Raw genomic sequence first — 57129 nt, 5'->3', positions numbered from 1 at the left:
TTCAGCTCTGGCAGGTCGTTTTTTCTCGCGGCGCAGAGCACGGTCTTCGCGTTGCTCGTTAATTTCTGCTCCACCTGCGCCCCTGGCGCAGGTGTTTTCTCTTTTATTCACCGCGACGGCAATAACCAATACATTTATCAATCCAGCGCAAAACGCTCTCCTGACGACATATCGCCCCTTCAAGCACAATAAAATCACCAAATCTGTCACTTTCAAGAGGTGGAACCTGCGCGTACTGTTCCATTGTTTTTTGCAGAACATTTAACCTTTCGAGGTGCTGTATGCGCTGATTTTCCAACAGATGAATACGCGTACTGACATCAAGATAGTGGGAAAAATACATACGAACCCGAAAAACATCTTTTGCCGTTTTTTCTATTGGCTCATCTTTATGTAGCCATTTCAGCAGTTCATCCCTTCCGGTATCGGTAATGCTGTATTTCTTTTTTTCCAGAATATCGCCGCTGATTTCGATGTCGTAAGTGACCAGTCCATCGTGATACATGCGCTTTAGCTCACCATAAATCTGGCTATGTTTCGCATGCCAGAACTTTGCCAGTTCATGGTTAAACGCCTTGCTGATGTCATAGCCGGTCATTGCCGTACGGTTAAGTAAGCCCAGAATGGCATAAGTTAAAACTCTCATTTCGCCTCACCTGTGATCTCTGCGCGCAGTATAGCACGCGTCACTCTCCGCATTACGCCTTCTTGCCACGTCAACAGCCATGTCAAATAAAACATGTAATCATTGACATGATTTATCACGTGGTTTAGCGTCTGATCAGAACGATTACCACGCAAGAATTGTTAATAAAACATTGATTTTGTTGCTTAATAGAAAATTTCATCGAGGATAAAAACATGGATTACTCAAAAAAAAGATGGCGGATCCTGATAGCAAGTTGCTTTATCAATCTATGCGTAGGCTCGATGTACGCCTGGAGCGTTTTTGCCACGCCGATGGCTGACTACCTCTCACAACTTCACAACGCCAATATCACCTCTGCCGATCTGGCTATCGTTTTTGTCATCTGCAACTCTGTTGGTCCCATAACGATGATCAGCGGGGGCAAAATAAACGATACATTTGGCCCCCGTATGGTGATTTTCACTGGCGGACTCATGTTTGGCGGCGGGATGATCCTCTGCGGTTTTGCCTCGCAAATCAGTCATCTGATCTGGGCATATGGAATATTAACCGGTCTGGGATTAGGAATGGTCTACGGGGCGACCATTAGCACCTCTATCAAATTTTTCCCCGATAAACGCGGTTTTGTCGGCGGTGTCACCACTGCCCTGTTTGGCATCAGTTCGGTGATCATTCCGCCGATTGCCGGGATAATTACCGCCGAGGCCGGTATTCTGTCTGCCTTTAAAATCATCGGACTGGGTTTCGCGGTTATTATCTGCGCCTGCGCTTTCGTCATCGATAAATGCCCGCATGGCTTTAGTCCGGACGGCTGGCAACCGCCGCAACACGCGCGAAACATCATGCCTTCAGGGAATAAAACCTGGCGGCAAATGATGTCCAGCTTCAATTTTTATCTTATGCTCATCATGCTGACCTGCGGCGCAGTTGCCGGACTCATGTGCATTTCTCTGGCCTCTCCGCTGGCAAAAATCATGGTCGGGATGTCCACGGCCGCCGCAACGCTGGCCGTTTCCGTTCTCGCTCTTTTCAACGTCCTGGGACGGGTCATGGCGGGCATGATTTCCGACAAGATCGGCCGCATTAATACCCTGATGCTCGCCTGTATCCTCTCTATTCCAGGCCTCAGTGCTCTCTACTACACGGGCATCGGCGACGATGCGCTGTTTTACACGGGGATTTCCATTATCGGTATCTGTTTTGGTGCCTTTATGGGCGTTTTTCCTGGCTTCACCGCCGACCAATTCGGCGCACAGCACAACAGCGTGAACTTCGGCATTATGTTCTGCGGTTTTGCTATCGCCGGTTACGTCGGACCAACCATTATGTCCTCAACGTTTGCCGCCACTCACAGTTACCACAGCGCCTTTCCCGTCGGCATCGCATTTAGCGTCACCGCGCTGGTGCTCGCCTTAATTTTTCGCCTGATAAATAAAAATATTCTGCTTAAATAACGCCGGAGAACAACCCCATGACAAAAGCGCGCGCCGCGAGACAATCGATCAACTGCGCGACTGCGCGCCGTGGGTGGCGCAGGTGGGTGATTACGTGAAGATCCCGACAATTACAACCGCAATTTATCAGGGCCATCACGCGGCAATGGATATCTGACGGTTAGTATGTCAATCGGCAGCCCGATCACGCCTGTCGGGCTGCGTACCGGGTTACTCTGTCGCCGTTTTCTGCGCCGCCTCTTTCGCCGCCAGCACGCGCTCGACGGTATCAATCACCGCCTGCGTCTGCGGATCGATTTCAATATTCACCCGATCACCCAGCTTTTTCGCGCCAAGCGTGGTGCGCTGGAGCGTTTCCGGAATTAAATGCACACAAAAGCGCGTCGGGGTCACTTCGCCGACGGTCAGACTGATCCCGTCCACGCCAATATATCCTTTATAAAGGATATATTTCATTAACGCCGGGTCCTGAACCTTAAACCAGATTTGACGGTTATTTTCCGAGGTCAGAATTTTCACCACTTCGGCGGTGGTCATGATATGACCGGACATCAGGTGACCGCCAATTTCGTCGCTGAATTTAGCCGCACGCTCAACGTTCACGCTATCGCCAGCACGGACTGCGCCCAGGTTGGTGACTCGCAGTGTCTCTTTCATCAGGTCAAAACTCACCCGTGCGCCATCGATATGCGTGACGGTCAAACAACACCCATTGTGCGCCACCGACGCCCCCGTTTCGAGCCCTGAAAGCATATGCTCAGGTAATTCCACTACGTGGGTGCGAAAATTGGGTTTCTCGTCAATGGACAGCACTTTCGCGGTCCCCTGCACAATACCGGTAAACATGTTTTGCTCCTGTATAAACTCATGACGGTATCATTACCGTTTTAGGCTATATGGAACAATAACAGGTGGTAAAACAGGTTGCCAGCGGACAACGTCTACTGGGATTTTTTCACTGGATAAATAGCCAATCCTCGCTACAATGGTCTGGAAAATCCCCCTGTTTTTCTTCTTGCTGCTATGTAGAGCGGCTTTTTTAGTCCAAAAATAACAACAATATAAAGGTGTTCACGTGCAGAAGTACTTTATTGAAGCGCGTCAGTTGTTAGCGCTGGCAATACCCGTTATCCTCGCTCAGGTTGCCCAGACCGCTATGGGATTCGTCGATACCGTAATGGCGGGCGGTTACAGCGCCACCGATATGGCAGCCGTGGCTATTGGTACCTCCATTTGGTTACCGGTGATCCTTTTCGGCCATGGTCTGCTGCTGGCGATGACCCCGATCATTGCTCAGCTTAATGGTTCAGGTCGTCGCGACCGTATCGCCCATCAGGTGCGTCAGGGTTTCTGGCTGGCTGGCTTCGTCTCAATGCTGGTGATGGTTATCCTGTGGAACGCAGGTTACATCATCAGTTCCATGCATGATATTGACCCGGCGATGGCGGAGAAAGCCGTTGGCTACCTGCGCACCCTGTTATGGGGAGCGCCCGGCTATCTCTTCTTTCAGGTCGCGCGTAACCAGTGTGAAGGTCTGGCGAAGACCAAGCCGGGCATGGTTATGGGGTTTATCGGCCTGCTGGTCAACATTCCCGTGAACTACATCTTTATCTACGGTCATTTCGGTATGCCAGAGCTGGGTGGTATTGGTTGCGGCGTGGCGACGGCTGCCGTTTACTGGGTGATGTTTTTCAGTATGATCTTCTGGGTGCGCCGCGCGCGCTCAATGCGGGATATTCGCAGCCACGAAGGTTTCGGCAAACCGGACGTAGCTGTTCTTAAGCGCCTGGTACAACTGGGCCTGCCGATTGCGCTGGCGCTGTTTTTCGAAGTGACCCTGTTTGCCGTGGTGGCGCTGCTGGTCTCTCCGCTGGGGATCATCAATGTCGCCGGACATCAGATTGCCCTTAACTTCAGTTCGCTAATGTTCGTGTTACCGCTCTCCCTGGGCGCGGCGGTGACGATTCGCGTCGGTTTCCGTCTTGGGCAGGGCTCAACGCTGGAAGCACAAACTTCGGCCAGAACCGGCCTGGGCGTTGGCGTGTGTATGGCCGTTATCACCGCCATTTTCACTATTCTGATGCGCAAGCAAATTGCGCTGCTGTATAACGACAACCCTGAGGTCGTTATGCTGGCTTCCCAGTTAATGTTGTTAGCGGCGATCTACCAGATTTCCGACTCCATTCAGGTGATTGGCAGCGGGATCCTGCGTGGTTATAAAGATACCCGCTCCATCTTCTTTATCACCTTTATCGCCTATTGGGTGCTCGGGCTGCCGAGCGGCTATCTGCTGGCGCTGACCGACGTCGTTGTCCCGCGCCTGGGGCCCGCGGGTTTCTGGTGGGGATTTATTATTGGTTTAACCTCCGCTGCCATCATGATGATGCTGCGTATGCGTTTCCTGCAGCGTCAGCCTTCCAGCATCATTTTACAGCGTGCTGCGCGTTAAGCCTGTTCGGCGCGATATTGGATGAAAAAACGGCGCGGATAGCGCGCCGTTATCCGAACCTGATGAACAAATATTCTTTTGCATCAGTAAAATATAAGCAACATGGATAAAACTTCTGCGATCGCGTCAAATCTGGAAGAAAAGTGACGTTTGCCTCTTGCCACAACCCCGCCCTGCCGTTAATATGCGTCCCCGTTGTTACCACAACATTGCGTTCATAGCTCAGTTGGTTAGAGCACCACCTTGACATGGTGGGGGTCGTTGGTTCGAGTCCAATTGAACGCACCATAATGCGTTTATAGCTCAGTTGGTTAGAGCACCACCTTGACATGGTGGGGGTCGTTGGTTCGAGTCCAATTAAACGCACCATATTGCGTCCGTAGCTCAGTTGGTTAGAGCACCACCTTGACATGGTGGGGGTCGGTGGTTCGAGTCCACTCGGACGCACCATTCAGTTGATAATTGAGTGCTGCGCTTTTATCCTCTCGTCAGTAACACCCATAAATCATCCCTGTGCCAATGATATTTTAAATCGGGTTTACGCTTTATCCCGGCTGAAAATTTCGATATTTGTTAGCAACTGAGCATTCTCAGTCTAAAGAAGCATCCTGCCAATTTCCCATTCCCCGCTCATGGTCTATACCCTAACTAATTCGTGTTGCAGGACATAACGCTTAACCGTGTTTGCGTCGGCCTCACATGAGCAGACAGGAGTCGGAGAGAGGCCCTGCCAGACCGCCTGCAACCTGAATATGATGGTTATATATCTTATGCATCTTCCCATATGCAGGAGCGATCATGATAAGTAAAAAAATTCTGATGCTGGTCGGCGACTACGCCGAAGATTATGAAACGATGGTGCCTTTTCAGGCGCTGCAGATGATTGGCCATCAGGTCGACGCGGTATGCCCCGATAAGGTCAAAGGGGACTACGTCACGACGGCGATCCATGATTTTGATGGCGCTCAGACATACAGCGAGAAACCGGGTCACCGCTTTACCCTTAACGCCGACTTTGCCAAAGTGAAAGAACAGGACTACGATGCCCTACTGATTCCCGGCGGGCGGGCGCCGGAATATTTGCGATTAAATAACGACGTAATAACACTGGTACAGGCATTTAACGCCGCGGGCAAACCAATTGCCGCCGTTTGTCACGGCCCACAACTGCTGGCCGCCGCCGGCATTCTGCAAGGCCGAACCTGCAGCGCCTACCCCGCCTGCGCGCCGGAAGTACGGCTCGCGGGTGGACATTATGCCGATATTGGCATCGATCAGGCGCACGTCGATGGCAACCTGGTCACCGCACCTGCCTGGCCCGCTCATCCGCAATGGCTGGTGAAATTTGCTGAAGTGTTACAGCGGTAACCTGTCAAATATTCGCGACGTTCGTAATGGTAAAAAAAAGAGAAATGAACCGATGCGCTAAAGCCTGAATTTAGCCTTAGCGCATCAATAAGCATAAGATCACAGCGTCATCATCATCTCATGCCAGGCCATGCCGCCATGATCGGACGCTGACGGTTTAATATAGCGATAGCCAAAGTGCGCATAGAGATCCACATGACGATCTTTACACATAAGATGGATGGTTTGCTTATTCATGACCTTCATCCGCGAGATAAACTCACGCATCATCAGCGTGGCGTAGCCCTGCCCCTGGAAATCAGGATCTACCACGACCGACATAATCACCACATTCGGCGCCGCCGGGTCGTGCCCGATAAGCTCTTTGAACTCTTCGTCGGACATCACCACGTCCCACGCACAGCCCGCGTTAATAAATCCAATCACTTCTCCGCCAAGTTCCATACACATAAACCCTTGCGGATACAGATTGATACGGGTGGCGATTTTTTCTCTCGTCGCCGCTTCGTCACCTTCATACGCGGTGATTTCAATCTGATAGCAGCGATCAACGTCGGATGGCGTGGCCTGGCGAAATACGGGGGTAGACATAATTTATCCTCTTCAGCGTCCCTGATGTGCCGACATAGTACACCATTCAGGCCGTTCATCACGCACCGCTACAAGGGTATGAGAATAAATTCGCCTCGGTACAACGCCCGCATCGCCAGTTGGCCCTCTTCGCCATTTTGCACCACAATTATTCTGCCAGGTTTACCTCACCGGGACAGACTATCTCGTGGCGCTTTTCAACTCACGGAAGGCCACCGATAACAAATGTAATAACAGCGACGGGTCAGTCAATATGAAGAAAATTGCTATCATCGGCGCAGGTCCAACCGGTATTTATACGTTGTACGCATTACTTAAACATAACGAACCGTTCGAGGTGTCGATTTATGAGCAGGCAGATGAAGCAGGCGTAGGCATGCCCTACAGTGACGAAGATAATTCCCCCATGATGCTGGCAAACATCGCCAGTATTGAAATACCGCCCATTCAGTGCACTTATCTTGACTGGCTAAAAACCCAAAGCAAAGCTAATCTTTCGCGCTACGGCGTAGATTACGATACGCTTCATGACCGCCAGTTTCTGCCGCGCATTCTGCTTGGCGAATATTTTCGCGATCGGTTTCTTGCACTGGTTGCGCAAGCCAAAGAACAAGGCTTTCGGATACAGGTCAATGAATCCTGCCTTGTTACCGACCTGCAGGCCAGCGAAGCAGGTGTCAGGCTCTGGCGACAAAATGAACCGACCGCCGAATCCTTTGATCTCGCAGTCATCGCCACTGGTCACGTCTGGCCCGCGGAAGAAGAATCAACCCGCAGTTGGTTTCCCAGTCCGTGGTCAGGCCTGATGGAAGCGAAGATCCCGCCTTGCCGGGTGGGCATCATGGGAACCTCACTGAGCGGGATTGATGCGGCAATGGCCGTTGCGGTTCAGCATGGCAGCTTTAGCGAGCCGGATGATGACACGCTGATTTTCAGGCTGAACGATGGCTGTGAGTCCCTTAAAATTGTGCTCATGTCCCGCTCCGGCATTTTGCCGGAGGCCGACTTTTACTGCCCAATCCCCTGGGAGCCGCTGCAGATCGTTACCCAACACGCGCTCGACCAGGAAATCGCCGTCGGGGCCGATGGCTTGCTCGACCGGGTATTTAATCTGATTGCTCAGGAAATCGCGCTCGCCGATCCGCACTGGAGCGAAGAGATCGCCCTTTGCGACCTTGATGCGGACACCTTTAGCGAAACCTGGTTTTATCAACGTCAGCAGAAGAATCCTTTTCACTGGGCGCAGGCTAACCTCAAGGAAGTCGAGCGAAACAAACGCGAGAGATACACCGTTCCCTGGCGTTACGTCATCCTGCGGTTGCATGAAGCCGTCCAGACAATAGTTCCCCACCTCAATGACAGGGATCGGACACGTTTTAGCGCAGGTCTTGCCCGCGTGTTTATCGACTGCTATGCCGCCATTCCCCCGGAATCTATTCGCCGCTTACTGGCGCTACGCGAAGCGGGTGTGATCAGCATTCTCTCGTTGGGACAGGATTATGAAATAGCCATCCAGCCGGAAAAAACGTTGATCTCCAGCCGGGATAAGCACTATATCTATGATGTGTTTGTCGATGCCCGTGGGCAAAAACCGCTGAAAAACAAAGATATTCCGTTTCCTCATTTACGAGCGCAGTTGCTGGCGACGGGTGATGAGATCCCGGAAGTCGGCGATGATTATACGTTGCTGGATCCCCCGGCGATTCGCGGGCGTATTGCATTCGGCGCCATCCCGTGGTTGATGCATGACCAACCCTTTGTCCAGGGGATCACCGCCTGCGCGGAGATCGGCGCGGCAATGGCAAAGGCGATATCTCACCAGGCCCGACGTGCCCGCAGACGTTTACCGTTATTGGATCTTTAACGCCACGTCGCGTCTTATCCATGTTTCCGCGGGTTATGCGCCTCGCTATCCTCTCTTTTACGCGGTATTTCCCCCTGCTCGCGGGGATCCTTTTTCGCCGGATGCCGCCCGCGTTTATCGGGATCGGCTGGATTCTGTACGGACATTTTTTTCTCCTGTCTCAGCGGTTATTTCTGTATTCTGTCCACTCGCACCATCGGCGGCGTCATTTTCTTATCCAGACTGCCATTAATGCTGATCATCTGATCGGGCCTGACTTCCCGACCGGCGAAAACCGCGGCGGGAATAGTGACCGCAATGGTGTCGGTTTTATCGCGAAAGTGATAGCGGTCATCACCATACTGCTCAATAAGATTACCGCGTAAAGAGATGGTTGCCCCGTCATGCATGCTCAGGGCCTGCCGCACGGTCATAATCCGGCTATCTTCGGTTCCACGATAGCCGTCATCAAGCTTATGGGGAGGGGGTGGAACGGTGTCATTTTTAAATCCCCCCTCTGCTTCGGCATAAACGCCAGGAACCATCAGCCAGCAGAAAATAATAAGCAGTAACTTTTTCATCAGCCCCTCCGACATTTTACTCATGTCTTATTCAGTCTGGTCGCTAATGCTTATTTTCACAACCTGAAGAATTTATCCGGCAACCGAAAAAAATATTTTTTATTCCTCTCTCGCCCTGCTTAAATATATCCACTGGCATACGTAAAATTGGCCTGACGATGAAAAGCGCGCTTCGTTAGAATAATCTTAAAATCATCTCTGACGCTACATCGTCACATTTAGAAAAGCTTCCCGATAATCAGTAAATTACCATTAATTAACCCGCAAACTGGCTGAAATAATAAAAAATTCGTCCAGTTATCTCTCGTTAAAAACTTTCTGGCTGGCTGAAGACCGGGGCTTAGCGTCTATCCTTACAGATGCGTGGCAGTCCGGGCCGTCCGCAAACGCCCGACAAAATGGCAAGTGGAAGACGTCCAGCCTGGACAGGCTATTCATCTTTTAGCATGAGGAGGTCTGTATGCACGACAGCACTAAAAATACCGCCAGCTATCCCTGCCCGCCTTTTGTCGATCAGCCCCAATTCCCGCCGGGTCTGGCACATAAGATGCAACCGGAACCCGATCATGGTGAACAAAGCTATGTCGGTTCTGGCCGGCTAGCGGGAAAACGCGCGCTGATTACCGGCGCGGACTCCGGAATTGGACGTGCGGTTGCCATCGCCTTCGCGCGTGAGGGTGCCGATGTGGCGATAAACTATCTACCGGAAGAGGAATCGGATGCTAAAGCTGTGATGACGTTGATTCAGAAGGAAGGACGCCAGGCCGTGGCGATACCGGGAGATATTCGTAGCGAATCTTTTTGTCAACAGCTGGTGGAACAGGCCGTCAGCGAACTCGGCGGCCTGGATATTCTGGTCAATAACGCCGGACGCCAGCAATATTGTCAATCGCTGGAAGCGCTTTCGACCGAGGACTTTGACGCCACCTTCAAAACAAACGTATACGCGGCATTCTGGATAACCAAAGCCGCCCTGCCTCATCTTCAACAACATAGCGCAATTATTAATACATCATCGGTACAGGCCTTTAAGCCGAGCCCCATTCTGCTGGATTATGCGCAAACGAAGGCTTGCCTGGTGGCGTTTACCAAATCGCTGGCCAAACAACTGGGACCCAGAGGCATTCGGGTTAACGCCGTGGCGCCAGGCCCTTACTGGACGGTGCTCCAGTCCAGCGGTGGACAACCGGCGGAGAAAGTGCGCCAGTTTGGTGCCGATACGCCACTGGGCCGCCCCGGTCAGCCGGTCGAGATTGCCCCACTGTACGTTACCCTCGCGTCCGACGCCTGCTCCTTCACTTCCGGTCAGGTCTGGTGCTCCGATGGCGGCGACGGCGTATTATAAGCCACAAGCGGCGGAACCGCCGCTTATCGACACATGCTGACGGGCGTGTCGTGCGAATGCGCCTGTGTATATCGCCCCAGAGAATAATGCGCGTTTTCAGCGTCAGAAGGCACATATGACCGATAAGAATGTCACGATCGGGAAGTAAAACTGACAGGGCGTCCGTGCCCTGTCGATGACGGGTTTACTCGAAATAGACGTCCGGGTTTTCAGACAGCGAAACAAAATTTTTGCTGTTCTTATCCAGCGCACGAATATCCCCGCTTTCGATATCATAGAACCAGCCGTGCAGGCGGAGGGTATTATCACGCAGGCCAACAGCAACCGACGGGTGGGTTTTGATATTATTCAACTGCGCGATAACATTTTCCTGTACCATTCCATTCACTTTATCGGTCTCATTATCCCAGGTTTTTTTCTCAACAACAGCTTTCGCCGCGTCGGCATAGTGCAACCAATGGGACACGGCAGGCATCGTATCCAGGCACTGGCAGGTGGCGATAGCTTTCATTGCACCGCAGTTAGAGTGGCCGCAAATTACAATATCGGTAACGCCAAGGGCAACAACGGCATACTCAATTGTCGCGGAAACCCCGCCGGGTTCGGGCCCAAAAGAGGGAACGATATTACCGGCGTTACGAATCACAAAAAGCTGCCCCGGCTCCTGCTGGGTCACCAGTTCCGGCACCAGGCGGCTATCTGAACAGGAAATAAACAATGCTTTCGGATTCTGGCTGTTTGCCAGGCTACGGAAGAGCTCTTTACGCTGCGGAAAGATCTCTTTCTGAAAGTTGAGGAAGCCCTCAATAATATGTTGCATAGCAATATCTCTTCTCTCTGTTTTAATCGCAATATGACAAAGATCACATTAAGTTAGTGTAACACTGACGCCTGGAATAGGAATTGTTATTCGAAAATGCGCGTAAGCCTCGCGACGGAAAACATCGCGATGGCGGCTATCGCGCGCTGTTGGCAACCCGATTGACATCGTCGCATCAGGTGCTGGCAAACCGTAAACAGGAGACAACCATGACCCATTACCGCGTAATCGATAAACAAAACTGGCCGCGCAAAGATCATTTTGATTTTTATCGCCGCTTTGCCAACCCGGCATTTAATCTCTGCGTGCCGATAGCTGCCCAGCGGCTGTACGACTGCGCGAAAGACCGGAATGTCTCTTTTTTTCAGTTGGCGCTCTACGCGCTGATGCGCGCGGTAAACGGCGTCCCACAGCTTAAACAACGCCGTTCAGGCGACGACATTATCGAATATGATGAACTGGCAGTGATGACGTCGGTGATGACCGGGCAAGAAGGATTCCGCCAGGTATGGTGCGATAACGCCGATGATTTTGCCACCTTTAGCCGCGTCGCGACCCCGAAGATTGAAGCCGCAAAACACACGTCGCCAGCCCCCCTTATCGTCACTGGTGAAAACTATTTCTGCGCCAGTTGCCTGCCGTGGCTGCATTTCAGTGCCATCACTCACGCTGAGTATTACGTGGGCGCAGCGGTTCCCGCGCTCACCTGGGGCAAGCTGAAAAATGGCATTATCCCGGTCGCGGGCAAATTCAACCATGCTTTTGTCGATGGTCTGCACGCCAGCCGCTTTTTCTCCCGCGTTGAAGAGTATTTTGCTGAACCTGACAGGCTCTGGTCCCCCATCGGCGATGCATGATCGCTTTCTGCACGATTCCGCAAGGGTGCATCTCCCTGCCATTTTGCCTATACTTGACGGCAGTCAAAACTGAACTGAAGTGGATAACGTATGGAAATTGATCTCGACAACCTGACTTTTAGCGGACTAGAGGAAGCGCAAGAGCGTAACGCGGAACGCCTTGAAGAGGCGGACAAAAAGGCGCAGGCGCTCGTTGCCGATGATGATTGCGGCGACGCATGTAAGATCTAATTACTATAAACCGGCAAGATTGCCGGTTTTTCTCTCCTCTCTCATCCCGCTCTTCCTCGACAAAATTAAAAATTCCAAAAATAACCATAAAAGAGAAAGTGTTTCTCTCAAATAGCCTCTTTACAAACTAAAGATGCAACTTTTTTCTCTGTCAACCGGGGTAACATTCTTACTATCGTTTATGCCGCTCGGTGTTACATCGTACCGACATATGCAGGCCGCGGCGTATATCAACCTCGAGAAATAACGCAATCACTCGCGGATTTTTTCCGCACCGCTCCAGAGGCCCTGTCATGTCACACCGGGAAAACCGTGTTGAATGGAATACGTTTATTGATGCTCTGAAACAGGAAGTTAAACCCGCCCTGGGTTGTACCGAACCTGTATCGGTTGCGCTTGCCTGCGCCGTAGCGGCGCAACAGTTATCAGGCGCAATTGTGCGAATCGAAGCGGCGGTCTCGCCAAATTTAATGAAAAATGGGATGGGCGTGACGATCCCGGGCACAGGAATGACCGGATTACCCGTTGCCGCTGCCTTAGGGGCTATCGCCGGCGATCCGCAGGCAAAACTCGAAGTGCTGAAAAAAGCCACCTCACGGGAGATTGACGCCGCCAGAGCGCTGCTAGACGTCGGCGCCGTGCGCATCGTGTTGCAGGAACCTTGCGATGAAATACTCTATGTCCGCGCTAAAGTCTACGCCGGAGATGAACACGCCACGGTGACCATCTCTGGCGACCACACCAACGTGGTGGCGATTGAGAAAATGGGGCATTCCCTGTTTATCAAAGCTGAAAGCAATACCTGTGACGCCCCCCTTAACCCGCTGGAGCGGCTCGCCCGTTATTCACTACGCGATATCTATGATTTCGTTAATGACGTTCCTGCGGAAGAACTCCGCTTTATTCTCGACGCAGGTTTGATGAACAACGCCCTTTCAAAAAAAGGTCTGGCTAAAGACTGGGGGTTGCACATCGGCACCACACTGAAGCGTCAGGTGGACAAGGGACTGGTTTCCAATGATATGTTTACCGAGATCCTCTACCGGACCAGCGCCGCATCGGATGCCCGAATGGGCGGCGCAACGCTGCCGGCAATGACCAATTCAGGTTCAGGCAACCAGGGAATAACGGCAACCATGCCGGTAGTGGTCGCCGCGGAGCGGCTTAATGCCAGCCAGCAGCAACTCGCCCGAGCGCTGGCGCTCTCACATCTGGTCGCTATCTATATCCACTGTAAACTCCCGCGGTTGTCAGCCCTGTGTGCGGCCACCACCGCCGCAATGGGCGCAGCGTCTGGGATTCTCTGGCTGATGAACGGCAGCTATGAAAATATCGCCATGGCGGTGAATAATATGATTGGCGATGTCAGCGGCATGATTTGCGACGGCGCTTCCGGCAGTTGCGCAATGAAAGTGTCCACCAGTATCGCTTCCGCCTGGAAAGCGATTCTGCTGGCGCTGGATAATTCGGTGGTTTCCTGCAATGACGGGATTGTCGAGCGCGATGTCGAGAATTCCATTCGAAATCTCTGTGCGATCGCAGCTCAGGCGATGCAGCATACCGATCGACAAATTATCAAAATTATGGCGCATAAGCGCTATTAACCGGGCTAAACGTTAACCGCCGCCCGAAGGCGGCGGGGAGTTCACTTGCAGCCGTGCGGATAATTGCAGCTGTAGCTTCTCCACGTTAGGCCGCTGCTGATCAACAACGCGCGAAACGGCCTCCCCGATGACCGCAACCTCCGGCAGACAATACGCCTGGCCCTCCGCCTGTCCGGCGCGGGTTCCCCCACTTCCGGAAGGCATTGTTATTCTCTTCCTGTGAAAACGGCGGCTAAAAGCCGCCGTAGCATTGTATTTGTATTACATTAGCCACACCAGGCGACGGCTTCAATCTCCACCTTCACCTCTTTCGGCAAGCGAGCGACTTCAACGCAGGAACGGGCCGGGAATGAAGCATGATGCTGAGTGAAAAACTCCGCATAGGCGTGATTAATCACCGCAAATTCGTTCAGGTCTTTTACGAAAATAGTCGTCTTACAAATATTGTCGACCGTCAGTCCTCCGGCTTCAATAATAGCCCGAATATTTTCCAGACTCTGCCGGGTTTGACCTTCGGCGCACGCAGGAATATCTCCCGTTTGCGGATTAATCGGCAACTGGCCGGAGGTAAAAATAAAATTACCGGTTCGCGCGCCCTGAATATAAGGCCCAATCGCCTGCGGGGCATGTTCTGTCGCAATAACCTTAGTCATCGTCAATCCTTAAATACTCTTTGGGTTAGAGAGTAAAGCCAACAATTAAATAGACAACCAGCGCCAGTCCGCCGGTCACCAGCGCATAAGGCATCTGGGTGCGAATATGTTCAATATGGTCACAGTTAGTCGCCATGGAGGCGACGATAGCGTCGCTGGAGATAGGTGAAGTCATATCGCCAAAAATTGAACCGGAAATAGCCGCGCCAATCATAAAGTGCGGATCAATACCCAACGACACCCCCAGTTGCACGCCGATCGGGATCATAATGGCAAATGTTCCCCAGGAGGTTCCCGTTGCCAGTGACATGACCGCTGAAATCAGGAAGATAAAACCAATCGAGAACCCGGATGGGATCACTCCGGAGGTAATCGACGCAATATATTGCCCGGTATTCAGCTCCGCTGAAATATGCCCCATCAGGAAAGCAAGAATCATGATTGAGCTAATTTTGACCATACTGGCATAGCCGATGTACAGCTCTTTGAAAAAGTTCTCAACGTTGAGAATACCGCGCACTCTGAACCAGATAAAAGAGACTACGGTACCGAACATAACGCCGGAATAAACCGACATCGAACCGCTGCCTTTGGAAAACTGCCCATCGCCGGTGATATAGAGAACAACGGGTACCATTAATACCGTGGATAAAATCGGAATAAAAAAGTTCAACAATGAATTGCATGCCGGGTGGTCGATGACCGTATCAGCGTCTTCTTCACCCTGCTCCTGCTCAATTTCCGTCAACGCCGTTTCAAACTTCACTTCAGCCTTTTTCATCGGTCCCCAGCTACAGCCCGAAAGAATGTAAAAAAGCACCGAAGCGAGAGAAAACCAGGCCATCGTGTTCCACACCATTGAACCGGCCAGCACTTCAAACGGTTCGCCGGTCAGGTAGCCCTGAGCAATCTGTACGCCGATAACCCCCATCATCGCCGCGCCCCAGCCGTTGATCATCACCGATGAACAGACAGAAACGCAGGAAGTCTGAATAATATAGGACATCTTTTCCGGCGAAACCTTGTAGCGCCGGGCCAGGTTTTTCGTGGAGGCCCCGGCGATAAGCTGATTTATCGAGCTCTCGATAAAGATTAACGATGTCACCACCATCGCCAGCAGTTGTACCGACTTTTTATTGGTGACAAAGTCATTTTTCTCCGAGAGGAACTGCACCAGTTTACGCACGCCGCCAGTGACCACAATCAGCCGCATAATGCCGCCAATCATCACCATAAAAATAATGGTTCGCGCATTGCCGGCGGACGCGAATGTCTCAATAATCCCGTTCAGCGTCCCGCCGACGCCATTAATAATACTGTGATTAATCACCGCATAGCCGACAAAAATACCGGTCAATAGCGAAAGGATCACCTGCCGGGTAAAGATCGCCAGAATAATAGTGACCAGCGGGGTAATTATCGTCCAGATGCCATAATCATGCATGATGGTTATCCTGTGTGATGTCCATGGCGGCAAAGGCAATATCCAGGTCCTGGATCAAATCATCAATATGTTCAATGCCAACAGAAAAACGCAGCGTGGTGTCATATACCCCTATCGCTTCCCGTTCTTCTTTCGACATTGCCCCGTGGGACATTGACGCGGAATGGTTAATCATGCTCTCCACTCCACCTAATGATTCTGCCAGCACAAAATAGTGCAGTCCGCCGATAAAGCGCTTCAGACTTTGCATATCGCCCTTCAGCGTCGCGGTCACCACCGCGCCGCCTGAACGCATTTGTTTCTTACACAGTTGATGCTGGGGATGCGACGGCAGGCCAGGGTAATAGACGCTGGCAATCGCCGGATGGTGCGCCAGATATTCCGCAATACGCTGTGCATTACTGCACTGCCGCGCCATGCGCAGATCCAATGTTTTCATGCCGCGCAGAGCAAGATAGGCATCAAAAGGCGATGCAATGGAGCCAATTGTGGTTTTGATAAAATCCAGACGCCCTGCCAGGGCTTCATTATTGGTTATCACCGCCCCGCCGATTAAATCAGAATGTCCACCAACGTATTTGCTGGTAGAGAGCATAACGATATCCGCCCCCATTTCGAGCGGTTTATGGTTCCAGGCGCTGGCGAATGTATTATCAACACAAGTGATAATCTCTCGTTCTTTAGCAATACGACAAACCCTGGCAATATCGACCAGTTCCAGTAACGGATTGGTCGGTGTTTCAATCCAGATTAAGGTGGTATTATTCTGAATGCTATTAATCAGGCTGCTTTCATCATTAAGATCGATATAGGAAATAGTGACACCGGTGGTTACTGTCTTTAGTTTCTCAAATAACCGCCACGTTCCACCATACACGCCTTTCATGGCAATAATATGCGCATCCTTGGGTAATAACTCGATAACAAGATTAGTGGCGGCCATTCCTGAGGCGGTGGCAGTAGCATAAATGCCGCTTTCCAGCTCAGCAAGCGCTGATTCATATGCTTTACGCGTCGGATTAGACACACGGGAATAACAGAAATCTCCGCCTTCGTTAAGATTTTGTTGTATAAAAGAACTGGCTGTGACAATCGGAGTAAATATCGCGTTATTCACCGGATCGGATTGCGTTCCGGCATGAACGGCCAGGGTTGCAATATCTTTAGCTCTGGTTTTCATAAGGTACACTCAAACTATTATTAGTCATAAAATATGGTGGCTGATACTGTTATTGTTCGTGCGCGTGGTGAATAAAACAGCAGCCAATATTTCGTTTACGGGTCACAGAATAAATGACCGTGCTATCATCAACAGATATACAAAATCCTTCAGGGCACATTGCAACAATAAGCAATGAAATTCCCTGCGGCAGAGAGAACTGTGCAGCTAAAATTTCCGCACACAGCCAACAAAGAAGCTGTTTGAAGGATAATGGATAGTGTGGTTTACGCCCTTCAACCACAATTAAAATGTATAGTAGACGAGGAAGAAAATCTTACCTATTTTCCCTCTAATCAGGGAATAATGGAGAAAAAACTTCTCTTTACGAGAACCGCTAACAATTATAACCAATTGATTAATAAACTATAATTTTTTGACGGTGACAGTAATCACAAAAAAAATAGAAAAAACCACTCTTTCCAGATGATATGAATATCTGCGGATTTTTTTCTGCGGATAACATCAGGCCGCTGCGCGATAGATATTGTCAAAACGGATAAGGGTAAATCGACGAGGGTCTGATAAAGCCTGCAGTGGGTTATAAAAATTTCAGGCCTGATGATGACATTCCCCTGGCCTATCACAGGACGGGACCGTGCTAAGACTAAGGTTCAACAGGCAACGCGACGAACGGCGTTAATGACGCTGACGCCCGAGAGTGATAACCCGGTCGTGGTGAGGCCCGGAAACGTCAGATCAATATTGCTAAACGAGAGCAGCATAAAAACCCGCAGGTGCGGCGGCCCCCCCATCGGCGATAATGCTCTGACGCGCCCGCCTCTGTCGCGAAAGGGCGCTATCTCTGCGCCAGCTGGCGAAATACGGTCTGTAGCTCCTCAGGCTTACGCCAGCCCTGGTGCAAATCCAGCACTACTCCGTGGCTGTCAATCAACACCGATGTCGGGGTGCCGATGACCTGATAACGCTCCTGAGTCATTTTAAGCTGATCCCGCAGCACCGGATAACTGATACCGTGCTGAGCCAGTAGCGGCGCAATATCCACCGACTCCGGGTCGGTATTCACGCCCACCACCACCAGCTTATCCGGCCAGCGCTGGCTGAGGGCCTGCAGGGTATCCATTTCCGCCAGGCAACCGCCGCAGCCTGATGACCAGAAATTAAGGTACACGGCTTTCCCCTCCCAGCGCTTGAGGCTGGCCGGTTTACCCTGCAGATCGAACGCCGCCAGCGCAGGGGCGGCTTCGCCGCGCGCCAGCTTTTCCTCTTTGCAGCCGCTGAGCAGCACCAGTAACAGAACAAACACCACCTTAGGCATGCGCATGATGGTTGACCTCCTCCCCCAAATACTTGCCGTGCTGCAAACGCACGATACGATCGGCGAATTTCCCCAGCGCCGGGTTATGGGTCACCATCACAATGGTACGCCCCTGACGGTGCAAATCGGTCAGCAGATCCAGCACCCGCTGTTCGTTCTCTTCATCAAGATTACCGGTCGGCTCATCAGCAAAAATAACCGGCGGTTCATTGACCAGCGCGCGTGCAATACAGACGCGCTGCTGCTCACCGCCCGAAAGCTGGCTCGGTAAATGGGTGACGCGATGCTCAAGACCAACCTGGGCAAGTACCGCCCTGGCGGCGGATTCGTCCACCACGCTATGGTAATGTTGCGCCAGCATGATGTTTTCCAGCGCCGTTAAAAATGGGATCAAATGGAACTGCTGAAACACGAGCCCGATTTTTTGCGCGCGAAAGCGACGCCGTCCCTCTTCATCCAGCGCCGCCGCATCAGTACCGTCGAGGATCACCTGCCCTTCGCTGGCGGTATCCAGACAGGTAAGAATATTCATTAGCGTCGTTTTCCCGGAGCCGGACGCCCCCATAATGGCGACAAACTCGCCGCGCGCGATACGCAGGTTGATATCCTCCAGCGCGGTCACTTCGCCGAATCGCTTATATAAATGACGCGTTTCAATCGCCATCTGACGCAAAGACGTGACGGTCATGGCGTTTACTCTCCTTTCAGCACTTTCGCAGGCTCGACGCTCACCGCGCGCCGCACCGGAACAATGGCCGCCAGCAGGGCGACCAGTAAAGACAGAATCAGGGTAATAGGCAGCACCGGCAGACGCAGCGAGATACTGGCATTAAACACCGTTAATCCCAGCAGTTGCGCCAGCAAATAGCCCAGCATCCAGCCGCAAACCACCGCAGCAAGCGTGATGATGCTGGTTTCCAGCAGCATCTGACGGGTAATGTCGCCGTTGCTGGCGCCCAGCGCTTTTTGCAGCGCAAACTCTCTGGCGCGCTCACCGACAATCGCCATCAGCGTGGTGTTAACGCACAATGACGAGAGCGCAAGGATGACTATCGACACCAGCCCCATCAGCCCTTTAATTTTCTCCAGCACCTGCCCTTCGGATGCCGACACTTTCCGTACCGGGCGAATCTCAAGATCGGGATACTGCCGCTGTAGCTGGCTGGCGTAGCTCTCCACCTGACCAAGATCGTTGCTGACGCTGAGCAGACCGTGGCTGATAAGACCCGGCTTTTGCAGCCATGACTGGGCCACATCGAGGCTGACAATCAGCATATTGTCGGTCGCGTCACCCGACTCCACGATGCCCTTAATCAACAGCTTCTTGCGCCGGGCGTGGTCAACCAGCGTCACGCTATCGCCAATATTCAGATCCAGCCGCTGCGCCAGCTTCACGCCAATCATCGCATTACGATCGTCAAAGCTGACGCCAATCCAGTTGCCGTTGACCTGCCAGTAAGGCACCAGCTTTTGCAGCGACTCAAACCACACGCCGACCAGCACCACTTTTTCCAGTTCAGTGCGCGCGGTCCCGTATAGCCACGGACTGGCGCCGTGAATCAGGCCAGTCGGCGCGCCGTCGAGAATCGCCTGCAGCTCCGGTTGCGGCATACTGGTGCCGTGGCCCGGCCCGATATAGAAATTGGCGCCGAAGGTCCGCAGTTCCTCACTCATTTTACTATTAATGTCGAACCACACGGCAGAGAGCGCCGTCACGATGGTCGCGCCAACCGCCAGCGCGGCAAACACGACGCTGACCCGCTGCATACGCAGCCGCAACGCCCGCCACACCAATAGCCATAGCATGTCACGCTTAACGGCCATACAGCACCTCCACCGGATAAAGACGGGCAATACGACGGGCCGGGAACCAGGTGCCGATTAACGAAATCAGCACCGCAATGACCAGCACGCAAGGCACCACCACCCAGGCAAAATTAAGCGGTGTGGCAAACAGCATCATGCCGATCGCCTTTGCCAGCCCCCACCCTGCAAGGCAGCCCAGCGCCCCGCCGACGAGGCCCCCCATCGCCGCTTCAAGATAGAACAACAGCAGAATCTGCCACTGTCGCGCCCCCAGCGCTTTCATCAGGCCAATCTCTTTGGCCCGTTCCATGATTGTGCTGGTCATCAGCGAGGCGATGCCCATCGCGGCGGCTGCCAGCGCGGCTAAGGTCACCACACCCATCAGGAGCTGAATCTTATCAATAACCACCCCTTCCGAGGCGGCGACCTGCCAGACCGGGCGGACCTCCGCGCCGGAAATCGCCTCTTCAAGCTGATGGGCGATAGATGAGACATACGCGGTGCAGTACCACAGATCGTACTCTTCAGCATTCAGCGCTTCGAGATCCTCACGCGCCCGGCGCGAAAGCTCATTTTCCGGCACCGTCAGCGCCGATACGCGGATCGCCTGCACTTTTCCCGGTAGCCCCAGCAGCCGCTGCACCACGCTCAGCGGCATCACCAGTTGGTTATCTTCGTCGCTGCCGCTGGACAAAATACCGCTCACCTGCACATTCACCACGCTATTCGCCGCCTTTAACGTCAGGCGATCGCCCGGCTTCCAGTCATAGTTTCGCGCCAGAGCATGGCCGACCAGGGTTTGCGGCGTATCACCAACCGGCTCCTTCGGCCATTCGCCAGTCACCTGCCAGAATGGGCTTACCGTGCGCTGCCCGGTCTCGTACCCTTCTTCATCCGGAATCACTACCGGCTGGCTAAAAAACGTCCCCAGCACGCGGATATCATGCCCCTGCACGCTCGCCTCGCCCCCGAGCATCGGGGCAAAGCCAACAATATTGTTGCGCCAGAAAATATCTTTGATATTCGGCAATTCGGATTCATCCAGAAAATCATCGCTGGCCAGCGGGTTGCTTTGCTCACTGAACAGCGCGGGCAGCGCCGCCTGCCCGGCCGGTTCAATCAGGATATTGGCGCCGTAGGATTTCAGCTCGCGAGACATTTTGTCACCGATGTCGATAGACACCGCCAGCAGCGCCGAAATCAGGCTGGTCGCCAGAAACACCGTCAATATCGCCAGCGCTTTGCGCCGCAGATTGCGTCCCCAGGACTGGTAGATCATTCGCCACAGCATTGCTATTCCTCCTTCACCGCACCGGGAATAAACTGCTCCGGCGCATTACGGAAACGCTCATAATTCGCTTCAGAAGAGAAGAACCAGGTTTTACCGCCATAGCTGTATTTAAAGTCAGCGCGGGTGTTCGTCAGGACAGAGCCGTCCACCGGATCGGTCACTTTGATCGTCAGAACGGTGGAGAAATAGTTTCCCCCCACGGCCAGCGCCGCACCGGGTATCGTCAGCGTTTTATCATCATTGTGCCAGCCGTCAATCGGCACCGGGTTGCAGCCGCCGGGTTTGCCAATCGAGGGAATAAAAATATGCACACCGCAGGCGACGCAAATCACCTGATTACCTTCCATCACATATCCCTGATCGCCACACAACAGGCAAGCGTCGAAAACCACGCCAAAGCGCAGCTTATCGGGGTAACGGTTGATAATGAAAAAGCGAATCGCTTTACCATCATCCGCCACCCAGACAAAACGATGCAGTTTGCCATCGCGAACCTGTTCAACCGGAATGTGCACCTGGCCGTCGGCCGCCAGCGTCACGGGCTGGGCTTCGGATAAACGCGGCGGCTGTGACGCGACCAGATCCCACCAGAGCTGACCACCGACAATCGCCAGCGCGCAGCAAAGCGTTGTGAGCCACAGTCGGGTCGCCCCGCGGCGTTCAGCCTGAGCCAGGCGTCGGGCAATCGGTTCGTCCGTCGCGCTCACCGCCCGAAAATAACCGCATAACGCAGGGAGCCAGCACAGACACATCAGTAGCAGTATCGCGGTGGCGGCCCAGTTGTACAGCGCCGCATTATTGGTCACTTTCGCAACAAAACTCAGCAACGGTTTCAGCAGCGGGATGACCTGCAGCTTCATCATCAGCAGCAGCAGGTTACCGCTGAGGGGTAACCAGAGCAGGACAATCATCAGCAGGGTCAGCGGCCAGTAGCACCAGCGCATTCTGCGCAGAAGCATGGCGCAAAGCGTGGCCGCGAGGCACAATAGCGCGAAGGCCAGCACCAGCGCGGTCATATTCAATAGCAGATCGGTATTCAGAACATGTGTGGAGGTCAGCCCGCCAAGGTTCGGGTCCAGCCCCCAATGACGCGCCGCGCCGAAGGTCAGGAGCCATTGCCACAAATAACGCACCCTTCGCGAAGACCACCAGAAGCTCAGTAAAAAGAGCAATGAAACGAGAATTTCCGCGCCAACCAGAATCAGTTCCAGAGACTGGCTCGGGTGAAGAAACAGCCCGGTGAGCAAGCCGCCCGCCAGTGCGGAGAGCAGCGTCCAGACCAGCGTTCGCAGTGCGGGAGGCTCGCCGCGTCCCCATAGAACAGCGGAAAGCAGCGCAATGCAGAAAAAGACCTGTAGCGTCGTGACGAAAAAATAGCTCATGACTTCAACTCAGTACGGCGGGTGAATAACACACCGCGGGATGACACCCCGGCCACCCCGCGTAACAACACAAGCATCTGGCGGCGATGGATCTGTCACACCAGGCGTCTCTGCTGCGGGTTGTTTAGATGTGAACCGACGGAGGCGCCGCCTGCACATTATGCGTGTGGCCCGGGCGCGCCTCCGCCCAAAAGGGCAAAGAGAATAGCCTGACGAAACCGACGATCAGTTCAGGCCAACATATTTAAACTCATAGCTCACATCAAACGGCTTCCACCAGCGGCCCACGCCGGTTTCACTATCGGTATGGCGGTGCATCCCGGCTTTTGACGGCGGATCAATATGGTAGGTAACTTTATAGTTACCTACGCCCATCATCTTGATATTCGCGCCGTAGTGCGGGCCGTCGCTCGCTACCATTGGCATAAAGGTACCTTCTTGTTTCTCACCGGTATCGCTGTTGACCAGAGTGTAGGAAATTGTCAGATAGGGAATCCATTCACCCGCGCCAAAACCATTTTTACCGCCTTCCACCGCGTGAATATCGGCTTCCAGATGGATATCCGATTTCGCCGCCGGCAGTCCCATACCGCGTGGTTCCATATCGATCGGCTGCAGGTAAACCGCAGCGATCTCCATCTCATTCATGGTGACCGGCTCACCGGCCGGATATTCTTTAAAAGCCAGCGCCGCTGGGGCGGTAAAAATACTGGCTACGGTCGCGCTGATAATCAGGGTATTCTTAATGGTCATCTGACTCATCCTCTCGTCTTACAATGATTAGAAATTTGTTTTTATAGTCTCACCCGGCGCCTGTCGGCGGCGCATGATCCAGAATGCAACCAGCGCCGCGAGCAGCAACACCACTTGCGGTAAAAGCGTTTCCACGTAGGGGTAAATCCCCAGCCAGCTGATTTCCGGCATGCCATTAATCAGCGTTGGCTGGAACAGTTTGCCTTCCACCAGTTCCAGTACCCCTTTTCCGGCGAAAACGAACGCCATCAGATACATGAAACTGCCGGTAAACATAAAGAAAGGCTTAAGCGGTAAACGAACCACCGAATAACGCATGATGAGCCAGGCGATCAGCAACACCACGCAGCCAATAATAAACCCGCCGCCAATGGCGAGATGTCCCGAAAGCCCCTGGGCATCGCCAATCAGGGCGTAATAGAACAGCACCGTCTCCGCGCCTTCGCGGTAAACCGCCAGGAAGCTGGTCAGCCACAGCCCTACCAACGAACCACGCGACAGCGAATGGGAGAGTTTTCCCTCAAGCCAGGCCTTCCAGTGGCGGGCCTCCACTTTCGACAGCAGCCAGTAACTCATAAAGAACAACATCACCACGGCAATCAGCATGGTGATCCCTTCCAATAGCTCGCGGCTGGCGCCGGAGTTGGTAAACATCAACTGGAAGATAAATGCCGTCGCCACGCTTGCCACCAGCGCCACGATGACCGACTGACGAATCAGCGGCAGTTTGTCGTGGTGATCGTTTTTAACCAGATAAGCCACAATGGCCGCCACAATCAGCAGCGCTTCCAGCCCCTCCCGCACAATGATCATCAGGCTGTAGATCAACAGACTCCACTGGGTCTCTTCACCTTCGCCCAGCATAGTCACTGCTTTTTGCAGATCCTGCTCAAGAGCAGCGGCTTCCGCCGCCAGCTTCTCCTGCGGCTGACCGGCCTTCATCAGACTGACCATGCGAGTAAAATGGGCCTCAAGGGCGGTTTTAAAGGCCGCATCCCGGGAGCCGATTTTGTTCTCCATCCCGGTAGCTTCGAAGCGGTCAAAATAGGTGTCCTGGATATCCAGGATCGCGTCCTGTCCTTCCCCGCTTTGATAGCGCTTAAGCGCGGCATTGATGCTTTGATTGATCCCCGCCGCGACGCTGGCCCAATCCGCGCGATCGGTCGTTGCGTCAGTTGATACGGCGTTATCCGCCGCGGAAGGCGCGTTCACCGGCTGATCGTCGCGGGTCGTCGGTAATCCCGGAAGAATATCTTCCAGATCCTGTAATAACGTTGTGACCTGATAGGCGACATCATTCATGCGATCCGGCTGGGCAGTGAGCGTAATCAATGCGGAAAACTGCTGGTTAATGGCGGCGGCCTCTTTCGCCGAACGATTTTGCCGCACCGACGTCTCCATTTCGGAATTTTTAAATCCCTGATAGTGCGCCTGCTGCACACGTTGGCTCGCCTGCGCATAATTTCCCGCCTGATACGCCGTTACCGCCTGGGCCAGCAGATCGTCAATGGTGCGAAAGCTGTTTTGCCAGTGCAGCGCAATATCATCGCGCGACAGTGCGGTATGCTGCTCTTCCGCCACCAGCCGATGCCCGCCATCCAGTATGGGTTCCACCTCACGCAGCGCCTGCTTCAACCCGTCAATGCGCGCCTGCACTTCGCTCAGCGGTTTACCCTCACCGATCATGCGGCGGATTTCGCCGAAGGTGCTTTCCATCTCATAGCTTTTGCGCGCCGAGATATTGATACGGATTGGCCCTTCGAGGTTTTCAAACACTTCAAAGTACGCGCCCTGCACCTCGCGGCGCGCCTCAGTATTTTTTTGTTGCTGATAGAGTTCTGCTGTTTTATCAAGGCGTTGCTCAATATCCTCGATATAAGGCGCATAGTGAGTCTGCGCCATTGCGCGCGCGCTGCCAAAAAGCAAAAGACTAAACAGCATGAGCAGCAGGAAAGAACGAGGGGCGGTCATGACACATTCCATCAGTTTTAATGATAACGATTATCGTTGTCATTTTTACTCGTGATGTACATGACCTGGATCATGAAAGTGTCAAACTGTGACAGTTTGTGTAAAATGTTGCAAAGAAACAGATATTAATAACCCTCAGTTATTAGCCAAATCTCTACGGACAATTACCCCATGACGGCCGATAAAAAAACCGATGTCGGAATGACATCGGTTTTTCGAGGATATTTGACAAATTTCTTTGTTTAACGGGTTAATATATCTGGATGTTGTTGTAACTGCTGCAGGAATTTACCATACCCCTGCTCGCCCACCCAGTAATTAATACTCTTCTCGACACCGGTTGAGGTTAACGTCGCCCCGCTAATTCCATCAACCGTATAATCATCATGTTTGCCGGGGTTATTCTGAACAACCTTCAGCGTCGGTTTGCCGTTATTATCGCGTATTTTCTTCCCTGACCACTGGCTGCGCCATTGCGGATCTTCCACGCGGGCCCCCAACAGCGGGGTTTCATTTTGCTGATAATACAGCAGGTCTTTTACCGTGCGACCATCCGTGGCAAGGGCGATTAGCGCATACATCATCGACTTCGCGCCTTTGCCGTAAATGGGGAGGATAACCTGCTGAATTTCATTGTTATTATCACGAACAAGATAAACCTCGCCCAGCGAACAGCGCTGACGAATTTGTGCCGGATCGCGCGCTGCGGCCAGTTCGACGCAGCGTTTCTGCTCACGGCTGTCCGCTCCCGGCGCTAAGAGCTCACCACTGTCAAGATTAACCTGGCGCACCACAATACGTTTTTGATAAAGCGATTTCAGCGCCTGCGGATCGCGTTGTCCGTTACGGGTTAAACCGGCGACCTGAAGAACAGCAGCGTCTGTTGCTGCATTATCCGGCACGGCGAAATTGTCTTTGGATAATAAAAACCAGGCAACAACAATCGCAAAAATTAAAACACAAACAATCATCAAAATTAAAACAATAAGTTTACCTTTACGCATGCGCTTATCAACTCTGTCGGTTGGCATAGGTAATATAGAGTGCCGCTATTTCTACCTCACTGTCCAGTCCCTTGGGCAAGCAGTATTTCCCGGCAAGATATTGACCACTGAGTAAGGCCATTCCAGTACGTCTTTTCACGAAAGTAATCCAGGTTTTATACTTATAAAATAATATTCAGCAACAGCACTTCGCTGAAACCATCAACAACATGTAAAAAAATTGTTTCACCTCTGGATCTTACTAAGATTAATCTTATAATGAGAGGATAAAAACACGCACCTGTAACCGTCACCCTTGGGAAAAGAGACTACGATGTCCAGACCTACGGCGCTGTACGTTCCACATGTTTTATCCACGGAGGATATCGCTCCGGATGCGCGCTATCAGCTACTCTCACAAGATATTCGCTGCTACGGGCTTCATGTCGTTAACAACCGACGGCCGGAAGACATTGTCGCTAATCATAAAACAATCTCCGGCGTTAATGGCGATTATTGTAGTGCAATGGGCTCCAGAAACGAGACAATATTCGACCCACATCAGACTACGGCATCCTCGATTTATATTTCACTGATCGTTCATGGTAATCAGATCATTCACAGTCATAACAATTCAGCCACCACGCAGCTAAATCAGGGAACCTTAATTGTTCATCAACGCAACGATTATTACCATTATCAGTGCAATGACGTTAAGCAACTCTATGTTATTCCACGCAGTGATATGACCAATGACGTCTTTAATGGCAAATTACGCAGTCCGATCGTATCACTCGAAAACCACCACCTGGCCAACTTTCTGAAATCACATATGCTATTATTGGACCGGCAATCCGCCATGCTTTCGAGTAAAGAGACAGCCACCATCGTTGACGGATTACATAACATAGCGTTAATTATGCTTGCCGATGTAGCAAAAGAAAAAGGCTTATTCACGCCCGGTAAACTGAGTCACCTTTTTAATGGCGCAAAATCGTTTATTATTCAGAATTATCATCAACATAACTTGTCGCCGAACGTTCTGACGCAACACCTTCGCTGTTCACGCGCCAGCCTCGACAGAGCTTTTAATGAACAGAAAACATCCGTCATGACGCTGATTAAAGAAATACGTCTGGAGGCGGCACGCGAGATGTTGGAGAATAATCGACATCTCCGCATCGAACAGATTTCATGGATTTGCGGTTTTGTCAGCCATCCATTATTTAGCAAGCAATTTCGCGAAAAATATCTTGTCTCACCAAAAACATGGCGCGACAACTATAATAAGGCCAGCTAATACTCCGTGTAATAAGGTTATCTTATCGCTGGCGAAAAGGACGAAAACGTTTAGCCCTGCGTTCTTTAATATAGCTCAACAAGCTATAGACTGAAATGCCCAACAGGGAAATCGCGATGGTCAACAACAGGATTGCACTCGTATTCATTATTGTATTCTCTTATATATCCCTGTAACACTGCATGGGTGATTGATTATGAGGCTTTAATCATAAGGATTCTTCGCACTACGACCAGACTTACGGGCCTCAACGCTGTTCTCTCTCCCTCACCCCGCCTCTTTTCTGCGGCGTTCAAACCTTGATCTTCTCCGGCATGGCGCGCAGCATGGAAACGCATACACAATAAAATAATCATCCCGCACTCAATAACAGGAGGACATCAGTGCAAACAGGATATCGCTTTCAGGCCACCGAACTGCGGCAGTTTGTTGAAACCCTTTTCACGCATATGGGGAGCGCGCCAACCGAAGCATCGCTGATCGCCGACCATCTGATCGCCGCCAACCTTGCCGGACACGATTCTCACGGCGTAGGGATGATCCCGAGTTACGTTCGCTCCCACGCCCAGGGCTATTTACAGTTCAACCGCCATGTCAGCGTGATGAAAGACGCGGGCGCCGTCGTGACTCTCGATGGCAACCGGGGATTCGGGCAGGTGGTGGCGCACGAAGCCATGCAGATCGGCATTGAGAAAGCAAAACAGCACGGTATGGCCGCCGTCGCGCTGCGCAATGCCCACCATATTGGCCGCATCGGTTACTGGGCGGAACAGTGCGCGGCGGCCGGGATGATCTCCATTCACTTCGTTAACGTCATCGGCAACATTATGGTCGCCCCATTTCGGGGGAAAGACAGCCGTTTTGGCACCAACCCGTTGTGCGTGGTTTTTCCGCGTGAGGGACATCCGCCGCTGCTGCTCGATTACGCCACAAGCGCCATCGCCTTTGGTAAAACCCGCGTCGCCTGGCATAAAGGCGTCCCGGTACCGGCTGGTTCGTTAATCGATGCCCAGGGCGTCCCCACCACCGACCCGGCAGTAATGCAGAGCTCACCGCTGGGCGCATTGCTGACCTTTGCCGAACATAAAGGTTACGCGCTGGCGACATTATGTGAAGTTATCGGCGGCGCGGTTTCCGGTGGGAAAACCTCCCATAAGGAGACGCTGCAGACCAGCGTTGACGCGATTTTCAACTGTATGACCACCGTCATTCTCAGCCCGGCAGCGTTCGATGCCCCGGATATGCAACGCGAGACCGAAGCGTTTATTGACTGGTGTAAACAGTCGCCGCATGATGCAGACGCGCCAATTCTGGCGCCCGGCGAGTGGGAGGAAGCTAACCGCCAGCAACGCCTTGCACAGGGTATTCCTCTGGATGCCGGGAGCTGGCAGGCGATTTGCGCCGCCGCCCGACAGGTGGGTTTACCGGACGAAACGCTCTCAGCGCTACAGACGCTGGCCTGAACCGCCATCATGACGCCCCAGCGGGCGTCATGGCATCGTCATTAGTGTCGACATCATTGCCACTCCGGTCTGTAAGCATCAATATTTCATTTAAAATCAATCAATTAATTTTGGCATGCTCTGTGCATTACGCTCTCGTCATCTGCCCGTGCGTTGGTGAATGACGCCCTGACAATGGCTGGCCGGATCGGCCTGTCCGTTGTTGTTTATTCTCTGTTAACAGGTCTGTTACTGATGAAAAAAATCACGAGCGTTTGTCCTTATTGCGGAGCCGGTTGCAAGCTTAAGCTGGTTGTCGATAACAATAAAATTATCCGTGCCGAAGCCGCTGATGGCTTAACCAACCAAAATCAGCTGTGCCTCAAAGGTTACTACGGCTGGGATTTTCTCAACGATACCCAGCTGCTGACGCCACGCCTGAAGCAACCGATGATTCGCTATCAGAAAGGCGGTAAATTCACCCCGGTCAGTTGGGATGAAGCTATCCGCTATACGGCGAAAAAATTGCGCGAAATAAAAGAGAAATATGGCCCGCGCGCCATCATGACGACCGGTTCTTCCCGTGGCACCGGCAATGAAACCAACTATGTGATGCAAAAATTCGCCCGTGCGGTACTCAATACCAATAACGTCGACTGCTGCGCCCGCGTTTGTCACGGACCCTCGGTCGCCGGGCTGCAACTGGCGCTCGGCAACGGCGCGATGAGCAACTCGATTAGCGAGATCGAAAACTCAAAATGTTTGCTGGTATTTGGCTATAACTGCGCCGACTCCCACCCTATCGTCGCCCGGCGGGTGATTAAAGCGCGCGAAAACGGCGCGAAAATCATCGTCTGCGATCCGCGCCGTATCGAAACCGCCCGCATCGCCGATCGTCATCTTCAGCTCAATAACGGCAGCAATATGGCGCTGGTTAACGCCTTCGCCCACGTCCTGCTGGAAGAGGATCTCTACAATCACGATTATGTTGCGCGTTTTACCGAAGGGCTGGATGCCTATCGTGACATGGTCAAAGACTATTCTCCCGAAGCTGTCGAAGGCATCGTGGGCGTGTCGGCAAGTGTCATCCGCGAGGCCATGCGCATGTATGCCGCCGCGCCTTCCGCCACCATTATGTGGGGAATGGGAGTGACCCAGTTTGGTCAGGCGGTGGATGTGGTCAGAGGACTGGCGAGCCTCGCGCTATTAACCGGCAATCTTGGACGCCCCAACGTCGGCGTCGGCCCGGTGCGCGGACAAAATAACGTGCAGGGGGCCTGCGATATGGGGGTTCTGCCGAATATGTTCCCCGGTTATCAATACGTGACCGATGCCAGCGTTCGCGCTAAATTCGCCAAAGCCTGGGGAATTGATCCGGCGATCATGGACGATAAGGTCGGGACCCGCATCACCGAAGTGCCGCATAAAGCGCTGACCGGCGATATCAAAGCTTACTACATCATGGGCGAAGACCCGCTGCAGACTGAAGCCGATCTGGGGCTGGTACGTAAAGGTATCGAGGCGCTCGATTTTGTGGTGGTGCAGGATATCTTTATGACCAAAACCGCAGAAATCGCCGATGTGCTGCTGCCCGCCACCTCGTGGGGCGAGCACGGCGGCGTCTTTACCTGCGCCGATCGCGGTTTCCAGCGCTTCGAACAGGCGATTAAAGCAAGCGGCAACGTTAAACGCGACTGGGAAATCATCAGCCTGTTGGCGCAGGAAATGGGCTACCCGATGCATTACGCCAATAATCAGCAGATCTGGGACGAAATGCGCGAACTTTGCCCGCTATTTTACGGCGCCACTTATGAAAAAATGGGCGAGATGAACCATGTGCAGTGGCCGTGCCCGACGCTCGATCATCCCGGCACACCGTGGCTGTATAAAGATAACCGCTTTGATACGCCAACCGGCAAGGGCCAGCTGTTTGCCGCGCCGTGGCGTGCCCCCGCCGAAACGCCGGATGAAGCGTATCCGCTGGTTCTCTGTACCGTGCGTGAAGTCGGCCACTATTCATGCCGTTCAATGACCGGTAACTGCGCCGCCCTGCAAGCGCTTGCCGATGAACCCGGCCGGCTACAAATCAACAGCGCCGACGCGCAGCGTCTGGGGATTGCCGACCAACAACTGGTGTGGGTCAGTTCCCGACGCGGCAAGGTGATGACCCGCGCCGATATCAGCGATCGAATTAACACAGGTGCCGTGTATATGACCTATCAGTGGTGGGTGGGCGCCTGTAACGAGCTGACTCAGGATAACCTCGACCCGATCTCGAAGACGCCGGAAACCAAATATTGTGCGGTGAAGGTGGAAGCCATTGCCGATCAGCGCTGGGCCGAGCAGTACGCCAGCACAAGCTACAGCAAAATGAAAGCCCGGCTGAAAGCCGCAGTTAACGTGTAATACGACAGAGGGAGAAGGAAGCTTCTCCCTCTGTATCCTGGGTCTTCGCAAGGCGACCGCTGGTGGCTTGCCCGTCCGGCAAGCCTGCCGCATTCGCGACCTTGTATTCCGGACAGGCACGCAGTACCGCATCTTACGCCAGTAACGTCTCCACCAGCGCCGTCCACAGCGCCACGCCATGTGGGATCAGATCGTCATTAAAATCATACCCGGCATTGTGCAGCGGCTTCGAAGGCGTTTCACCGTCAGTGCCAATCCAGAAATAGGCTCCCGGACAGGCCTCCAGCATGCAGGCAAAATCTTCTGACGCCATTGATGGATTACCGTTCCAGCTTACCGCTGATTCGCCCAGCAGAGTGGTTGCCGCTTCGCGCACCTTCTGCGCTTCCACAGCGTGGTTGGTGGTCACCGGATAACCGGGATACCATAAAATTTGCCCTTCAACGTCTGAGACCTGAGGCTGAGCGGCAACATAGCTTTCGATCAGCCCCCTGACCCGCTCGCGCACCTGGTTGTTCAGGCAGCGAAAGGTTCCGCGGAGCACCACTTTGTCCGGCAGCACGTTAATCGCCTCGCCACCGGCAATCTGCGTAATGCTCACCACCGTCGCCTCCTGGGGCGACAGGCGGCGCGAAGGGATCGTTTGCAGCGCCATAATCAACTGCGCGGCGGCCACGATGGGGTCCGCGCCGCGCTCGGGCATCGCCGCATGACAGCTTTTACCTGTCAGGGTAATTTCGAATGCATCAAGCGATGCCATCATCGCACCACTGTTAATCACCACCTGCCCCAGCGGAATGCCCGGCCAGTTATGCAGGGCGTAAATGGCGTCCATCGGGAAGCGCTCGAAAAGCCCCTCTTCAACCATTTTACGCGCGCCGCCAAGATTCTCTTCGGCGGGCTGAAACACAAAGTGGACGATGCCGCGAAAACGTCGGGTCTGCGCCAGATGCGCCGCTGCCGCCAGCAGCATCGCGCTATGACCATCGTGACCACAGGCGTGCATCACCCCAGGATTGCGCGATTTATAGCTCACGTCTCCCAACTCGGTTATCGGCAGAGCGTCCATATCTGCCCGCAGGCCAATCACCGGTCCGGGGCCGTTTTCCAGCGTCGCAACCACGCCCGTACCCGCCAGCCCGCTATGCACCTGAAGACCAAATGAGACGAGCAGTTCGGCCACCCGGCGTGAGGTTTCCTGTTCCTGATACCCCAGCTCAGGACAAGCATGAAAATCACGTCGCCAGCGAATAGCCTCGGCGATCAATGAAGGGGATACTGCCATGTCTTACTCCTCTTCCGCACAGCGTCAGCGCTGAACGCGTCTTTTCATCAATAAGTTAGGGCTACAGGTACCCCGCCAGCCTGTTGGTTATATCCTTTCGCCAGCGCCCTGACAACTTCCGCTCAATTCAACGACAATCCGTTTTCATATGGTATTTCGCCAGTTCACCCTTTTTACAGTCAGATCCCCGGTGACATACGGCTCATGATTAATTATTATGCAGCCATATGGTAATTTTACCGAATAATTCACTCTTCACTTCTCCGTTATCGGAAATAAAATGTTTAACCCAGAGCAGAATCGTCTGGCCCCCACGCTGGCGATGATCATGGCGGCGTCATTAGTGGGATTTATCACTGGCTATACGGTGCCCTTAATCAGTCTTGCGCTGGCGCAGCAGCAGATTGATGCCTTCTACGTCGGCCTGTTGGCCGCGCTGCCGCCAGCGGGAATGATGCTCTCCTCCTTCCTCTCGCCGGCCTTATGCCGGCGTTTTGAGATGGGAACGCTGCTTTCCGTCAGCCTGGTGGCGCTGGCGCTGGCGACAATCGCCTCCTGCCTCGCTTTATCTCTCGCTCATCTCCTGCTGCCGCGACTGGTTACCGGCCTGGCTTCGGGGGTCATTATCGTACTTGGCGAAAGCTGGATCACCGGCGGCGCGGCGGGCAAAAACCGGGCGATGCTTACCGGCATTTATGCCTCCGCGTTTACCGGCTGCCAGCTGGCGGGGCCGCTGTTGATTTCCGCCGGAGAGGCATATCGGCTCTGGACGCTGTTGTTGGTCGGCATCGTGACCTTCGCCTGCCTGCTGATGCTCCGCCATTTACCTTCCGGCAGCCGAGAGCGGCTCGCCGAACGCCCCGGCTGGCGCAGCCTTGGCGCCTTTTTACCCGTGCTGGCCTCCGGCGTATTCTGCTTTGCCTTTTTCGACGCCAGCATTCTGGCGCTGCTGCCGCTCTACGGTATGGATAAAGGATTAAATGATGTGATGGCGGTACTGCTGGTGACGGTGGTATTAACCGGCGATGCCGTGTTTCAGGCGCCACTGGGCTGGATTGCCGACCGCTTTGGCATTCGCCGCGTGCATCTCAGTTGCGCGGTGGTCTTCTGCCTCGCTCTGCTGGCCTTGCCTTTCCTGCTGTCGTCGCATATCCCGTTGATTAGCGGCTGTTTGATTCTCGGCGCCGCGGCGGGGGCGCTCTATACCCTTTCGCTGGTTCGTGCCGGGAAAACCTTCTCCGGGCAGAAGCTAATTATGATCAACGCGCTATTAGGCTTCTTCTGGTCGGCGGGCAGCGTAGCGGGTCCGGTAGTCAGCGGACTCCTGATCAGCGTCGTCGGTTATGATGGGCTGGTGATGGCGCTGCTGGCCAGCGGCGTGCTGTTCCTGTTGATCCAGTGCCTTGGCACAAACGAAAAAACGCTGTTAGCGGACGCGAATGAACGTGAAGAAAAAATTAATGATATTAGCGAGGCGGCGCAATAGATTTTAACTATCGGGCCGCCCCCGGCGGCGCACCTACGCCGGGACGGAGACCGTTACAGCACTTTACTCAGAAAAGCGGCGGTGCGCGGGTTAGTTGGCGCGCTAAAGATCTGCGCCGGTTTACCCTCTTCCTGAATAATGCCCTGGTCGATAAAAATAACCCGGTCGGCCACTTCGCGGGCAAACCCCATTTCGTGAGTCACGATCACCATCGTCATCCCTTCGCTGGCGAGATTTTTCATCACTTCCAGTACATCGCCCACCAGCTCAGGATCCAGCGCCGAGGTGGGCTCATCAAACAGCATAATCGAAGGCTGCATCGCCAGCGCCCGCGCAATCGCCACCCGCTGCTGCTGACCGCCGGAAAGACTGGAAGGCCAGGCGTCGCGCTTATCGCTCAGCCCCACCTTAGCCAGTAGTTCCTCAGCCAGATGTACCGCTTCCGTTCGCACCATGCCGCGCAGGCTTATCGGGGCCATAATCAGGTTTTCCAGCACCGTTTTATGCGGGAAAAGGTTGAAGCGCTGAAAAACCATGCCGACGCTTTCACGCATCTTATTGAGATCGGTAGCGCGATCGTGAACGGCAAAACCATTAACCTCAACCTCACCTTCACTGACGGTTTCCAGCGCGTTCATACAGCGCAGAAAGGTGCTTTTCCCCGAACCTGACGGACCGATAATGCAGACCACTTCCTGTGGTTTGATATCGCAGTTGATGCCGCGCAGAACATGGCTGTCGCCGAAGCGCTTATGCAGATTTTTAATATGAATCACTTTTGCCAAACCTCTTTTCCAGACGGTTAACCAGCTGCGCCAGCAGGAAAGTAATCACCCAGTAAACCAGAGAGATCGTCAGATACGGTTCCCAATAGGTGGCGTAAGCGCCGGAAACGGTACGCGCGGCGTAGGCCAGATCGGCGAGACCAATTGCCGAGGCCAGCGAAGAATCTTTCACAATGGCGATAGCATTGTTGCCCAGCGGCGGCAGAATGCGGCGAAACGCCTGGGGCAGAATCACCTGACGCATGGTCTTCCACCACGGCATCCCCAGGGCGCGAGAGGCTTCCATTTGTCCTTTATCGATCGACTGAATACCGGCGCGGAAAATTTCCGACACATAAGCGCCGGCATTCAGCGTAATCGCCACGACACAGGAAAGAAACGCGCCATAGTCAGAACGCAGTTCACGGGCCAAATCGGCGCTCATTATCCCGCTGGTAACCAGCAGCCCATCGCGCGGGTTGATAAACAGCGGCACCAGCGCGAAGTGGACCACCATAATTTGCACAAACAGCGGCGTGCCGCGAAATGCGCTAACGTAGAAACGTACCGGAAACTGCACCAGGTAACGCAGAACGTATTTCCACACGCCGTGTTCGGCTTTCGCCATACGCCCCAGCCCGAGAGTCAGCCCCCACAGGGTGCCGAGGATCACGCAGATAATGGTACATTTAATGGTCATCAAGGCGCCGTCGATAAACAACGGACCGTACTCCTCAATGATCTCCCAACGGAATCCCGTCATAATTCTTCCCTAAAAAATACGGCTATCGCCAGAGTCGATAGCCGTGATGAAAACAAACTGCGGATTATTGCGCTGGCAGCGTCGGAACGTTGTCGTCGAACCAGGTTTTATAGATTTTGGCATAGGTGCCGTCAGCGATGATTTTCTGTAATCCGGCGTTGATTTTCGCCCGCAGTTCGCTGTTGCCTTTCGCCACCGCGATACCGAAATACTGACGCTCAAATTTCGCGTCCGGCACCAGTTTGAACTGCTTTTCTGGATGCTGCTTGATGTAATATTTCACTACGCCAACATCGCCTACCGCCGCGCTTACGCCATCCTCAAACAGCTCCTGCAACATCAGCGGAGTGTTATCAAAGCGCTTGATAGCGGTGCTGTTTTTTCCCAGCACCTCAGAAACCACGATATCACCGGTGCTGGAGTTCACCACGCCAACTTTCTCGTTTTTCAACGCCGCCAGCGAGGTGACTTTCGAATCCGCCGGAACAACGATGGACTGCTCTGCCGGGAAATAAGGGGCCGAGAAATCAACCATCTGCTTACGCTTATCGGTAATGGTGATCCCGGAAATGATAATATCGCGATCGCCGGTGCTCAGGGTGGCGAAAATTCCTTCCCACGGCGTATTAACCAGTTTGATATCAAAATCTTCCGCTTTGGCGATCGCTTTAATGATATCAATGTCAAAACCTTCCAGCTGTTTCTGGCTATTTTCAAACTCAAACGGGCGATAGGTGCCGCCCGCGCCAACCACATACGTTTGCTGAGCCGCCTGAACGCTGCCCATCAGCGCCGCCATCAGACAACCTGCTTTCAGCCAGTGCTTAATCATAGAAACTCCTTTTTATGCATTTATGTTGCATAAAAATACACAGGCTTAGTATGGCATGCAACCAAAAACCTTTCTGATAGTGGATTATCTGTCGTTTAGCTCCGTTTACCGCCGGATTTACCAATCGCGCGATGCAATTCATTGATCCGCTTCATCGATTTCACCGTCTTTTGCGGCGCGGTAGAAGCGACCGATAGCACAATCATCTCCAGGCACACCAGAACCGTGCCGTGTAACGGCACTCGTCCGTTATCGCCGCCGCGCGGCACGTCGATGACCACCTGCGCCTCCTGACTAAAGCGAGAATCGACCGCCTGCGTTAACAAGATTGTCGGGATCCCGAGCCGCCGGGCTTCACGTAGCGTTGTCATCCCCTCACGGTGCGGGGATTTTTGCCCCATCATAATCAGCACATCGCCACGCTGCAGGCTAATCAACTGCTCGGCAAGACTGAACCCGGTGCGGTTCATCACATACGCAGGCAAACCAATGCGGCTCAACAGCCGCGCGGTATATTCCGCCAGGATACCCGATGCGCCGATACCGAAAATTCCCACCTGACGGGCGTCGGTCAGCAGCGCCACCGCCTGCGCCATCGCCGTACGGTTATCAGGCCGGGAGAGCACCTCGCAAGCCCGCTGATGCCCTTCAAGCACGAAATTAATACTTGAATTGATATCGCTGGACAGTTCGCTCACCGTCGAGAGCATTTTTTCCGCCGAGGTCGGCGACGGACCGAACCAGCGCTCCATGGTCTGTTTCAGTTCGCGCAGTCCGGCGAAACCCAGCGCCTGGATCGCGCGCACGACCGTGGCATCCGAGGTATGGGTCGCGGTGGCGATCTCCATCGCCGTGCGCTCCAGCACCACTTCGCGGTTATCATTGATATAGCTGGCTACCGCCAGCAGGCGTGGCGAAAGCTGATGCGCACGGGCGCGAAAACGCTCGCCGAACAGGTCGACCCGCCCTCTCTCTCTTCTCTCCGCGGTTTTCATTTCTCCCCCTCGGGCATTGGCCGACCGGCAATATGCGACTGCACCTCGGCAACCATCAGCGTCAGTGCGGCAAACGAGTTAGAAATCACATCCTCACGCGGCAGCAAAATATAGCGCCCGCTCCGGCAGGCGCGCATAAAGTCACACCAGCCAGGCATAACGCCTTCCATCGCCTGCAGTTCATCCTGCGGTTTACCGCCGGTATCGGAACGCCAGGTGGCGAACACGAAATCGGCATCCAGCTCCGGCAACTGCTCGGCGCTAACGTCAATCCGCTGACCATCGGGTATCTTGTCGATCAGCGGCGGGAAACGGAACCCGGCATCGCGCAGTACGCGCCCCAGCGCATGATAGGAATAGTGTACGGTCACCTTGCCGTTGTTAGCCTGAATCACCGAGACGACGATCTTCTGCGTATCGACCGTCGCCTTCAGTTGCTTAATCTGCGCCTGATAGCGGCGCTCAAGGATCGCCAGCCTGGCCTGGGTGCCGGTCAGCTGCGCCAGCTTGCGATAAATACGCGGCGCACTGCCCTGCAAATGATCGATACTTACCGTTGGCGCAATCTTCTCCAGTTGTTCTATCGGGACATGACGACTGGGTTCAGTGATAATCAAATCTGGTTTCGCAGCGGCTACTGCTTCAAGGTCGATGTCCGCCGTGCCGATAAACTGAATCGCGCTGTTATCGAAATCAACCCCAGTCAACTGCGCGCTGGCGCGTAAAAAGTGGCTGCCGTCCGGGCGGGTGCGCCCGTGGCTGGCCACCGGCGGAACCCCAAGCTCAATAAGCGGAATGGTAATATCCAGATCGTGCATCGATACAATACGCTGCGGATGCAGCGGAACCGTCACCGTGCGACCTGAATCGTCGGTGAAAGTTTGCGTATCGGCGGCCGCGGCGACGCCCGCCAACAGCAGCAGCAGAGAAACGAACCAACGCATAGCAATCCTTTTTGATTTACAGGGCGTCACGGCGACGCCAGAGCAGCACAATAAAAAATGGGCAACCAACCAGAGCAATCACGATTCCCGCCGGGATCTGTAGCGGCGCGAAAGCCAGTCGGCCGATGGTATCGGTGACCAGTACCAGCAGCGCGCCAACTAACGCGCTGCCGCTGAGCAGCGCCACCTGGCCGCCACGCAGCAAAAAGCGCGCCATATGCGGTGCCATCAGACCAACAAAACCGAGACTGCCGACGCAGGAGACGCTCGCCGAAGTCAGCAGCACCGGCGCAAAAAAGCGCAGCAGCGTCAGTTGCTGTAAACGAACGCCAAGACCGATTGCGGTACGGTCGCCCAGCAGCGCCACATCGGCGGCCCTCGCGGTAAGAAACAGAATCAGCGCCCCCGGCAACGCCCAGCAGAAGGCCACGGCCAACAGCGGCCAGGTCGCCGCGTGCAGACTCCCCGCCAGCCAGATCATCGCCGTCTGCACGTCGCGCACGTCGGCGGTGGTCATAAAAATGCCAACCGCTGAAGCCAGCGTCCACGACACGCCGATCCCGATAAGAATAAAACGCGGACGCGAGCAATCTCGCGCCAATAGCAACACCAGCAGCGCCACCAGCACGCCGCCGAGCATCCCCGCCAGCGGCCGCCAGACTAATCCCACCGCCGGAAAGAACAGCACCAGCGCCAGCACCACAATGCTGGCTCCCTCTTTCACGCCGATCAGGCCGGGGTCCGCCAGACCATTGCGGGTAATACTCTGCATCGCCGCGCCAGCCAGACCGAGCATCGCCCCGCTCAGCAGCGCCATAAACAGCCTTGGCAGGCGGATATCAAATAGAATAAAGCGCTGCTGTTCAGCCACGTTTTCTGGCGAAAGCAGCGCGCGAAGTAAGGTTCCTGATGGCATCGGAAAGCTGCCGCGAGTCAGGCCGAACAGCGCCAGCACCAGGATGGCGAACAGCAATCCAGCGGCGGTTTTTAACGCCGCCGGACGAAGTAAAATATGCCGGTAGCCGATAGCAAGGGGACGAAATCCGGCGCGACGGACGGCGCGTTTCATTTAAAAAACCTCGCGGCGATAAAAATAAACACCGGCGCGCCCACCAGCGCGGTCATCGCGCCGGTCGCCAGCTCCTGGGGCGCCACCAGCGTGCGGGCGGCGATATCCGCCAGCAACAGCAGCAGCGCACCAACCGGGGCGGCCAGCGGTAGCGCCAGGCGAATATCTTCGCTAACCAGCCGACGCACCACATGCGGCACCACCAGCCCGACAAAGCCAATCGGTCCGGCCACCGCCACCGCCGAGCCGCAGAGTAAAGCAATCGCCGCCAGCCCCAGCAGCCGGGTCTGCATAATCCTGACCCCCAGCCCCAGAGCGACTTTATCGCCCAACGCCAGCACGTTCAGACGCGGCGCTATCATCAGGGCGATGATCAGCCCGCTCAGGGCCGGGATCAGCGCTGAACGCAGCGTGCGCCAGTTCAGACCGGCCAGGTCGCCCGCCAGCCAGGTACGTATCGCCAGCAGCGTTTGCTCATCGAGGATCAGAATCGCCGCCGTCACCGCCGAGGCAAACGCCGACAGCGCCACCCCGCAGAGGGTAATACGTAATGGCGTCACCCCGCCGCGCCCGGAGGAAGAGAGCAGCATCACGCCACCAAACAGCAGCGCCGCGCCGCAGACGGCGGTCAGGGGGCGTGCCAGTGCGACGCCGCCGAAGCTTATCCCCAGCGCAGAGGTCGCCACCACCGCCAGTGAGGCCCCGGCGTTAAGGCCGAGAATATGCGGCTCACCCAGCGGATTGCGGATCACGGTCTGCAGCAGCAGCCCCGCCACGCCAAGCGCCGCGCCGGTGAGCAGCGCCGCCGCCAGCCGGACCAGGCGTAAATCAACAATAATGCGGTGATCGAAATTGCGCGGGTCGTAGTGCAACAGCGCCTGAAGCACCGTGTGCGGCGCAATCCAGCGCGCACCAAGACCAAGATGCACCAGCGAACCGCCGAGCAGCAGTAAGCTCAGCAGTACCAGCGTCAGCCGCAGCCGGGATTGTCGGCGCGGCAGGAGCCGCACGGAGGCGCTCGTCATGCCCCCTCCCCGCGTGCGCGAAAGGGCATAAAAAAGGGTTTACCGGTCAGCGGGTTGAGGGACATCTGCACGTCAACGTCAAAGACGGTTTTAATCAGCTCCGGCGTACAGAGTTCACCTTCACCGATCACGCCAGCGATATGCCCTTTTTTGAGAAATACCAGCATGTCGGCGTAGTTCACCGCAAAGTTCAGATCGTGGAGCACAGTCACCACGGTGCGACCATGATCGCGGGTTAAGGTTTGCAGCAGTTCGAGAATGTCCACCTGATAGCGCAGATCGAGCCAGGTGGTAGGCTCATCAAGCAGAATAGTCGCCGTTTGCTGTGCCAGGGCCATTGCAATCCAGCAGCGCTGACGCTGGCCGCCGGAAAGACTATCCACCGCCAGATGGGCGAATTCGGCGGTACCGGTGAGCCGGAGCGCCTCTTCGACTGCCTGTTCATCGGCATCGGACCACTGACGCATCAGCCCCTGCCAGGGATAACGCCCGCGCGAGACCAGTTCAAAGACCGTCAGCCCTTCGGGCGTCAGCGGCGATTGCGGTAAAATACCTAAACGACGGGAAACTTCCCGGGTCGGCATCTGATGAATTTCCTCACCGTCCAGGCGCACACAGCCGCCCAGCGGCCTGAGCATCCTGGCGATGGTCGACAGCAGCGTTGATTTACCCGAGCCGTTGGCGCCGGCCAGTACCGTCATTTTCCCGTGGGGGATCGTCAATTGAATATTATCGACAATTCGCGTCTGGCCATATCCGGCCGACAGGGAATCCAGGACAATCCCCTGCTCTGCAGGCAACACCCGCTGTGGCATAACTTACTCCCGCGCCGCAACGGCGTGGCGACAGGCCCGCGCGTTCCGCACTCAAACAAAAATAACTCTCATTCTCTTTTGATCATGCGGCGGATGAATGTAGTAGTCAATACCCCATTAGCATCCCGGCCACAGCGAAACATCATTCAAAAACACATAACATCACTATGATTTAATTATCATTAAAAACAATAAAATAAATAGCATTCGCCTTTAATATTTTCCGGTAACTCATTGATTATTTCTTTTGCTGATTTTTTATCTTACATAACATTTACTACTACATTCCTTCGTGATTGAATGATTCTCAATTACATATCTGGCCGCAAACTGGCGTAAAAACAGATAGACCTATATTTCAGGGCAATGATTTTATTGGCTTTACCTCCCCGCAAAGGCGAGGTTCGTTCACGAGAAACAGAAAATGACTCCATTAAATGTCCCTTTTTCGACATTAAAAGGGCGTGCGCTTTTTTCACTGATTTTTTTAACCTCTCCGGGGATCCTGGCTGCGGAAAATAGCGCCGATAAAGAGAAAAAAACCGCCGATGAAACCATTACGGTGGTGGCCGACGATGCGAAGCAAAACGCCACCAACGGTTATCAGCCGGTTAATACGTCAACCGCCACGCTGACCACGATGCCGATGCTGGACATTCCCCAGGTGGTCAATACCGTGAGCGACAAGGTGCTACAGGATCAGCACGCCACCAACCTCGACGAGGCGCTGTATAACGTCGCCAACGTTGTACAGACCAATACCCTCGGCGGGACTCAGGATGCATTTACCCGCCGCGGCTTTGGCGCTAACCGCGACGGTTCGATTATGACCAACGGGCTGCGCACCGTGCTACCGCGCAGCTTTACCGCCGCGACCGAACGCGTCGAAGTCCTTAAAGGCCCGGCGTCAACGCTGTACGGTATTCTCGATCCCGGCGGACTGATTAACGTAGTCACCAAACGCCCGGCGCGTACCTTTGGCGGCTCGATTTCCGCCACCTCCACCAGCTTTGGCGGCGGCACCGGTCAGTTTGATGTCACCGGCCCTGTCGAAGGCACGCGCCTCGCGTATCGCCTGATTGGCGAATACCAGAACGAAGACTACTGGCGCAGTTTCGGCAAGCAGAAGAGCAGCTTTATCAACCCTTCCCTGACCTGGTTCGGCGATCGGGCGACGGTTAACGTGTCGTATTCCCACCGTAACTACAGCACGCCGTTCGATCGCGGTACCATCTTCGATCTGAACACCGGCCATGCGGTTAACGTCGATCGCAAAACGCGTTTTGATGAACCGTTTAACATTACCGAGGGTTACTCCGACCTCGCGCAGCTGAATGCGGAATACCGTCTCGATGACGCCTGGACCGCGCGATTTGACTACAGCTACAGCCAGGATCACTACAACGATAACCAGGCCCGCGTGATGGCCTACGATTCCGCGACCGGTGACCTGACCCGTCGCGTCGACGCTACCCACGGCTCAACCCAAAAAATGCACGCCACGCGGGCGGATTTACAGGGTAACGTGGTCATTGGCGGCTTCTACAACGAAATCCTTACCGGCGTGGCTTACGAGAATTACGATCTGCTGCGGACCGATATGATCCGCTGTAAGAAAGTGCAGGGATTCAATATCTATAACCCGGTTTATGGCACGGTCGGCAAATGCTCCAGCGTCTCGGCCTCCGATAGCGATCAGCGTATTCGGCAGGAGAGCTATGCGGGTTATGTTCAGGACGCGCTATATCTCACCGATAACTGGATTGCCGTTGCCGGGGTGCGCTATCAGTATTACACCCAGTACGCGGGTAAAGGCCGTCCGTTTAACGCCAATACCGACAGCAGCGACCAGAAATGGACGCCGAAAGTCGGCCTCGTCTATAAGCTGACGCCCTCTGTCTCGCTGTTCGGTAACGTGGCGCAGTCGTTTATGCCGCAATCCTCCATCGCCAGCTATATCGGCAACCTGCCGCCGGAAGAGTCCACCGCTTACGAACTGGGCGCTAAGTTCGAGCTGTTCAACGGGGTAACCGCCAATATCGCGCTGTTTGATATTGATAAGCGTAATGTTCTCTATACCGAATCGGTGGGTGATGAAACCATTGCCAAAACCGCCGGGAAAGTGCGCTCGCGCGGCGTCGAAGTGGATGTTGCCGGCTCATTGACCGATAACCTGAGCGTGATTGCCAGCTACGGTTATACCGACGCGAAAGTGACCGATGACCCTGATTACAAAGGCAAACCGCTGCCAAACGTGCCGAAGCACACCGGCTCGCTGTTCCTGAGCTACGACATTCATAACGTTTATGACAGTAACACCTTGACCATCGGCGGCGGCGGTCACGCGGTGAGCAAACGTTCCGGCACCAACGGCGCGGACTATTATCTGCAGGGCTATGCGGTAGCGGATGTATTCGCGGCCTATAAGATGAAGCTGCAATATCCGGTCACTCTACAGGTTAACGTGAAGAACCTGTTCGATAAGACCTATTACACCTCATCGATCGGCTCCAATAATCTCAGTAACCAGATTGGCGACCCACGTGAAGTACAGTTCACGGTGAAGATGGATTTTTAAGCAGTTGCAGGTTCCCGGATAAGGCGTAAAAACGCCTTATCCGGGTTACCGGTCAATGCCTTACCAATCCTCTGCCTGCCCCAGAATGCGCAAAATATCCTGCCGATGCTGCAACAGCAGCGGATTGTCACGATGGCGAGGAAATTCAAGCGGTAGCGCAAATTCGGCGATAATTCTCCCAGGACGCGGCGACATGACCAGTACCCGCTCGCATAGCAGTAACGCCTCTTCGATATCGTGGGTCACCAGCAGGCTGGTATAGCCCTGCTGCTGCCACAAGGCGATCAACTCCCGCTGCATACTGATGCGTGTGAGCGAATCGAGTTTTCCCAGCGGCTCATCTAATAACAGAAGGCGCGGTTCATTTAACAACGCGCGCGCCAGCGCCGCACGTTGCGCCATCCCGCCGGAAAGCTGACGCGGCCACGCCTCGCTAAATGCCTGGAGTCCGATTCGCGAAATCAGCGCGTCGGCCTTTGGCTCCAGCCCCTTCTTCCCCTGCGCCTGCGGCCCCAGCAGCACGTTTTGCCGCACCGTCAGCCACGGGTAAAGCGTCGGGTCCTGAAACACCAGAATCCGCTCGGGCCCCGGTCCGCCCATCGTTGTACGATCGATCTGGATCTGCCCGCTCTGCTGCGGCTCCAGCCCCGCCAGCAGCCGCAGCAGGGTCGATTTACCGCAGCCCGATGGCCCGAGCAGCGCAACGCTCTCTCCTGCCCGTAGTTGCAGGCTGATATTCTCCAGAACCGGAACCGTCTGTTTACCGAGGGTGAACGCATGATGAAGATGATTTATCGACACTTCAGCCCCGATCGATGTCGCCTGGGACGTTACCGTCGCAGTTACCATTGCATCCCTCCCCGCTGCCAGCTCAGCAGCCGGTCACGTACCGCAAACAGCCCGCTTATCAGGCCAGAGCATAAAAGCGCCATCATCAGCAACGCCGCGTACATATTGGGATATGCCGCCCAACCCTGCGCCCATTGCAAATAAAAACCGATCCCGGATTTCACCCCCACCATTTCGGCGACAATCAATACCGAAAATGATGCGCCAAGCCCCATAAACAGGCCGACAAATACGTTCGGCAAAGCGGCAGGAATCGCCACTCGCAGGATCAGAAAGCGCTGGCTGGCACCCAGAGTCCGCGCCACGTCATACCACGCCTTATCGATACCGATAACCCCGGACCAGGTCAGTACCGTGACCGGAAACCAGGTACTGAGCGCAATCAGAAAAACGCTGGCGCCGAAACTTGAGGGAAAGATAAACAGGCATAAAGGCAGCAGGGCGGTGGACGGCACCGGCCCCAGCAGGCGTAAAACCGGATGTACCCAGTAGCCGATGCGCTGGGACCAGCCGATCGCCAGACCGCTGATAAAACCGCTGCTAGTGCCAAGCAAAACACCGAATCCGAGTAACCCCAATGAATGCAGCAGACTATCGAGCAGACGCGGCCAGTCATCATGCAGCACTTCAATCAGCGCCTGCGGCGGCGCGAAAAACGGCACAGGCAGCAACGCCGTTTTCGCCGTCAGACCTTCCCATAGCGCAAACAGCACCGGCAGCAGCGCCAGCCACTTTCCGGCATGCTGCAAACGCGCGCCCCGCTGCCGCCAGTAGCGGTAGCTCAGCGCCAGCAGCAACAGTCCGCCGCCGATAGTCAGCTGCGCCAGCGCCCACGCTTCGCTAAACGGCCAACGTCGCCCGGCATCAGGCCAGGCCTGCGTAAAGAGGCCGCCCAGCAGCCATAGCGCGGCGGCAAGCCCGCCTTCCCGCCACAGCGACCTGCGACTTGTCTGGCACGATAGCACCCGTTCAGGCGAATACGTTGGCATAAATGCTCTCCGCAAACTGGTGAGGATCGACGCCCTGTTTGATCACCTGAACGCGCTGAAGGTCCACGGCGTACTGTGTCAGCTCTTTGACAAACGCCTCGCCCACCGCGTGGTGGCCGTGCCCCTGGCCGTGAAGGATGCCGCTAATCTCCGCTTCATTGGTATTCAGAGCATGGGCGAGGAAGGATTGCGCCACGCTTTCCGGGTGCGCGGCGGCATAGCTGTGCGCCTCAAGAATAGCCTGAGTTAGCGCGGCCGCCGCAGGTTTATGATCACGCACCAGGGTCCCGCTGACGCCCAGCACGCAGCAGCTCAGATTTGCGTAATCGCCGGTCATATTGCTGGCGATAAGCTGATATTTACCGGTTTTCAGCAGGCGATAGCTAAACGGTTCGCTGCCGCTAATGGCGGCGATTTCGCGTTTATCCAGCGCCACGCTGAGCAGATCGGCCGGATAGACTTTCCACTGCACATCGCTTATCGGATCGATGCCGTGGCGCTTAAGTAAAATCGCGAAGAAGTTTTTATCTGGTCCGGCCATATCGGTGACGCCAATCGTTTGCCCTTTCAGGCTATCAAGGCCGCCGAACGGCGAATTTTTTGCCGTCAGCAGATTCAAACAGCCGCCGTGAGTCCCGGCAGTAAGCTTAACGTCAAATCCCTGCTCCAGCGCCTTCAGCCAGCGCAACGCCATTCCCACTCCGGCGTCGGCCTTGCCGGTGGCAATCGCCTCCAGCAGCACATCCGTCGAATTACCGAAGTTAACGAACTCAACATCGAGATTATACTTACTGAAAATTTTCTGCTGCTCCGCCACCGCGACGGGGGCAAGGCATACCGCGTTTTTGTTGATCGCCAGTTTAATTTTGTACGGTTCCGCCAGGCGCAGAGCCGGATGCGCCAGCCCGCTGCCTGCGGCTGCCATATCATGGGCCCATAGCGGCAAAGATACTCCCGCCAACGCGGCGCTACCGGTCAACTGTAAGAAACGACGACGGGAAAAACCGGATGTCATCATGGTGCCACCTCCACCTGCGCGGCAGGCACGCTAAAACCATTATCAAATGTCGGCTTCACGTCCAGCTTTGCGCGGATCAGCCCATTGGTGAAATAAAAGTCCGCTGTAGACTGCTGCTGGGCTACCGTCTGCGGGTCCAGACGCAGCCACTGGGAATGGCGATTGGCGAACTGCGCGCGGGCGATATCCGCCGGGAAACGGATAATTTCCCCCAATGTTTTGCCGTAACTATCGAGGTTGTCGTAGGCCCAGCGCTGGGCCGTGGCCAGGCGATTAAGGTAATCCTGAAGCGCCGCATGCTTTTGCGGATCTTTAAGGGCATCATTCGTTGCCGCCAGGAAGGTATTGCCCGGCAGCAGCCCTTTACCGGTGACCAGGATCTGCCCGGCACCGGTCTTGACCAGTTGGGTCGTATACGGCTCCCAGGTCGCCCAGGCATCAACCGAGCCGCTAAGCAGCGCCACTTTGGCATCCACCGGACCGAGAAATACCCACTGCACATCTTTCGGCGAAATACCCGCCTGTTCCAGCGCTTTCAGCGCCACGAAATGGCCAATCGACCCCTTACCGGTGGCGATACGCTTGCCTTTTAAATCCGCCGCGTTTTTCAACGGACTGCCGGGAGAGACCAGCACAGCAGTACCGGCCGGGTTGCTTTTATCGACGGCAATAGCTTTGACCGGCGCACCGTTAGCCAGTGCGAACAGCAACGGCGCATCGCCGATAATCCCGGCATCCACGGCACCTGCATTGAGCGCTTCCGCCAGCGGCGCGGCGGCCGGGAACTCGGACCACTTAATATCGTAAGGGAGATTTTGTAAGGCATTGGCGGCCTCCAGCTGCGAACGCATTCCGCCTTTTTGATCGGCGATTCGCAGCGTGATTCGTTCCTGGGCCGCCGCATAGCCGCTCAGCGCCAGCAGGATGACCGCCCCGGCTAAACGGGTAAAATTGAGTATGCGCATATGAATTATCCTTATTTTTTAAAAACATATTTACCTGCCGCCAGCCACGCACTGTCGTTCTGCGGGGTATGAACCCGTCCGCACAGCACGTTGCGATAGTGGCGTTCCAGAGGGTTTTGCCGACTCAGACCATGATTGCCGGTGAGCTCCAGCGCCAGATTCACCGCCTGAATAGCATTCTCGGTAATGGTGACTTTTGCGAGGTTCGCCTCGATGACGGAAAAATCCAGCTCTGCGGCCTTCTCCAGCAGAGTGCGATTCACCAGTAACAGCCCGTCAATTTGCCCGACTTTTTCCTGCACTCGCGGCAGGCTGGAAAGCGGTTGTCCAAGATTTCCGGGAGTCCGCCCGTTAAGCCACGCCACCAGCCAGTCGCGCGCTGCGCGAGCGATACTGTCGTAAATCGCCGTGAGTAGCGCCGTATGGCGGTTGGCAAACAGACGGAACTGTTCGGCATCCTGAGCCGGAGGCGCATCGGAAGACCATACGTCCACCGCGTTCTCTGCGGCCACCCGCACGTTTTTCAGAATGACTTCGTGGCTGCCGGTTGCCCGCATTCCGGCGTGATCCCAGCTTTTAACAACGCTGATGCCGTCGCTATCGCGAGGAACCAGCCAGGTGCCGATCAGCGGCGGACTGTCGTCGCTGCGCCCCCAGATAGCCAGCCAACTGAGACCCTCGATCCCGGTGGTATAGATTTTATGACCGCTAACTTGCCAGCCCTTTGCGCTGCGGATCGCCACGGTTTGCGGCAGACCGCCGCGTGCCGGAGAGCCCAGTTCCGGCTCCACGCGCAGGCTGTTGATTAAGCCACCTCGTTCGACGGCATCCTGAAAAACCCGCTGGCGTAGCGGTTCAGCCCAGTTTTCGTTCTCCGCCAGCCGCAGATGGTGCAGATACTGCATGCAGACGATCAGCGCCGTCGCCGGTTCGCCCCAGGCAATGGCGGCGATGGCCTGCTGAAGCCCTGGCAAACCGACCCCCGCCCCGCCGTACTGCTGCGGCACGGCGAGGCTTAAAAACCCGCGCTGGCGCAGACGGTCAATATTGTGCCGCGGAAAGTCGCCGCTGACGTCGAGGCTGGCCGCCTGCTCCGCCATGAGTTGACGAATCTCCGGGAGCTGCTGAGCCCAGTCATCGGTAGTCTGAGTGGTCACGATGCGCGCTCCGCTACGGCGCGTAATGCGGCTTTTTCGCGGGTAATCGGCAGCAGCGCTTTACCGTAGTCCTGGGCATCGTTGAGCGGATCGAATCCACGGATCAGGAAATTACGCACGCCGAGATCGTAGTAATCAAGCAGCGCATCGGCGACCTGTTCCGGGGTGCCAACCAGCGCGGTGGAGTTGTGCCCTCCGCCCACCAGTTGCGCAATCCCGGTCCACAGGCGTTTATCCACCACCTTGCCCTGCTCTGCCGTTGCCCGCAGGCGCTGCGCCCCGACGCTATCAGGTTTGGCTTTAAAACCGCCCACGGTCTGCGCCGCCCGCTCGGTAGCGACATGGAGAATATGTTCGGCCTTCTCCCAGGCCTCAGCTTCGGTATCGGCGATAATCGGACGGAATGAGACGCTGAAGCCAATTTCACGCTGATGTTTCGCCGCCTCGGCCCGCACGCGCTGAATAGTTTCCTGGGTTTGCGCCAGCGATTCTCCCCACAGGGCGAAGACGTTGGCATGTTTGCCGGCTACCGCAATAGCCGCGTCCGATGAGCCGCCGAAATAGAGGGGAATATGCGGCTTTTGCAACGGACGAATCGCCGACCAGGCCTGCTCCGCCTGATAAAAATCATTGGCGATATCCACCGGCTGTTCAGCGGTCCAGACCTTGCGAATGGTGTCGAGGAAAGCATCGGTACGCGCATAGCGCTGATCATGATCGAGATAATCGCCATCGCGGCGTTGCTCTGCGTCATTGCCGCCGCTAATGATATGCACCGCAAGGCGTCCCCCCAGCAGGTGCTCAAGAGTGGCGAATTTACGCGCGGCAAGGGTTGGCGAGATAAAACCGGGACGATGAGCCAGCAGAAAATTGATGTTTTGCGTCGATAGCCCAGCCAGCGCAGTCACCAGAAATCCGTCCGGTTGATCGGACCAGTGCCCGACCAGCAGGCGGTCAAAACCCGCAGCTTCATGGGCTTGCGCAAAGCGTACGATGTAATCGCGATCGAAGATCGGCCCCGCCGGAGGAATGGTTTCGGACGACAGACGGTGGCCAATCATGCCGAGAAACTGAATGCTCATACAGAACTCCTTGTATCAGGATAACGAATGGGCCGCAGCGGCGGCGCGTTTTCATTACCCTATACACAGGCCCTTAATGAACAAAATGCATTTTTATCATATCTTAATATGCGATATCGGCATTTAAATAAATTAAATATGTATTTCAACCAGATACATTAAGCTGCTGAACGATTTTACCGGCAAAAAAAGTGAGCGGCTGGCTGAGGTTCGCCAGATTCTGCGCATGAACCAGCCATAGATGAACCTCGGGATGAAAATCCTCCAGCGTCAATACCGTAACGTCATCGCGCCACGGACTGGCGGCCAGCGCAGCGCGCGGCACCAGGCCAAGTCCCAGCCCCTGAGCCACGAGGCCAATTTGCAACTGAGCCCCTGCGGTTTCCACATTCAGCGTTAGGCGCAATCCCTGTGATTGCAGCGCACGGATCAGCCCGGCCCGCAGGCCGCAGCCATCAGCATTCAGCACCCAGCCCTTCTCCGCGCAATCCCGCAGCGCGCCGGCGTGCAGACGCCAGCTTTTCGCCGCAATCACCACAATATCCAGCGGGCACAGCAGTCGCCCGCTGTATCCTTCAGCAAAACTTTGTTGTTCAGGCCCCATCGCCAGCACGCCATCCAGCTCGACGCTCGCCAGCCGTCTTTGCAACAGTCCGCTCCAGCCGCAGGTGACCTGCGGTTGCAGAGCGGGGAATTGCTGACGAAGCGCCGTCAGCGCCGGTTGCAGCGCAGTTTCCGCCACGCTTTGCGGCACGCCGAGCCGCAGGATGCCTTGCGGTTCCGCCTCGGGATCAAGCAGGCCATACAGCTTTTTAGTTTCCCGCTTGATGCTCAGACACTGTTCGTAAACCCGGTGTCCGGCGGCGGTCAGGGTAAGCGGTCGGGTCTGACGCGCCAGCAATGTGACGTTCAGAGTTTGTTCCAGACGCTGAAGGCGACGAGTGATCGCCGATTGGGTAATGCCAAGATAGTCTGCGGCCTGGTTAAGGGAAGAAAACTGTACGGTGGCCAGCAGAGCGTCGATGTCGTCAATGCGCATAGCGTCCTTAAAGCCTGGCCCATCAGAGCTATTTTGCTTGCCATTTTGAACCTGGGCAGTGCTCAGAATCCTCACGTACTACGTGTACGCTCCGGTTCTTCCGCGCTGGCCGTGTTCAAACTGTCTGCGCCAATGACGCTTGATGGGTAGGCTATCAATGTTATTTTTGCATATTAATATATTCAGAAATTGCATTTTAATTATATTAACGCCTTTGCTAGCGTAAAGACCAGTCCCGATAACAGGAAGCGACCATGACCGCACCGCAAGTGGAAAAATTACGCCAGTTTATTCAGGACATTGACGCCCTGCATCGCGAGTTTGCCGATGAGCCCGCTTTGCTTGATGCCGTGGCCCGGCGTCTGGGCGAACTGGTGAAAAAAGATGACTGGCTACCGGAAGAGTACACTCTGCCCCATCCTCACCATTATCAGCAGTATCTGTTACATGCCGATTCCGGTCAGCGCTTTTCCGTAGTGAGTTTCGTCTGGGGGCCCGGACAATCGACGCCAATTCACGACCATCGGGTGTGGGGGGCTATCGGTATGCTGCGCGGCGCAGAGGTGAATCAGCGCTACCGCCTGAACAAGAGCGGACAACCGGTGGTTAGCGGCCTTGCCCAACAACTCTCCCCTGGCGAAGTGGAAAAAGTCTCCTCCCAGGATGGCGATATTCACCGGGTAAGCAACGCGCTGGCGGATAAGGTTTCTATCAGTATTCACGTTTACGGCGGCAATATCGGCGGCGTCAGGCGCGCGGTTTATACCCCGGAAGGACTCGTCAAACCTTTTGTCTCCGGCTACTCCAATCGTCACTTACCCAATATCTGGGATCTCTCTAAGGATAATTAATATGTCCACATACTCTTATCGCCCGGCGGCACAGCTGCGCCAGGCGCTGCTTGACGGCGCAGAGCTGGCGCTGATCGATGTTCGTGAAGAGGCCGAATTTGCGCGCAATCATCCACTTTTCGCCGCCAGTCTGCCGCTCAGCAAGCTGGAACTGGAAATTTTTCGCCGCGTACCGCGCCTGACGACGGCAATTACCGTTTACGACGACGGTGAAGGTCTGGCGGAACAGGCCGTTGAGCGCCTGCATCGCTGGGGTTATCAGGATGTGACTTTACTGGAAGGCGGCCTGCAGGGCTGGCAGCGTAGCGGCGGAGAGCTGTTTCAGGACGTCAATTCGCCGAGCAAAGCGTTCGGGGAACTGGTAGAGAGCAAGCGACATACGCCCTCTTTGAGCGCCGAAGAGGTGAAAGCGCGAATCGATAACGGGCAGGAAGTCATTATCGTCGATGCACGCCGTTTCGATGAGTATCAAACCATGAATATTCCCGGCAGCATCAGCGTGCCTGGCGGGGAACTGGCGCTGCGCATTGAGGGACTGATTCCTTCGCCGCAGACGACGGTTATCGTCAACTGCGCAGGGCGTACACGCAGCATTATCGGCAGCCAATCGTTACTTAATGCCGGTCTGACAAATCCGGTTTATGCATTGCGCAACGGCACTATCGGCTGGAGCCTGGCGGGACTCGAACTTGAGCACGGCCAGCAGCGGCGCTACGACGCAGATTTTCGCGCCTCGGCTGAGCGGGTGGCGGAGGTAACGCAACTCGCCGAACGCGCGGGGGTTGTCTTTATTGACAGCCATACCCTTGAGCGCTGGCAGCAGCAGCCCGCGCGTACCACTTACCTGTTTGATGTCCGTAGCCCGGAGGAGTACGCCGCAGGCCATCTGCCACAGAGCATCAGCGCGCCCGGCGGGCAACTGGTACAGGAAACCGATCATTTCGCCAGCGTACGCGGAGCGAGAATCGTGCTTATCGCTGATGATGGCGTTCGTGCGCCAATTACCGCCTCCTGGCTGGCGCAGATGGGCTGGGAGGTTGCCGTATTAAACAATGCGCGCCTGGATGACTTTAGCGAACGCGGCAATCCCGCCGCCAGCGTACCGCCGGGGCCGCAGGCCGTGGAAATTTCCCCGCGCCAGTTAGCGGAACAGCTGCGGGAACCGGGCACCATAGTGCTGGATTTCACCACCAGCGCCAACTATGTCTCCCGTCATATTCCCGGCGCTTACTGGCTGGTCCGTTCACAGTTGCGCCAGGCGCTGGAGGTGCTCCCTACAGCTGAGCGTTACGTTGTCACCTGTGGCAGCAGCCTGCTGGCAAGATATGCGGTGCCCGAAGTGGCGGCATTAACCGGTAAACCGGTGCAACTGTTGAATGGCGGAACGCTGGCGTGGATTAACGCCGGGCTGGCGCTGGAACATGGCGAGACGCATCTGGCCACGCCGCGTAGCGATCGCTATCGACGCCCGTATGAAGGGACCGATAATTCGCCTTCGGCAATGCAGGCCTACCTCGACTGGGAGTTCGGCCTCGTTGAACAGCTGGCACGCGATGGCACACACGGATTTAAGGTGCTGTAAATCGGGAAAGTCCCCCGCTGGCGCTGCGCTTAACCGGAAAACCTCAGGCCACCGCCGAACGCTTCTGGCGTTTCATCAGCCAGAATACCGCCACGCCGGCCAGCAAAATACCGGGGGCGGAGGCGGCCATCACCCCAACAGTACCGGTACCCAATGCCAGCATTTTCCCGGCCAATAGCGGGCCGCTCATCGCGCCAAGACGGCCAATCGCCACCGCGCTACCCACCCCGGTGACGCGGATTTCGCTACGATAAAACAGCGGAGCCAGAGCATAGAGCACGCTCTGCCCGCCGGTGGCGAACAGTCCGGCGACGAACCCTGAAAATAGCATCGCCCCCAGCGATGTGGCGGTTCCCAGCGCCAGCAGCGACGTCAGCATACCGCTGTAAATCAGCAGCGACATCCACAGCGGACTGAGCTTATCCATCAGCGTGCCCAGCAGCAGCGTGCCGCAGGCGGCGCCAAACTGCAGCACAAACATCACTCCCGCCGCCTCGCTGGCGCTGAATCCCTGGCCGACTAACAGCATCGGCAGCCAGTTAATCAGCATATACACCACCAGCAAAGTGAAGAAATAGCACAACCACAATAGCAAGGTAGCGGTGGCATTATCCGGTGCGAACAACGTGCGCAGCGGCACGCTTGTCGTGCGATGCTGAAAAATCGGCGATTCCGGCAGCCAGCGAATCAATAATGGCACCAGCAACAGCGGAACGATACCGCCAACCCAGAATACCGTCTGCCAGGCGTTCGCGAGACCGAAAAAACCCAGCGCCGCCGCCAGCGCCGCGCCAATGGGAACGCCGCAGTACATCAGGCTGACCGCTCTGCCGCGAAAGCGGGGACCGGCGGCTTCCGAGGTTAACGCAATCAGATTCGGTAACGCCGCCCCCAGCCCGATGCCGGTAAACACGCGTGCCAACAGCAGCACCGGGAAACTCCACGCCAGCGCAGTGGCAATCGAGAACAGGCCAAACAGGAAAACCGAACCCAGCAGAATCCGCTTGCGGCCATGGCGGTCCGCCAGAATACCGCCAATCAGCGCGCCGGGCAGCAGGCCTAGGATCCCGGCGCTGAAAACCCAGCCCATCTGCATTTTATCCAGCGCGAACGCCCGCGCCATACCCACGGCGGCAATACCCGCCGCCTGCAGATCCAGCCCTTCCATCAGGGCCACCATAAAACAGAGCCCGACGGTTAACATCAGGCGTGAAGCGCGTGCAGTATTGGTCGTCATCATAGTGTACCCAGGAGATATCCTGATAATCGGAACAGGTGAATGGCGGCTGATACCTTGCCAGCCGCGCGTTTCTTTTATTTTTTATGCTGGTTAAGCAGATCCAGCGCGACATCGACGATCATATCTTCCTGTCCCCCCACCATCCGCCGCTTGCCCAGCTCGACAAGAATATCGACCGCGCTCAACCCGTAACGGGCCGCCGCCACTTCGCTATGGCGCAGGAAACTGGAGTACACTCCGGCGTAGCCCAGCGCCAACGTTTCCCGGTCAACGCGCACCGGGCGGTCCTGTAGCGGGCGCACCTGTTCGTCGGCAGCGTCCATTAACGCGTAGAGATCGGTACCGTGGTTCCAGCCAAGCTTATCGGCCGCAGCGATAAATACCTCCAGCGGCGCGTTACCCGCGCCAGCGCCCATTCCTGCCAGGCTGGCGTCGATCCGGTCGCAGCCCTCTTCCACCGCGACTATTGAGTTGGCGACCCCAAGACTCAGGTTATGGTGCGCGTGCATCCCGGTAGCGGTTTCCGGCTTCAGTACCGTCTTCAGGGCGCGGAAACGGTCGCGAACATCGTTCATATTCATCGCGCCGCCGGAATCGACCACATAGATACAGGTCGCGCCGTACGATTCCATCTTCAGCGCCTGCTGCGCCAGCTGTTCCGCCGGGATCATATGGCTCATCATCAAAAAACCAACGGTGTCCATTCCCAGTTCCCGGGCAAAGGCAATATGCTGCGCGGAAACATCCGCTTCAGTACAGTGAGTCGCGACCCGCACCACCCGCGCCCCGGCCTGATATGCATTTTTAAGATCGTGCAACGTTCCGATGCCCGGCAGCAATAACGTGGCGATTTTCGCCTGACTGACCGACTCTGCCGCCGCTTCAATCCACTCAATATCGCTGTGTGCGCCAAAGCCGTAATTGAAGCTCGATCCCTGCAAACCGTCACCGTGGGCGACTTCTATTGAATCCACGCCTGCGCTGTCCAGCGCCCGGGCAATCTGGCGGATATGATCGAGAGAGTATTGGTGGCGTATGGCGTGCATGCCATCGCGTAGGGTCACGTCTGAGATATAGAGTTTTTTACCGTTCATGCCGCGTCTCCCGCCGTGTCGTTCATCGCCTGGGCCATTTTTTCCGCCGTTGCCAGCGCCGCCGAGGTCATAATATCGAGGTTACCGGCGTAGGCTGGCAGGTAGTGCGCCGCCCCTTCAACTTCCAGGTAAACCGCGGTTTTCAGGCCGGAGAAGCGGCCAACGCCCGGCAGATTCACCGGCTTATCTTCGCGGATCACCTCAAACTGTACCTGCTGCTTCAGGCGGTATCCCGGCACATAAGCCTGCACTGCCGCCGCCATCTCCGCGATCGAAGCGGCAATTTCCTGCTGCGACGCCGCTTCGCTGAGTACATAAACGGTATCGCGCATCATTAGCGGCGGCTCCGCCGGGTTCAGCACGATAATCGCTTTGCCTTTCGCCGCCCCGCCGACTTTCTCAATAGCCTGTGAGGTGGTTTCGGTAAATTCATCAATATTGGCCCGCGTTCCCGGCCCTGCGGATTTACTGGCAATCGAAGCGATAATTTCCGCGTAGTGCACTTTCGCCACCCTGGATACCGCCGCCACCATCGGGATAGTCGCCTGACCGCCGCAGGTCACCATATTAACGTTACCCTCGGCAAGATTGACCGCAAGGTTGACCACCGGTACACAGTACGGGCCAATAGCCGCCGGCGTCAGGTCGATAACGCGGATCCCCGGTTTGGCTTCCCGCAGCGCGGCGTCGTTTTTCACATGCGCCCCGGCGCTGGTGGCGTCAAAAACAAAATCGATATCGGCGAATTCCGCCATCTGCAGCAGGCCGCTAACCCCCTGGTAGGTAGTGGCAATCCCCATGCGCCGGGCGCGGGCCAGGCCGTCGGATTCAGGATCGATGCCGACCATCACCGCCATCTCCAGATGTCGCCCGTGACGCAGAATTTTGATCATTAAATCGGTGCCGATATTGCCGGAACCAATAATCGCGACTTTACGTTTACTCATCACTGCCTTCCTCTTCGGCGACAAAAGTGGCCGCGACTG

Annotated in this window: 53 protein-coding genes, 3 tRNA genes and 3 pseudogenes (2 of these 59 running past the window's edge); 19 read left to right on the top strand and 40 right to left on the bottom strand. The window is 55.2% G+C overall.

Annotated features, from left to right (window positions below):
• Positions 1-62 carry the 3' portion of a cyclopropane fatty acyl phospholipid synthase gene (cfa, locus tag FE839_RS02640; RefSeq protein WP_138358853.1) on the top strand. It extends 1087 nt beyond the left edge of the window, so only the last 62 of its 1149 coding nucleotides appear in the window; its start codon lies beyond the left edge, outside the window; its stop codon occupies positions 60-62.
• A 41-nt stretch (positions 63-103) separates the two neighbouring features.
• On the opposite strand, the gene FE839_RS02635 is transcribed toward cfa, so the two are convergent.
• Positions 104-646, bottom strand: a complete 543-nt coding sequence (locus FE839_RS02635) for a PadR family transcriptional regulator (protein ID WP_138358851.1) — start codon at positions 644-646, stop codon at positions 104-106.
• Between the two features lie 215 nt (positions 647-861).
• Here FE839_RS02635 and FE839_RS02630 point away from each other — a divergent pair, with 215 nt between their 5' ends.
• Positions 862-2103: an L-lactate MFS transporter gene (locus FE839_RS02630; RefSeq protein ID WP_138358849.1), complete on the top strand. Its 1242-nt coding sequence runs from the start codon at positions 862-864 to the stop codon at positions 2101-2103.
• Positions 2104-2313: 210 nt separating this feature from the next.
• Here the strand turns inward: FE839_RS02630 and FE839_RS02625 are convergent, their stop codons facing one another.
• Positions 2314-2949: a riboflavin synthase subunit alpha gene (locus tag FE839_RS02625; protein WP_138358847.1), complete on the bottom strand. Its 636-nt coding sequence runs from the start codon at positions 2947-2949 to the stop codon at positions 2314-2316.
• 229 nt (positions 2950-3178) lie between these two features.
• Between FE839_RS02625 and mdtK the strand changes: the two genes are divergently transcribed.
• From mdtK to FE839_RS02600, 5 genes are all read left to right on the top strand, one after another.
• Complete coding sequence (mdtK, locus tag FE839_RS02620) at positions 3179-4552, top strand: MdtK family multidrug efflux MATE transporter (protein ID WP_138358845.1); 1374 nt, start codon at positions 3179-3181, stop codon at positions 4550-4552.
• A 211-nt stretch (positions 4553-4763) separates the two neighbouring features.
• Positions 4764-4840, top strand: a tRNA-Val gene (locus FE839_RS02615).
• 4 nt (positions 4841-4844) lie between these two features.
• Positions 4845-4921, top strand: a tRNA-Val gene (locus FE839_RS02610).
• Positions 4922-4925: 4 nt separating this feature from the next.
• Positions 4926-5002, top strand: a tRNA-Val gene (locus FE839_RS02605).
• Positions 5003-5350: 348 nt separating this feature from the next.
• A complete protein-coding gene (locus tag FE839_RS02600) occupies positions 5351-5920 on the top strand; it encodes a DJ-1/PfpI family protein (protein ID WP_171034807.1) in 570 nt (189 codons plus the stop codon).
• Positions 5921-6019: 99 nt separating this feature from the next.
• On the opposite strand, the gene FE839_RS02595 is transcribed toward FE839_RS02600, so the two are convergent.
• The gene (locus FE839_RS02595; RefSeq protein WP_138358843.1) at positions 6020-6511 is read right to left on the bottom strand and encodes a GNAT family N-acetyltransferase; all 492 of its coding nucleotides are present in this window, start codon (positions 6509-6511) and stop codon (positions 6020-6022) included.
• A 253-nt stretch (positions 6512-6764) separates the two neighbouring features.
• Between FE839_RS02595 and FE839_RS02590 the strand changes: the two genes are divergently transcribed.
• On the top strand, positions 6765-8375 hold the full coding sequence (locus FE839_RS02590; RefSeq protein WP_138358841.1) for an FAD-NAD(P)-binding protein: 1611 nt from the start codon (positions 6765-6767) through the stop codon (positions 8373-8375).
• Positions 8376-8389: 14 nt separating this feature from the next.
• On the opposite strand, the gene FE839_RS24810 is transcribed toward FE839_RS02590, so the two are convergent.
• On the bottom strand, positions 8390-8521 hold the full coding sequence (locus FE839_RS24810) for a hypothetical protein (protein ID WP_241675605.1): 132 nt from the start codon (positions 8519-8521) through the stop codon (positions 8390-8392).
• 21 nt (positions 8522-8542) lie between these two features.
• On the bottom strand, positions 8543-8935 hold the full coding sequence (locus tag FE839_RS02585; protein WP_138358839.1) for a YdeI family stress tolerance OB fold protein: 393 nt from the start codon (positions 8933-8935) through the stop codon (positions 8543-8545).
• A 460-nt stretch (positions 8936-9395) separates the two neighbouring features.
• Here FE839_RS02585 and FE839_RS02580 point away from each other — a divergent pair, with 460 nt between their 5' ends.
• Positions 9396-10280 (top strand): SDR family oxidoreductase, encoded by an 885-nt coding sequence (locus tag FE839_RS02580; protein WP_138358837.1) that lies wholly within the window; start codon positions 9396-9398, stop codon positions 10278-10280.
• Between the two features lie 184 nt (positions 10281-10464).
• Here FE839_RS02580 and FE839_RS02575 read toward each other — a convergent pair whose 3' ends face one another.
• Entirely contained in the window at positions 10465-11100 is a 636-nt protein-coding gene (locus FE839_RS02575; protein WP_138358835.1) for a carbonic anhydrase, read from the bottom strand.
• Between the two features lie 209 nt (positions 11101-11309).
• Here FE839_RS02575 and FE839_RS02570 point away from each other — a divergent pair, with 209 nt between their 5' ends.
• The 3 genes from FE839_RS02570 (at position 11310) to FE839_RS02560 (ending at position 13792) form a co-directional block, all read left to right on the top strand.
• Positions 11310-11957: a CatA-like O-acetyltransferase, family 1 gene (locus FE839_RS02570; protein WP_138359017.1), complete on the top strand. Its 648-nt coding sequence runs from the start codon at positions 11310-11312 to the stop codon at positions 11955-11957.
• Between the two features lie 90 nt (positions 11958-12047).
• The gene (locus FE839_RS02565; protein ID WP_138358833.1) at positions 12048-12188 is read left to right on the top strand and encodes a hypothetical protein; all 141 of its coding nucleotides are present in this window, start codon (positions 12048-12050) and stop codon (positions 12186-12188) included.
• A 293-nt stretch (positions 12189-12481) separates the two neighbouring features.
• Positions 12482-13792, top strand: a complete 1311-nt coding sequence (locus FE839_RS02560) for an L-cysteine desulfidase family protein (protein WP_138358831.1) — start codon at positions 12482-12484, stop codon at positions 13790-13792.
• A 12-nt stretch (positions 13793-13804) separates the two neighbouring features.
• On the opposite strand, the gene FE839_RS02555 is transcribed toward FE839_RS02560, so the two are convergent.
• The 13 genes from FE839_RS02555 to FE839_RS24995 form a co-directional block, all read right to left on the bottom strand.
• On the bottom strand, positions 13805-13996 hold the full coding sequence (locus FE839_RS02555) for a hypothetical protein (RefSeq protein ID WP_138358829.1): 192 nt from the start codon (positions 13994-13996) through the stop codon (positions 13805-13807).
• A 62-nt stretch (positions 13997-14058) separates the two neighbouring features.
• On the bottom strand, positions 14059-14445 hold the full coding sequence (locus tag FE839_RS02550; RefSeq protein ID WP_138358827.1) for a RidA family protein: 387 nt from the start codon (positions 14443-14445) through the stop codon (positions 14059-14061).
• Positions 14446-14470: 25 nt separating this feature from the next.
• Positions 14471-15889 (bottom strand): Na+/H+ antiporter NhaC family protein, encoded by a 1419-nt coding sequence (locus FE839_RS02545; protein WP_138358825.1) that lies wholly within the window; start codon positions 15887-15889, stop codon positions 14471-14473.
• Positions 15882-17069 (bottom strand): trans-sulfuration enzyme family protein, encoded by a 1188-nt coding sequence (locus FE839_RS02540; RefSeq protein ID WP_138358823.1) that lies wholly within the window; start codon positions 17067-17069, stop codon positions 15882-15884. The genes FE839_RS02545 and FE839_RS02540 overlap by 8 nt, the downstream gene beginning before the upstream one ends.
• A gap of 838 nt (positions 17070-17907) precedes the next feature.
• Positions 17908-18393, bottom strand: coding sequence for a TlpA family protein disulfide reductase (locus FE839_RS02535; RefSeq protein WP_138358821.1), 486 nt, complete (start codon positions 18391-18393; stop codon positions 17908-17910).
• Entirely contained in the window at positions 18380-19075 is a 696-nt protein-coding gene (locus FE839_RS02530) for an ABC transporter ATP-binding protein (protein WP_138358819.1), read from the bottom strand. The genes FE839_RS02535 and FE839_RS02530 overlap by 14 nt, the downstream gene beginning before the upstream one ends.
• Before the next feature lie 5 nt (positions 19076-19080).
• Positions 19081-20211 (bottom strand): ABC transporter permease, encoded by a 1131-nt coding sequence (locus FE839_RS02525; protein ID WP_138358817.1) that lies wholly within the window; start codon positions 20209-20211, stop codon positions 19081-19083.
• Positions 20201-21484, bottom strand: coding sequence for an ABC transporter permease (locus FE839_RS02520; RefSeq protein WP_138358815.1), 1284 nt, complete (start codon positions 21482-21484; stop codon positions 20201-20203). Before FE839_RS02520 ends, FE839_RS02525 begins: the two co-directional genes overlap by 11 nt.
• 2 nt (positions 21485-21486) lie before the next feature.
• Positions 21487-22866: a Fe-S-containing protein gene (locus FE839_RS02515; protein WP_138358813.1), complete on the bottom strand. Its 1380-nt coding sequence runs from the start codon at positions 22864-22866 to the stop codon at positions 21487-21489.
• Between the two features lie 225 nt (positions 22867-23091).
• A complete protein-coding gene (locus FE839_RS02510; protein ID WP_138358811.1) occupies positions 23092-23619 on the bottom strand; it encodes an iron transporter in 528 nt (175 codons plus the stop codon).
• A gap of 27 nt (positions 23620-23646) precedes the next feature.
• Positions 23647-25590 (bottom strand): FTR1 family iron permease, encoded by a 1944-nt coding sequence (locus FE839_RS02505; protein ID WP_138358809.1) that lies wholly within the window; start codon positions 25588-25590, stop codon positions 23647-23649.
• A gap of 242 nt (positions 25591-25832) precedes the next feature.
• On the bottom strand, positions 25833-26594 hold the full coding sequence (nqrC, locus tag FE839_RS02500; RefSeq protein ID WP_138358807.1) for an NADH:ubiquinone reductase (Na(+)-transporting) subunit C: 762 nt from the start codon (positions 26592-26594) through the stop codon (positions 25833-25835).
• A gap of 7 nt (positions 26595-26601) precedes the next feature.
• Positions 26602-26733: a hypothetical protein gene (locus FE839_RS24995; RefSeq protein WP_260607786.1), complete on the bottom strand. Its 132-nt coding sequence runs from the start codon at positions 26731-26733 to the stop codon at positions 26602-26604.
• A gap of 174 nt (positions 26734-26907) precedes the next feature.
• Between FE839_RS24995 and FE839_RS02495 the strand changes: the two genes are divergently transcribed.
• Positions 26908-27873, top strand: a complete 966-nt coding sequence (locus FE839_RS02495; RefSeq protein ID WP_138358805.1) for a helix-turn-helix domain-containing protein — start codon at positions 26908-26910, stop codon at positions 27871-27873.
• Between the two features lie 22 nt (positions 27874-27895).
• Here the strand turns inward: FE839_RS02495 and FE839_RS02490 are convergent, their stop codons facing one another.
• The gene (locus FE839_RS02490) at positions 27896-28021 is read right to left on the bottom strand and encodes a small membrane protein (protein WP_138358803.1); all 126 of its coding nucleotides are present in this window, start codon (positions 28019-28021) and stop codon (positions 27896-27898) included.
• Positions 28022-28256: 235 nt separating this feature from the next.
• Here FE839_RS02490 and FE839_RS02485 point away from each other — a divergent pair, with 235 nt between their 5' ends.
• Positions 28257-29336: a malate/lactate/ureidoglycolate dehydrogenase gene (locus FE839_RS02485; protein WP_138358801.1), complete on the top strand. Its 1080-nt coding sequence runs from the start codon at positions 28257-28259 to the stop codon at positions 29334-29336.
• 234 nt (positions 29337-29570) lie between these two features.
• Positions 29571-31721 (top strand): formate dehydrogenase subunit alpha, encoded by a 2151-nt coding sequence (gene fdhF / locus FE839_RS02480; RefSeq protein ID WP_138358799.1) that lies wholly within the window; start codon positions 29571-29573, stop codon positions 31719-31721.
• Between the two features lie 133 nt (positions 31722-31854).
• Here fdhF and FE839_RS02475 read toward each other — a convergent pair whose 3' ends face one another.
• Positions 31855-33006, bottom strand: coding sequence for a M20 aminoacylase family protein (locus FE839_RS02475; protein ID WP_138358797.1), 1152 nt, complete (start codon positions 33004-33006; stop codon positions 31855-31857).
• A gap of 280 nt (positions 33007-33286) precedes the next feature.
• On the opposite strand from FE839_RS02475, the gene FE839_RS02470 reads away from it, so the two are divergent.
• Positions 33287-34492 carry an MFS transporter gene (locus FE839_RS02470; RefSeq protein ID WP_138358795.1) on the top strand — a complete coding sequence of 402 codons (1206 nt, stop codon included), beginning with the start codon at positions 33287-33289 and terminating at the stop codon, positions 34490-34492.
• A gap of 53 nt (positions 34493-34545) precedes the next feature.
• On the opposite strand, the gene FE839_RS02465 is transcribed toward FE839_RS02470, so the two are convergent.
• The 8 genes and pseudogenes from FE839_RS02465 to FE839_RS02430 all read right to left on the bottom strand — a co-directional run bounded on the left by FE839_RS02465 (position 34546) and on the right by FE839_RS02430 (position 41699).
• The gene (locus tag FE839_RS02465; protein ID WP_138359015.1) at positions 34546-35268 is read right to left on the bottom strand and encodes an amino acid ABC transporter ATP-binding protein; all 723 of its coding nucleotides are present in this window, start codon (positions 35266-35268) and stop codon (positions 34546-34548) included.
• Positions 35255-36019 carry an amino acid ABC transporter permease gene (locus FE839_RS02460; RefSeq protein ID WP_138358793.1) on the bottom strand — a complete coding sequence of 255 codons (765 nt, stop codon included), beginning with the start codon at positions 36017-36019 and terminating at the stop codon, positions 35255-35257. The genes FE839_RS02465 and FE839_RS02460 overlap by 14 nt, the downstream gene beginning before the upstream one ends.
• Positions 36020-36083: 64 nt before the next feature.
• Positions 36084-36851, bottom strand: a complete 768-nt coding sequence (locus tag FE839_RS02455) for a basic amino acid ABC transporter substrate-binding protein (protein ID WP_138358791.1) — start codon at positions 36849-36851, stop codon at positions 36084-36086.
• Between the two features lie 95 nt (positions 36852-36946).
• Positions 36947-37877: pseudogene (locus FE839_RS02450) on the bottom strand (MurR/RpiR family transcriptional regulator).
• Positions 37843-38816: pseudogene (locus FE839_RS02445) on the bottom strand (iron-siderophore ABC transporter substrate-binding protein); the annotation flags it as partial. The pseudogenes FE839_RS02450 and FE839_RS02445, both read right to left, overlap by 35 nt.
• Positions 38807-39859, bottom strand: a complete 1053-nt coding sequence (locus FE839_RS02440; RefSeq protein WP_138358785.1) for a FecCD family ABC transporter permease — start codon at positions 39857-39859, stop codon at positions 38807-38809. The gene FE839_RS02440 and the pseudogene FE839_RS02445, both read right to left, overlap by 10 nt.
• On the bottom strand, positions 39856-40884 hold the full coding sequence (locus tag FE839_RS02435; RefSeq protein WP_138358783.1) for a FecCD family ABC transporter permease: 1029 nt from the start codon (positions 40882-40884) through the stop codon (positions 39856-39858). Before FE839_RS02435 ends, FE839_RS02440 begins: the two co-directional genes overlap by 4 nt.
• Positions 40881-41699 (bottom strand): ABC transporter ATP-binding protein, encoded by an 819-nt coding sequence (locus tag FE839_RS02430; protein ID WP_138358781.1) that lies wholly within the window; start codon positions 41697-41699, stop codon positions 40881-40883. The genes FE839_RS02435 and FE839_RS02430 overlap by 4 nt, the downstream gene beginning before the upstream one ends.
• 505 nt (positions 41700-42204) lie before the next feature.
• On the opposite strand from FE839_RS02430, the gene FE839_RS02425 reads away from it, so the two are divergent.
• A complete protein-coding gene (locus FE839_RS02425; protein WP_138359013.1) occupies positions 42205-44277 on the top strand; it encodes a TonB-dependent siderophore receptor in 2073 nt (690 codons plus the stop codon).
• Positions 44278-44337: 60 nt separating this feature from the next.
• Here FE839_RS02425 and FE839_RS02420 read toward each other — a convergent pair whose 3' ends face one another.
• From FE839_RS02420 to FE839_RS02390, 7 genes and pseudogenes are all read right to left on the bottom strand, one after another.
• Positions 44338-45126: an ABC transporter ATP-binding protein gene (locus FE839_RS02420; RefSeq protein ID WP_138358779.1), complete on the bottom strand. Its 789-nt coding sequence runs from the start codon at positions 45124-45126 to the stop codon at positions 44338-44340.
• A complete protein-coding gene (locus tag FE839_RS02415) occupies positions 45120-46115 on the bottom strand; it encodes an ABC transporter permease (protein ID WP_138358777.1) in 996 nt (331 codons plus the stop codon). The genes FE839_RS02420 and FE839_RS02415 overlap by 7 nt, the downstream gene beginning before the upstream one ends.
• Positions 46096-47133 carry an ABC transporter substrate-binding protein gene (locus tag FE839_RS02410; RefSeq protein ID WP_138358775.1) on the bottom strand — a complete coding sequence of 346 codons (1038 nt, stop codon included), beginning with the start codon at positions 47131-47133 and terminating at the stop codon, positions 46096-46098. The genes FE839_RS02415 and FE839_RS02410 overlap by 20 nt, the downstream gene beginning before the upstream one ends.
• Positions 47130-48098 (bottom strand): ABC transporter substrate-binding protein, encoded by a 969-nt coding sequence (locus FE839_RS02405; protein WP_138358773.1) that lies wholly within the window; start codon positions 48096-48098, stop codon positions 47130-47132. Before FE839_RS02405 ends, FE839_RS02410 begins: the two co-directional genes overlap by 4 nt.
• An 11-nt stretch (positions 48099-48109) precedes the next feature.
• On the bottom strand, positions 48110-49198 hold the full coding sequence (locus FE839_RS02400; protein ID WP_138359011.1) for an acyl-CoA dehydrogenase family protein: 1089 nt from the start codon (positions 49196-49198) through the stop codon (positions 48110-48112).
• Between the two features lie 34 nt (positions 49199-49232).
• Positions 49233-50337: pseudogene (locus FE839_RS02395) on the bottom strand (LLM class flavin-dependent oxidoreductase).
• A gap of 145 nt (positions 50338-50482) precedes the next feature.
• Entirely contained in the window at positions 50483-51376 is an 894-nt protein-coding gene (locus FE839_RS02390) for a LysR family transcriptional regulator (RefSeq protein ID WP_138358769.1), read from the bottom strand.
• Positions 51377-51630: 254 nt separating this feature from the next.
• Between FE839_RS02390 and FE839_RS02385 the strand changes: the two genes are divergently transcribed.
• Together FE839_RS02385 and FE839_RS02380 are read left to right on the top strand one after the other, a co-directional pair.
• Positions 51631-52227, top strand: coding sequence for a cysteine dioxygenase family protein (locus tag FE839_RS02385; RefSeq protein ID WP_138358767.1), 597 nt, complete (start codon positions 51631-51633; stop codon positions 52225-52227).
• A gap of 1 nt (position 52228) precedes the next feature.
• The gene (locus FE839_RS02380; RefSeq protein ID WP_138358765.1) at positions 52229-53809 is read left to right on the top strand and encodes a rhodanese homology domain-containing protein; all 1581 of its coding nucleotides are present in this window, start codon (positions 52229-52231) and stop codon (positions 53807-53809) included.
• A 43-nt stretch (positions 53810-53852) separates the two neighbouring features.
• Here the strand turns inward: FE839_RS02380 and mhpT are convergent, their stop codons facing one another.
• The 4 genes from mhpT to mhpD form a co-directional block, all read right to left on the bottom strand.
• Positions 53853-55049, bottom strand: a complete 1197-nt coding sequence (gene mhpT, locus FE839_RS02375) for a 3-(3-hydroxy-phenyl)propionate transporter MhpT (RefSeq protein ID WP_138358763.1) — start codon at positions 55047-55049, stop codon at positions 53853-53855.
• 74 nt (positions 55050-55123) lie between these two features.
• The gene (gene mhpE / locus FE839_RS02370) at positions 55124-56143 is read right to left on the bottom strand and encodes a 4-hydroxy-2-oxovalerate aldolase (RefSeq protein ID WP_138358761.1); all 1020 of its coding nucleotides are present in this window, start codon (positions 56141-56143) and stop codon (positions 55124-55126) included.
• Positions 56140-57090 (bottom strand): acetaldehyde dehydrogenase, encoded by a 951-nt coding sequence (mhpF, locus tag FE839_RS02365; protein ID WP_138358759.1) that lies wholly within the window; start codon positions 57088-57090, stop codon positions 56140-56142. Before mhpF ends, mhpE begins: the two co-directional genes overlap by 4 nt.
• A protein-coding gene (gene mhpD / locus FE839_RS02360; protein WP_138358757.1) for a 2-keto-4-pentenoate hydratase crosses the window boundary here: on the bottom strand, positions 57083-57129 show its end. It continues 760 nt past the right edge of the window; 47 of the gene's 807 nt are visible here — the last part of the coding sequence; its start codon lies beyond the right edge, outside the window; the stop codon is at positions 57083-57085. The genes mhpF and mhpD overlap by 8 nt, the downstream gene beginning before the upstream one ends.

The organism is Klebsiella indica, assembly GCF_005860775.1.
Taxonomy (GTDB): domain Bacteria; phylum Pseudomonadota; class Gammaproteobacteria; order Enterobacterales; family Enterobacteriaceae; genus Klebsiella; species Klebsiella indica.
The sequence above is the reverse complement of the archived record's forward strand: the minus strand, read 5'-3'. Positions and strand labels throughout refer to the sequence as shown.

Excerpts from the sequence above, each read along its gene's own strand:
- FE839_RS02635 (WP_138358851.1), bottom strand. The coding sequence starts at position 646 with ATGAGAGTTTTAACTTATGCCATTCTGGGCTTACTTAACCGTACGGCA.
- FE839_RS02630 (WP_138358849.1), top strand. The coding sequence starts at position 862 with ATGGATTACTCAAAAAAAAGATGGCGGATCCTGATAGCAAGTTGCTTT.
- FE839_RS02625 (WP_138358847.1), bottom strand. The coding sequence starts at position 2,949 with ATGTTTACCGGTATTGTGCAGGGGACCGCGAAAGTGCTGTCCATTGAC.
- FE839_RS02600 (WP_171034807.1), top strand. The coding sequence starts at position 5,351 with ATGATAAGTAAAAAAATTCTGATGCTGGTCGGCGACTACGCCGAAGAT.
- FE839_RS02595 (WP_138358843.1), bottom strand. The coding sequence starts at position 6,511 with ATGTCTACCCCCGTATTTCGCCAGGCCACGCCATCCGACGTTGATCGC.
- FE839_RS02590 (WP_138358841.1), top strand. The coding sequence starts at position 6,765 with ATGAAGAAAATTGCTATCATCGGCGCAGGTCCAACCGGTATTTATACG.
- FE839_RS24810 (WP_241675605.1), bottom strand. The coding sequence starts at position 8,521 with ATGTCCGTACAGAATCCAGCCGATCCCGATAAACGCGGGCGGCATCCG.
- FE839_RS02585 (WP_138358839.1), bottom strand. The coding sequence starts at position 8,935 with ATGAAAAAGTTACTGCTTATTATTTTCTGCTGGCTGATGGTTCCTGGC.
- FE839_RS02580 (WP_138358837.1), top strand. The coding sequence starts at position 9,396 with ATGCACGACAGCACTAAAAATACCGCCAGCTATCCCTGCCCGCCTTTT.
- FE839_RS02575 (WP_138358835.1), bottom strand. The coding sequence starts at position 11,100 with ATGCAACATATTATTGAGGGCTTCCTCAACTTTCAGAAAGAGATCTTT.
- FE839_RS02570 (WP_138359017.1), top strand. The coding sequence starts at position 11,310 with ATGACCCATTACCGCGTAATCGATAAACAAAACTGGCCGCGCAAAGAT.
- FE839_RS02565 (WP_138358833.1), top strand. The coding sequence starts at position 12,048 with ATGGAAATTGATCTCGACAACCTGACTTTTAGCGGACTAGAGGAAGCG.
- FE839_RS02560 (WP_138358831.1), top strand. The coding sequence starts at position 12,482 with ATGTCACACCGGGAAAACCGTGTTGAATGGAATACGTTTATTGATGCT.
- FE839_RS02555 (WP_138358829.1), bottom strand. The coding sequence starts at position 13,996 with ATGCCTTCCGGAAGTGGGGGAACCCGCGCCGGACAGGCGGAGGGCCAG.
- FE839_RS02550 (WP_138358827.1), bottom strand. The coding sequence starts at position 14,445 with ATGACTAAGGTTATTGCGACAGAACATGCCCCGCAGGCGATTGGGCCT.
- FE839_RS02545 (WP_138358825.1), bottom strand. The coding sequence starts at position 15,889 with ATGCATGATTATGGCATCTGGACGATAATTACCCCGCTGGTCACTATT.
- FE839_RS02540 (WP_138358823.1), bottom strand. The coding sequence starts at position 17,069 with ATGAAAACCAGAGCTAAAGATATTGCAACCCTGGCCGTTCATGCCGGA.
- FE839_RS02535 (WP_138358821.1), bottom strand. The coding sequence starts at position 18,393 with ATGCGCATGCCTAAGGTGGTGTTTGTTCTGTTACTGGTGCTGCTCAGC.
- FE839_RS02530 (WP_138358819.1), bottom strand. The coding sequence starts at position 19,075 with ATGACCGTCACGTCTTTGCGTCAGATGGCGATTGAAACGCGTCATTTA.
- FE839_RS02525 (WP_138358817.1), bottom strand. The coding sequence starts at position 20,211 with ATGGCCGTTAAGCGTGACATGCTATGGCTATTGGTGTGGCGGGCGTTG.
- FE839_RS02520 (WP_138358815.1), bottom strand. The coding sequence starts at position 21,484 with ATGCTGTGGCGAATGATCTACCAGTCCTGGGGACGCAATCTGCGGCGC.
- FE839_RS02515 (WP_138358813.1), bottom strand. The coding sequence starts at position 22,866 with ATGAGCTATTTTTTCGTCACGACGCTACAGGTCTTTTTCTGCATTGCG.
- FE839_RS02510 (WP_138358811.1), bottom strand. The coding sequence starts at position 23,619 with ATGACCATTAAGAATACCCTGATTATCAGCGCGACCGTAGCCAGTATT.
- FE839_RS02505 (WP_138358809.1), bottom strand. The coding sequence starts at position 25,590 with ATGACCGCCCCTCGTTCTTTCCTGCTGCTCATGCTGTTTAGTCTTTTG.
- nqrC (WP_138358807.1), bottom strand. The coding sequence starts at position 26,594 with ATGCGTAAAGGTAAACTTATTGTTTTAATTTTGATGATTGTTTGTGTT.
- FE839_RS02495 (WP_138358805.1), top strand. The coding sequence starts at position 26,908 with ATGTCCAGACCTACGGCGCTGTACGTTCCACATGTTTTATCCACGGAG.
- FE839_RS02490 (WP_138358803.1), bottom strand. The coding sequence starts at position 28,021 with ATGAATACGAGTGCAATCCTGTTGTTGACCATCGCGATTTCCCTGTTG.
- fdhF (WP_138358799.1), top strand. The coding sequence starts at position 29,571 with ATGAAAAAAATCACGAGCGTTTGTCCTTATTGCGGAGCCGGTTGCAAG.
- FE839_RS02475 (WP_138358797.1), bottom strand. The coding sequence starts at position 33,006 with ATGGCAGTATCCCCTTCATTGATCGCCGAGGCTATTCGCTGGCGACGT.
- FE839_RS02470 (WP_138358795.1), top strand. The coding sequence starts at position 33,287 with ATGTTTAACCCAGAGCAGAATCGTCTGGCCCCCACGCTGGCGATGATC.
- FE839_RS02460 (WP_138358793.1), bottom strand. The coding sequence starts at position 36,019 with ATGACGGGATTCCGTTGGGAGATCATTGAGGAGTACGGTCCGTTGTTT.
- FE839_RS02455 (WP_138358791.1), bottom strand. The coding sequence starts at position 36,851 with ATGATTAAGCACTGGCTGAAAGCAGGTTGTCTGATGGCGGCGCTGATG.
- FE839_RS02440 (WP_138358785.1), bottom strand. The coding sequence starts at position 39,859 with ATGAAACGCGCCGTCCGTCGCGCCGGATTTCGTCCCCTTGCTATCGGC.
- FE839_RS02435 (WP_138358783.1), bottom strand. The coding sequence starts at position 40,884 with ATGACGAGCGCCTCCGTGCGGCTCCTGCCGCGCCGACAATCCCGGCTG.
- FE839_RS02430 (WP_138358781.1), bottom strand. The coding sequence starts at position 41,699 with ATGCCACAGCGGGTGTTGCCTGCAGAGCAGGGGATTGTCCTGGATTCC.
- FE839_RS02420 (WP_138358779.1), bottom strand. The coding sequence starts at position 45,126 with ATGGTAACTGCGACGGTAACGTCCCAGGCGACATCGATCGGGGCTGAA.
- FE839_RS02415 (WP_138358777.1), bottom strand. The coding sequence starts at position 46,115 with ATGCCAACGTATTCGCCTGAACGGGTGCTATCGTGCCAGACAAGTCGC.
- FE839_RS02410 (WP_138358775.1), bottom strand. The coding sequence starts at position 47,133 with ATGATGACATCCGGTTTTTCCCGTCGTCGTTTCTTACAGTTGACCGGT.
- FE839_RS02405 (WP_138358773.1), bottom strand. The coding sequence starts at position 48,098 with ATGCGCATACTCAATTTTACCCGTTTAGCCGGGGCGGTCATCCTGCTG.
- FE839_RS02400 (WP_138359011.1), bottom strand. The coding sequence starts at position 49,198 with ATGGCGGAGCAGGCGGCCAGCCTCGACGTCAGCGGCGACTTTCCGCGG.
- FE839_RS02390 (WP_138358769.1), bottom strand. The coding sequence starts at position 51,376 with ATGCGCATTGACGACATCGACGCTCTGCTGGCCACCGTACAGTTTTCT.
- FE839_RS02385 (WP_138358767.1), top strand. The coding sequence starts at position 51,631 with ATGACCGCACCGCAAGTGGAAAAATTACGCCAGTTTATTCAGGACATT.
- FE839_RS02380 (WP_138358765.1), top strand. The coding sequence starts at position 52,229 with ATGTCCACATACTCTTATCGCCCGGCGGCACAGCTGCGCCAGGCGCTG.
- mhpT (WP_138358763.1), bottom strand. The coding sequence starts at position 55,049 with ATGATGACGACCAATACTGCACGCGCTTCACGCCTGATGTTAACCGTC.
- mhpE (WP_138358761.1), bottom strand. The coding sequence starts at position 56,143 with ATGAACGGTAAAAAACTCTATATCTCAGACGTGACCCTACGCGATGGC.
- mhpF (WP_138358759.1), bottom strand. The coding sequence starts at position 57,090 with ATGAGTAAACGTAAAGTCGCGATTATTGGTTCCGGCAATATCGGCACC.